52 protein-coding genes, 1 tRNA gene and 2 other annotated features (1 of these 55 running past the window's edge) are annotated in these 57,671 nt (G+C 44.2%); of the genes, 4 read left to right on the top strand and 49 right to left on the bottom strand.

Going from position 1 to position 57,671, the window contains the following annotated elements; all coding sequences use genetic code 11:
* From radC to J7E37_RS00205, 13 genes are all read right to left on the bottom strand, one after another.
* Positions 1-166 carry the beginning of a RadC family protein gene (gene radC, locus J7E37_RS00265; RefSeq protein WP_192471542.1) on the bottom strand. Its footprint begins 506 nt before the window's first position, so the window shows 166 of its 672 coding nt (coding positions 1-166); its start codon is at positions 164-166; its stop codon lies beyond the left edge, outside the window.
* Positions 167-249: 83 nt separating this feature from the next.
* A complete protein-coding gene (locus J7E37_RS00260) occupies positions 250-822 on the bottom strand; it encodes a Maf family protein (protein ID WP_214777991.1) in 573 nt (190 codons plus the stop codon).
* 172 nt (positions 823-994) lie between these two features.
* Positions 995-2,119 carry an SPOR domain-containing protein gene (locus J7E37_RS00255; RefSeq protein WP_215021756.1) on the bottom strand — a complete coding sequence of 375 codons (1,125 nt, stop codon included), beginning with the start codon at positions 2,117-2,119 and terminating at the stop codon, positions 995-997.
* Positions 2,120-2,235: 116 nt separating this feature from the next.
* Positions 2,236-3,066 carry a hypothetical protein gene (locus J7E37_RS00250; RefSeq protein ID WP_215021752.1) on the bottom strand — a complete coding sequence of 277 codons (831 nt, stop codon included), beginning with the start codon at positions 3,064-3,066 and terminating at the stop codon, positions 2,236-2,238.
* Positions 3,063-3,671: a PilN domain-containing protein gene (locus J7E37_RS00245; RefSeq protein WP_215021750.1), complete on the bottom strand. Its 609-nt coding sequence runs from the start codon at positions 3,669-3,671 to the stop codon at positions 3,063-3,065. Before J7E37_RS00245 ends, J7E37_RS00250 begins: the two co-directional genes overlap by 4 nt.
* A 2-nt stretch (positions 3,672-3,673) precedes the next feature.
* Entirely contained in the window at positions 3,674-4,666 is a 993-nt protein-coding gene (gene pilM / locus J7E37_RS00240; RefSeq protein ID WP_214777983.1) for a type IV pilus biogenesis protein PilM, read from the bottom strand.
* 69 nt (positions 4,667-4,735) lie between these two features.
* Positions 4,736-5,488 carry a prepilin peptidase gene (locus tag J7E37_RS00235; RefSeq protein ID WP_215021748.1) on the bottom strand — a complete coding sequence of 251 codons (753 nt, stop codon included), beginning with the start codon at positions 5,486-5,488 and terminating at the stop codon, positions 4,736-4,738.
* An 18-nt stretch (positions 5,489-5,506) separates the two neighbouring features.
* Positions 5,507-5,998, bottom strand: coding sequence for a type II secretion system protein (locus J7E37_RS00230; protein ID WP_215021746.1), 492 nt, complete (start codon positions 5,996-5,998; stop codon positions 5,507-5,509).
* A 126-nt stretch (positions 5,999-6,124) separates the two neighbouring features.
* The gene (locus J7E37_RS00225) at positions 6,125-7,330 is read right to left on the bottom strand and encodes a type II secretion system F family protein (RefSeq protein WP_214777979.1); all 1,206 of its coding nucleotides are present in this window, start codon (positions 7,328-7,330) and stop codon (positions 6,125-6,127) included.
* Between the two features lies 1 nt (position 7,331).
* Positions 7,332-8,372 carry a type IV pilus twitching motility protein PilT gene (locus tag J7E37_RS00220; RefSeq protein WP_215021744.1) on the bottom strand — a complete coding sequence of 347 codons (1,041 nt, stop codon included), beginning with the start codon at positions 8,370-8,372 and terminating at the stop codon, positions 7,332-7,334.
* 13 nt (positions 8,373-8,385) lie between these two features.
* Positions 8,386-10,041 carry a GspE/PulE family protein gene (locus J7E37_RS00215; RefSeq protein WP_214778690.1) on the bottom strand — a complete coding sequence of 552 codons (1,656 nt, stop codon included), beginning with the start codon at positions 10,039-10,041 and terminating at the stop codon, positions 8,386-8,388.
* Between the two features lie 32 nt (positions 10,042-10,073).
* A complete protein-coding gene (locus J7E37_RS00210) occupies positions 10,074-11,390 on the bottom strand; it encodes a VanW family protein (protein WP_215021741.1) in 1,317 nt (438 codons plus the stop codon).
* Positions 11,391-11,420: 30 nt separating this feature from the next.
* On the bottom strand, positions 11,421-11,951 hold the full coding sequence (locus tag J7E37_RS00205) for a hypothetical protein (protein WP_215021738.1): 531 nt from the start codon (positions 11,949-11,951) through the stop codon (positions 11,421-11,423).
* A gap of 144 nt (positions 11,952-12,095) precedes the next feature.
* Between J7E37_RS00205 and J7E37_RS00200 the strand changes: the two genes are divergently transcribed.
* Genes J7E37_RS00200 through J7E37_RS00190 form a run of 3 tightly spaced genes read left to right on the top strand, consistent with a single transcriptional unit; the run spans position 12,096 to position 13,878 of the window.
* Positions 12,096-12,512, top strand: coding sequence for a type IV pilus modification PilV family protein (locus tag J7E37_RS00200; RefSeq protein WP_215021736.1), 417 nt, complete (start codon positions 12,096-12,098; stop codon positions 12,510-12,512).
* 4 nt (positions 12,513-12,516) lie between these two features.
* Positions 12,517-12,948, top strand: a complete 432-nt coding sequence (locus J7E37_RS00195; protein WP_215021734.1) for a PilW family protein — start codon at positions 12,517-12,519, stop codon at positions 12,946-12,948.
* Positions 12,949-12,960: 12 nt separating this feature from the next.
* Complete coding sequence (locus J7E37_RS00190) at positions 12,961-13,878, top strand: hypothetical protein (RefSeq protein WP_215021732.1); 918 nt, start codon at positions 12,961-12,963, stop codon at positions 13,876-13,878.
* A 34-nt stretch (positions 13,879-13,912) separates the two neighbouring features.
* Here J7E37_RS00190 and J7E37_RS00185 read toward each other — a convergent pair whose 3' ends face one another.
* The 11 genes from J7E37_RS00185 to hemA form a co-directional block, all read right to left on the bottom strand.
* Complete coding sequence (locus tag J7E37_RS00185) at positions 13,913-15,628, bottom strand: sensor domain-containing diguanylate cyclase (protein WP_214777965.1); 1,716 nt, start codon at positions 15,626-15,628, stop codon at positions 13,913-13,915.
* A gap of 85 nt (positions 15,629-15,713) precedes the next feature.
* Positions 15,714-17,027: a bifunctional folylpolyglutamate synthase/dihydrofolate synthase gene (locus J7E37_RS00180; protein ID WP_215021730.1), complete on the bottom strand. Its 1,314-nt coding sequence runs from the start codon at positions 17,025-17,027 to the stop codon at positions 15,714-15,716.
* A gap of 67 nt (positions 17,028-17,094) precedes the next feature.
* Positions 17,095-19,734 carry a valine--tRNA ligase gene (locus J7E37_RS00175; protein WP_215021728.1) on the bottom strand — a complete coding sequence of 880 codons (2,640 nt, stop codon included), beginning with the start codon at positions 19,732-19,734 and terminating at the stop codon, positions 17,095-17,097.
* Between the two features lie 52 nt (positions 19,735-19,786).
* Positions 19,787-20,029: a binding site (T-box leader), on the bottom strand.
* Positions 20,030-20,421: 392 nt separating this feature from the next.
* On the bottom strand, positions 20,422-21,459 hold the full coding sequence (gene ysxE / locus J7E37_RS00170; RefSeq protein ID WP_214777951.1) for a spore coat protein YsxE: 1,038 nt from the start codon (positions 21,457-21,459) through the stop codon (positions 20,422-20,424).
* A 572-nt stretch (positions 21,460-22,031) separates the two neighbouring features.
* Positions 22,032-23,213, bottom strand: a complete 1,182-nt coding sequence (spoVID, locus tag J7E37_RS00165) for a stage VI sporulation protein D (RefSeq protein WP_215021727.1) — start codon at positions 23,211-23,213, stop codon at positions 22,032-22,034.
* A gap of 670 nt (positions 23,214-23,883) precedes the next feature.
* Positions 23,884-25,176, bottom strand: coding sequence for a glutamate-1-semialdehyde 2,1-aminomutase (gene hemL / locus J7E37_RS00160; protein WP_215021725.1), 1,293 nt, complete (start codon positions 25,174-25,176; stop codon positions 23,884-23,886).
* A gap of 84 nt (positions 25,177-25,260) precedes the next feature.
* Positions 25,261-26,241, bottom strand: coding sequence for a porphobilinogen synthase (gene hemB, locus J7E37_RS00155; RefSeq protein ID WP_214777947.1), 981 nt, complete (start codon positions 26,239-26,241; stop codon positions 25,261-25,263).
* Positions 26,242-26,244: 3 nt separating this feature from the next.
* Positions 26,245-27,021 carry a uroporphyrinogen-III synthase gene (locus tag J7E37_RS00150; protein ID WP_214777945.1) on the bottom strand — a complete coding sequence of 259 codons (777 nt, stop codon included), beginning with the start codon at positions 27,019-27,021 and terminating at the stop codon, positions 26,245-26,247.
* Entirely contained in the window at positions 27,018-27,953 is a 936-nt protein-coding gene (gene hemC, locus J7E37_RS00145) for a hydroxymethylbilane synthase (protein ID WP_214777943.1), read from the bottom strand. Before hemC ends, J7E37_RS00150 begins: the two co-directional genes overlap by 4 nt.
* A gap of 12 nt (positions 27,954-27,965) precedes the next feature.
* Positions 27,966-28,799, bottom strand: a complete 834-nt coding sequence (locus J7E37_RS00140) for a cytochrome C assembly family protein (protein ID WP_214738713.1) — start codon at positions 28,797-28,799, stop codon at positions 27,966-27,968.
* An 11-nt stretch (positions 28,800-28,810) separates the two neighbouring features.
* Complete coding sequence (hemA, locus tag J7E37_RS00135; RefSeq protein ID WP_214777941.1) at positions 28,811-30,157, bottom strand: glutamyl-tRNA reductase; 1,347 nt, start codon at positions 30,155-30,157, stop codon at positions 28,811-28,813.
* 257 nt (positions 30,158-30,414) lie between these two features.
* On the opposite strand from hemA, the gene J7E37_RS00130 reads away from it, so the two are divergent.
* On the top strand, positions 30,415-30,900 hold the full coding sequence (locus J7E37_RS00130) for a LiaI-LiaF-like domain-containing protein (protein WP_214777939.1): 486 nt from the start codon (positions 30,415-30,417) through the stop codon (positions 30,898-30,900).
* A gap of 106 nt (positions 30,901-31,006) precedes the next feature.
* Here the strand turns inward: J7E37_RS00130 and yihA are convergent, their stop codons facing one another.
* From yihA to J7E37_RS00005, 25 genes are all read right to left on the bottom strand, one after another.
* Positions 31,007-31,591, bottom strand: a complete 585-nt coding sequence (yihA, locus tag J7E37_RS00125) for a ribosome biogenesis GTP-binding protein YihA/YsxC (protein ID WP_214777937.1) — start codon at positions 31,589-31,591, stop codon at positions 31,007-31,009.
* Positions 31,588-33,915: an endopeptidase La gene (gene lon / locus J7E37_RS00120; RefSeq protein ID WP_215021721.1), complete on the bottom strand. Its 2,328-nt coding sequence runs from the start codon at positions 33,913-33,915 to the stop codon at positions 31,588-31,590. The genes yihA and lon overlap by 4 nt, the downstream gene beginning before the upstream one ends.
* A 633-nt stretch (positions 33,916-34,548) precedes the next feature.
* Positions 34,549-36,216 (bottom strand): ATP-dependent protease LonB, encoded by a 1,668-nt coding sequence (lonB, locus tag J7E37_RS00115; RefSeq protein WP_214777933.1) that lies wholly within the window; start codon positions 36,214-36,216, stop codon positions 34,549-34,551.
* Positions 36,217-36,323: 107 nt separating this feature from the next.
* A complete protein-coding gene (locus J7E37_RS00110) occupies positions 36,324-36,542 on the bottom strand; it encodes a hypothetical protein (protein ID WP_215021719.1) in 219 nt (72 codons plus the stop codon).
* Between the two features lie 116 nt (positions 36,543-36,658).
* Positions 36,659-37,921 carry an ATP-dependent protease ATP-binding subunit ClpX gene (clpX, locus tag J7E37_RS00105; RefSeq protein WP_214777929.1) on the bottom strand — a complete coding sequence of 421 codons (1,263 nt, stop codon included), beginning with the start codon at positions 37,919-37,921 and terminating at the stop codon, positions 36,659-36,661.
* A 334-nt stretch (positions 37,922-38,255) separates the two neighbouring features.
* Complete coding sequence (gene tig / locus J7E37_RS00100; RefSeq protein ID WP_215021716.1) at positions 38,256-39,545, bottom strand: trigger factor; 1,290 nt, start codon at positions 39,543-39,545, stop codon at positions 38,256-38,258.
* A gap of 157 nt (positions 39,546-39,702) precedes the next feature.
* Complete coding sequence (locus J7E37_RS00095) at positions 39,703-40,722, bottom strand: tetratricopeptide repeat protein (RefSeq protein WP_214777925.1); 1,020 nt, start codon at positions 40,720-40,722, stop codon at positions 39,703-39,705.
* A 149-nt stretch (positions 40,723-40,871) separates the two neighbouring features.
* Positions 40,872-41,468 (bottom strand): 3-isopropylmalate dehydratase small subunit, encoded by a 597-nt coding sequence (gene leuD, locus J7E37_RS00090; RefSeq protein WP_214777923.1) that lies wholly within the window; start codon positions 41,466-41,468, stop codon positions 40,872-40,874.
* A 306-nt stretch (positions 41,469-41,774) separates the two neighbouring features.
* The gene (gene leuC / locus J7E37_RS00085) at positions 41,775-43,184 is read right to left on the bottom strand and encodes a 3-isopropylmalate dehydratase large subunit (protein ID WP_215021713.1); all 1,410 of its coding nucleotides are present in this window, start codon (positions 43,182-43,184) and stop codon (positions 41,775-41,777) included.
* A gap of 73 nt (positions 43,185-43,257) precedes the next feature.
* Positions 43,258-44,370: a 3-isopropylmalate dehydrogenase gene (gene leuB, locus J7E37_RS00080; protein ID WP_215021712.1), complete on the bottom strand. Its 1,113-nt coding sequence runs from the start codon at positions 44,368-44,370 to the stop codon at positions 43,258-43,260.
* A 33-nt stretch (positions 44,371-44,403) separates the two neighbouring features.
* Complete coding sequence (locus J7E37_RS00075) at positions 44,404-45,942, bottom strand: 2-isopropylmalate synthase (RefSeq protein ID WP_215021709.1); 1,539 nt, start codon at positions 45,940-45,942, stop codon at positions 44,404-44,406.
* Entirely contained in the window at positions 45,929-46,951 is a 1,023-nt protein-coding gene (ilvC, locus tag J7E37_RS00070) for a ketol-acid reductoisomerase (protein ID WP_214777915.1), read from the bottom strand. Before ilvC ends, J7E37_RS00075 begins: the two co-directional genes overlap by 14 nt.
* A gap of 175 nt (positions 46,952-47,126) precedes the next feature.
* Positions 47,127-47,642, bottom strand: coding sequence for an acetolactate synthase small subunit (gene ilvN / locus J7E37_RS00065; protein ID WP_192471479.1), 516 nt, complete (start codon positions 47,640-47,642; stop codon positions 47,127-47,129).
* Positions 47,639-49,348 carry an acetolactate synthase large subunit gene (ilvB, locus tag J7E37_RS00060; RefSeq protein WP_214777913.1) on the bottom strand — a complete coding sequence of 570 codons (1,710 nt, stop codon included), beginning with the start codon at positions 49,346-49,348 and terminating at the stop codon, positions 47,639-47,641. Before ilvB ends, ilvN begins: the two co-directional genes overlap by 4 nt.
* Positions 49,349-49,432: 84 nt before the next feature.
* Positions 49,433-49,686: a binding site (T-box leader), on the bottom strand.
* Between the two features lie 23 nt (positions 49,687-49,709).
* Complete coding sequence (gene ilvE, locus J7E37_RS00055) at positions 49,710-50,612, bottom strand: branched-chain-amino-acid transaminase (RefSeq protein ID WP_214777911.1); 903 nt, start codon at positions 50,610-50,612, stop codon at positions 49,710-49,712.
* Positions 50,613-50,985: 373 nt separating this feature from the next.
* Positions 50,986-51,062, bottom strand: a tRNA-Arg gene (locus tag J7E37_RS00050).
* 121 nt (positions 51,063-51,183) lie between these two features.
* Positions 51,184-51,708, bottom strand: a complete 525-nt coding sequence (locus tag J7E37_RS00045) for a metallophosphoesterase (RefSeq protein WP_214777893.1) — start codon at positions 51,706-51,708, stop codon at positions 51,184-51,186.
* Positions 51,701-52,306: an XTP/dITP diphosphatase gene (locus J7E37_RS00040; RefSeq protein ID WP_215021706.1), complete on the bottom strand. Its 606-nt coding sequence runs from the start codon at positions 52,304-52,306 to the stop codon at positions 51,701-51,703. The genes J7E37_RS00045 and J7E37_RS00040 overlap by 8 nt, the downstream gene beginning before the upstream one ends.
* A 13-nt stretch (positions 52,307-52,319) precedes the next feature.
* The gene (gene rph, locus J7E37_RS00035) at positions 52,320-53,075 is read right to left on the bottom strand and encodes a ribonuclease PH (RefSeq protein WP_214777891.1); all 756 of its coding nucleotides are present in this window, start codon (positions 53,073-53,075) and stop codon (positions 52,320-52,322) included.
* Between the two features lie 124 nt (positions 53,076-53,199).
* Positions 53,200-54,270 carry a GerMN domain-containing protein gene (locus J7E37_RS00030; RefSeq protein WP_214777890.1) on the bottom strand — a complete coding sequence of 357 codons (1,071 nt, stop codon included), beginning with the start codon at positions 54,268-54,270 and terminating at the stop codon, positions 53,200-53,202.
* A 131-nt stretch (positions 54,271-54,401) separates the two neighbouring features.
* A complete protein-coding gene (gene racE, locus J7E37_RS00025; RefSeq protein ID WP_215021703.1) occupies positions 54,402-55,199 on the bottom strand; it encodes a glutamate racemase in 798 nt (265 codons plus the stop codon).
* A 10-nt stretch (positions 55,200-55,209) separates the two neighbouring features.
* Positions 55,210-55,668 carry a MarR family winged helix-turn-helix transcriptional regulator gene (locus J7E37_RS00020; RefSeq protein ID WP_214777888.1) on the bottom strand — a complete coding sequence of 153 codons (459 nt, stop codon included), beginning with the start codon at positions 55,666-55,668 and terminating at the stop codon, positions 55,210-55,212.
* Positions 55,669-55,853: 185 nt separating this feature from the next.
* Positions 55,854-56,078, bottom strand: a complete 225-nt coding sequence (gene gerE, locus J7E37_RS00015; protein ID WP_019154738.1) for a spore germination transcription factor GerE — start codon at positions 56,076-56,078, stop codon at positions 55,854-55,856.
* A gap of 141 nt (positions 56,079-56,219) precedes the next feature.
* Positions 56,220-56,687 carry an acyl-CoA thioesterase gene (locus tag J7E37_RS00010; protein WP_214777887.1) on the bottom strand — a complete coding sequence of 156 codons (468 nt, stop codon included), beginning with the start codon at positions 56,685-56,687 and terminating at the stop codon, positions 56,220-56,222.
* Between the two features lie 123 nt (positions 56,688-56,810).
* Complete coding sequence (locus J7E37_RS00005) at positions 56,811-57,392, bottom strand: class D sortase (protein ID WP_215021701.1); 582 nt, start codon at positions 57,390-57,392, stop codon at positions 56,811-56,813.
* Positions 57,393-57,671 lie beyond the last annotated feature (279 nt).

Genomic DNA, 57,671 nt, shown 5'->3' with positions numbered 1-57,671 from the left:
GGCCCTCAAACTGGGAAAGCATTCTGTTCGCAAGCTGAAGGACTGATTCCTCCCGCGATCCCGTGCCTAACAGCAGGGCAAGCAATTCATGATTGGAAAGGCTCTGGGGGCCATTTTGGACAAATCGCTCCCGCGGCCGCTCATTTTGCGGATAATCTCTGATCATTAATGAATGTGTAGACAATAGATTTTCCTCCCAGTCATTGATTATGACGAGGGAAGTGTAGAAGAAGTTTCTGTGGTTTTCTTTTAATAAGGAAGGTTGTATCCGATTTTTCTTAACTCCCTGATCATCCTGGATACAGGCAGTCCAACAACTGTGTAATAATCCCCACTGATTTCTTTGACAAGCATACTGCCGAATCCCTGGATTCCATAGCCGCCCGCCTTATCGAATGGTTCACCGCTCTTTATATAGGTGTCGATTTCTTCATCTGACAATTCCCAGAACGTCACATCTGTTTTTTCATAGAAACGCGTTTCCTTCTCAGGGGAGATTATTGATACTCCTGTGTAGACTGAATGGGTGTCCCCAGACAGCTTCTTGAGCATCTTCAAGGCTTCTTGTCCGCTTTCTGGCTTCCCAAGGATCGTTCCATCATGCACTACGACAGTATCCGAACCAATCACGAAGCAATCAGGATAATCCTTAGCCACAGTTCCCGACTTTCTGGAAGCAAGCTCCATAACTACGTCAGCAGGGCTGAGTGTCTCACTGAAACTTTCGTCTGCATCACTGCTCGAGATTTCAAAATTCAAGCGGAGGTTTTCAAGAAGTTCTTTTCGCCGTGGAGAAGAAGAGGCTAAAATGAGGCGTTGCATAAAATCACCTTTCTTTTCTTTTTGCATCAAAGGGAGATACAAACTAATACTATCAAAGTTCACCTTTCGTAACAATCTTTAGTCGTCGGTTTGGCAAAAAAAATCAGAGCCTGGCGCATTTTGCCGAAGGCTCTGTTAATTTGTACGATTTCCCGGAAAATATTCTGGTATATTACTTTCCTATAGTCTGGTATGCAGAAAGGAATGCGAGAAGGCTTTTTTCCATTTCCGCAAGCTGATTGGCATCCTTCGTTTTCTGGTAGCTTATAAACGCAGCTCCCGCCCTCTCTAGGCTTACCTTCGCCTTCAGGACGGTTTGATCTTTAACACTGTTATCTTCAATTTTGCTTAGCATCGCCTGGTATTTTTCCACTTTCTGAACTTCTTCCGCTGCAGCTGCCGATCCGTTCATCAGGATCGTATAGATTTTCGGTGCCTGCTGGAGTAATTCGGATTCAGCTGCTGTTAATCCTGCTGCCGTGCTCCCTGCAATTTCAAATGGTTTAGCGTACACCTCATCAACCCCCTTAGCCTTGAGTGACTCCGCCTGTTGTTTGGCGGCCTCAATGCTTCCCGCTGTTGATAAATAGACGGCGAATTGGCCATTCACTGGAAATAACTCAGCTGTTACTCCCTGGCCGGCAAGGAGGTCCACCCTTTCCTTCGCAGCAGTCTCTGTTGTGAAAATACCATTCTGGACGATAAAGGTCTGGATCGATTCTAACTCAATCGACTCCTTCCCTCCTGCCGGTTTCTCTGCTGTTTGCCCTGCTTTTGGCTGCGTCGCTGCTGGTGCAGCCGTATCTGGTTCTGATGGGAGGAATTTAAGGAATGTCACTCCAAACGCTGTCCCAAGCAACACGGCAAAAACGACATTCATGATGATTGTCGTATAAAGGCGATTGCTGCGTTTTGATTTAGTATTCCAAACCGAAATACCGATGCCCTTCTTTTTTTGCTTTTTTTCCTGTTTCGGCGCGATTTTGTATTCCTTTATGATTTCCTCGTCTACGGGATCAGGCAAAATCCAATCAAAGCTTTCCTCAGTTTGTTCCTGGGCAGCTGCACTTTCATTCAGCGCTGCTTCTTTTTCCAGCGGATAGACCTTGTTTCGGTCTCCGCGAATGTCATTGATTTGGTAGTTGCTGCTCTTTTTTTGATCATATGGATTACTCTCATTGGGTCCTTCTTGTTTATGTTTCCTTCTGACTCCATTATCCTGCATCCTTTTGTCTGCCTGAATCGGACGGTCCTTGCCATTAATCTTGATTGTAATAGTCTTTCCTTGCTTGTCCAATGCTTGTACCTCCCCCTGCCCGTTCGTGTTTGCTTCATCCTATCATAATGGCAAAAAAAAATAACAAGACTTTTGTCGTCTTGTTATAGAATGCTTTCGTCAATTTTTTTACTAGATTAGTTTTCGCCTGTTTCCTCGGTTTCATCCTCGTCGGACTGCTCTTGTTCGATAAGATTATCCTCTGAATAATCGCCGAAAGTCGGGAATGGGTTGCGTTTGTTGGCAGGTTCGGGTGCCTGGATTTTTGGGTTGTAGTCCATCAAGTCTGCAAGTTCCGGAAAATAAAACGAGTTGATCGATAACGACATTTCAATCGGCACTTCTTCATCTGATACTACGAAACTTTCTTGCGGCCCACTAAAAGAAATAGATTCTACGACCACAATGCGCATTAAGGATTCTAACGTTTCTATGAATTTCTCGAGGCTAAAGTAATTCTCTGCTTTAACATTGATTTCGACAGATGTTTTTAACAGGCCATCGGGAACCATTGTTTGCGAATTCGATACTGGCACCTCTGCTATAGTGCTTTCAACCTGATCCTCAGAGTCATTATTTAGTTGCTCAACCTGTTCTTCAGATGTTGTTTCCTGCTCCAATGGAACTCCCGCCTGTTGCTCAGCATTGAATTCGATCGAAGAGACAAAGCTGTTGGAAATCACTTCTGCTTTCTCTATGTCAAGAACTAACTGCTCTACCATTGGGTCAACCGGGAGCCTTTTTTGCAACTCAGCTGTACTGCTAAAGTCTGTTTCATTTACTGTAGCAAGTCTTGCTTCCAATGTTGCATTCAGCTCTTGCTCCATTTTCAACTGGCTTTCCTTTAACGCCAAGCTAGTATTCAAGGGATTCAAATATAAATAAAAAGCAATTAGATAAACAAAAATAGAGACGACTGCTGCTGCAAAAAGGATCATATAATGTTTTTTTTCCAGCCGAAGGTTCATGAGCCATCTCCTCCTTCGCCCGCTTCCGGTTTGAAAAATTCCGGCCGATATACAATTTTATAATCCGCACTATAGCGCGGAAGTGTTGTACCATCAGAAGAATTGTTTTCTTCAGCACCATCTGAAAGCTCAAGTGCTACCACATTCAGCAATTCAGCTTGTCTGACCCATTCCGATTGTTTCAAGGAGCTCAGGTAAAAGGCAGCGTCCCTTGAAGCATCATATTGAATCGTGACAAGAATAGAATCCATGTTGCTATATTCAAAGTTCTGGATAAATCCGCGTTCAGGCAGCAAGGAAATGATGTTCCGCAGAATAGGTACTGTTTGCACCGGGTATTTCTCTGCCCATTGGACCGCTTCCTGAAGTTTGACTAATGAATTTCCGGCATTTTCTTCAGCCAATTTTTCCTGCTGGAGATTATTCAATTTTTGCAGACTAGAGATTTTCTGATCGACTTGTTTCATTTCATATTCATAGCTGCTTCCCTGAAGATAAATAATAGAAATAGTTATCGCTATGAACAAAAGGGGAACCGCGGCAATAATAAGCTGTGATGACTTTCTATGCTCTTTTTTTGGTAAAAGATTAATCTCAACCAGCATTATTACACCTCTTTCAAGCCAAGCCCAAGAGCAAGATTAAACGCAACTGGCAATTCTTCTGATTTCGAGCCAGTTGCTTTCAGATTGATTGTTGATACAGACATTCCAAACCGATCGGTCATATCGGCAATAGCCCGGTCCAGCATCGGATGGTCACCATTTACTAAAAGTTTTGTTACCTCTTTTTTTCCCTGTGTCAGGGAAAACCGATAAAAATCCATTAGTTTCGCAATATCCCGATAGATTTCCTCAAGCTGGAATATAATATCGGATACTTCACCATCATAAACGAGTTCTGGATTCGAATGACCCTCTCTCCGAAGTGATAGCTTCCAGCTATCCTTTAAATCACCTGGGATATGACGCATAAAAACTGGGATTTGCTCTTCAAATATACACAAACTGACAACGTCTAGGTCGAATTGAACAGTAAGCAATACCTCATTTCTCACCGCCATGTCTTGTTGATGATAGAGTCGGTAGATAGCCAGCGGTGAAATATCAGCTGCCACCGGCTTAAGTTTGACATTTTTAAATAAGTCCTCAAACTCAAGTATGTATTTTTCCGGGGCAGCGAATAAGAGAATCTCTTGTTTATTATTATCTGTACCTAGTTTAATTGTATCAAATACGGGATCTTCAAAAGGCAAATGGATGGTTGAACCGAGTTCCAAATATAAGTAGCCATCAATTTCATCATCTTTGACATCCCCAGGAATACTTACCTTCCTGATAATGACAAGGGAATCTGGTACGATGAAGCGAATCTCCCTTTTGGCTATTTTCCATTCAGCTATGCATTCATCCACTATATTGGATAAGGTGGCAAAATCAAGGATTTTCCCATCTGAAATAATTCCTGGCGGTAAGTACCTCTGTCCATAATGATTCACTATGACCGGGTTCTTCTGTTTTAGCTCCACAAAACGAATTGAATGGTCATTGAGCACGATATTGACAATCTTGTTTCTGCTGGAAAATAAGGAAAATGCCATGATTGAAACTCCTTAATGTATGACTGTACTTTTAATGGTGAAGATCTTGGACTTAAATTAATTGCTTATTTACAAGGCAATCACGAAAAGTTGAAGATACCATCCTAAGATTTCTGCACCATAGAAATAGGCTGTTAGAGTACCAAGGGCAATGAACGGGCCGAATGGAATTGCTTGCTTTCTTTTTACATATCCAAGCAGCATGGCAGCAATGCCAAAGAAAGCGCCATAAAAGGTAGCAAAGAAGAAGGATAGAAGCATGGTCTTAAAACCAACCACGAACCCAATCAACGCAAAAAGCTTGATATCGCCGCCACCCATTCCCCCTTTGCTGATGAGGGCAATAAACAAGAGGATCATGAATCCCGCAACTGCCCCAGCGAATGAGTCCCACCAGGGTGATAGAGGAATAATTATACGCTCGATAATAAAAATACCCGCAAATACAAGCAGCACCTTATCAGGGATCATCATGTACGCAAGGTCGGACACCGTAATGATGATGAATAATGAAATCAAAGTCAGTGCGATGACCAATTCACCGCTCCAGCCAAGCAAAAGATAGGCACCCGCAAACATCAGACCTGTCAAAAGCTCAAAAAAAGGATAAACGGGCGAAATGCCGACCTTGCACTGGCGGCACTTCCCCCTTTGAAGTAAATATGAAACGACCGGAATCAATTCAATCGCACGCAGCTGATGCCCGCACTTTGGACATGAGGACCGCGGTGACACGATTGATTTTCCTTCTGGGACACGGAGACCTACTACATTGTAGAAGGAGCCTAGGATTAGGCCGTATATAATAAGAATTATACTCATAAGTTTTCCTTATAAAAGTTAATTATTTCTAACTACTCCTCTTTCCAAATCTTCTACTTTAACTGGACCTTTTGTGCTATCTTGAACTCCTCTTGTACTATTAACCAGCTTAACTCCTGTTACTTTTCCATTAACTATTTTAACATAAGAAACAACAGCGGTTTCTGTTACAGTGTCTAGTGGAACTTTTGATGTACCTTTAAGGTAGTTACTCGTTTTTCCATCCGGATCCTTAACCTGATCTAAAAAATTCTCTGTTTCCAAAAAAGTTAGAGTCAGGTACTTCGTATCTTTTTGAAGATTCACATCGGTTGCAACTGCCATTTTTGCTGAGTTAATCATTTGCTGTGCATTTGCCACGTGTGCATCCTTCTTTGAATTATCAATCAATCCACCAATACTCGGCACGGCAATCGCACTAATAATCCCCAAAATGACAACTACAGCCAAAAGTTCAACCAGAGTCAAACCTCTTTGATCTTTCATTTTTTTCTTGATTGCTTTCAACATATTCATCTTCTCCTTTTAGTTAATTTTACCTATGACTATTGGAATATATATCTAATCATATTATAAATGATAGATTATGAATTTCCTATAAAGAATGTGTAGATAATTGTCTCTTTATGGTTAACATCAATTTACGTGATTGAATATGTCGAACATTGGAATCATGATGGAAGTAACGATTGTTCCGACGAGTCCGGCAAGAATGACAATCATGATTGGTTCGATCAATGATTTTAACTGGTCCGTACTTGTCTCTACTTCTTTTTCGTAGAAGTCGGCTACTTTTCCCAGCATGGCGTCCAGTGACCCTGTTTCTTCGCCGATTGCGATCATCTGTGTGACTAATGGTGGGAATGCCCAGTGTTTTTTCATGGGACCGGTCATCGATTGTCCGATTTCGAGAGCGTCACGTGACTCCCGGACGACTCTTCCGACCACTTCATTCTCCACCACATTTTCGACAATCGATAACGCCTGCAGAATCGGGACTGAACTCGAAAATAGTGAACTAAGGGTCCTTGTCATTCTGGCCAGGACTGCTTTTTGCATCATTTTTCCGAAAATCGGCATCCGTAAAATGGCAACATCAAGATAATATTTTGTCTGCTTATTTTTCTTCATTGCCGACAGTCCCGCAACAACTCCTATAAGCAATAACATGATCAGCCACCAAAAGGATTGCATAAATTCGCTTGCCGCAAGAACAAATTTGGTGATGGCCGGCAATTCACCGCCAAAATCCTCGAACATGCCAACGAATGTAGGGACTATTGAAACCAGCAAGAAGATGACTACCAGTATCGCCAGTATCGCAATGACGGCTGGATAGCTGACTGCGGCGATTACCTTCTGCCGGGTGTTATGTTGCTTTTCATAGTGTTCAGCGAGCCGTTCCAGCGTCTCATCCATATTACCGCCAGCTTCTCCTGCCTTCACCATATTAATATACATGGATGAAAAGATTTTACTGTGCTTGGAGGTTGCTTCTGATAGCTGGACCCCTTCCCGTAGATTTGCTTCGATGTCCATCAGTGCCTTCTTCAATGCTTTACTGTCCGTTTGTTTCGCTAAAATCTTAGTGGAATCCACAACCGAGACTCCAGCTTTTAACAAAGTAGCAAACTGGCGTAAATAGATGACCAGATGCTGCAGCTTAACAGGATTTCCGATCGTGATATCTTTTGTAAGCCAAGTTTCAGGCACTTCGATAATCTCGGTAGTCCTGATTCCGTCCTCGCGAAGCTTCTCCAATGCTTCACGTTTGGAACCAGCCGTAACCGTGCCAGAGCGTTTTTTTGTCCGGTCGCGTCCGGAATATTTAAAGCGAGCCATATTAAATCATCTTCTCCAGTAAGTATGGTTCAGCAATTTCCTTGGAGACAATCCCTCTCTGGACAAGCTCCTTGATATCCATCTCAAGGGTATGCATTCCATGAATTCTGGAGGTCTGCATGATACTGATGATTTGATGGATTTTCTCGTTCCTGATTAAATTCGCTACGGCCGCATTATTGATCAGGATCTCCGTTGCGCTCCTGCGTCCCTTTTTATCGACAGTAGGAAATAACCGCTGGGAAATGACTGAAACAAGGACCGAAGCGAGCTGAATCCGTATCTGCGCCTGCTGTCCCGGCGGAAAAACATCTATTATTCTATTGATCGTGGCTGGGGCACTTGAAGTATGGAGAGTGCCAAGTACAAGATGCCCGGTTTCAGCAGCGGTAATCGCAGTCTGTATTGTATCCAGGTCCCGCATTTCCCCTACCAGGATGACATCTGGATCCTGGCGGAGTGCTGCGCGCAGTCCGTTGGCGAAATTATTGGTATCCAGACCAATTTCACGCTGGTCGATAATGCTGTTGCCATGCTTGTGCAAATATTCAATCGGATCCTCTAATGTGACGATATGCTTCCGCATAGTCATGTTCATATACTGGATCAGTGATGCCAGCGTCGTAGATTTACCGCTTCCGGTTGGTCCTGTCACGAGCACCAGCCCCTGTGGTTTTTCGGCAATTCTTTTAAGGATATCTGGCAGTTCCAGCTCCTCCAATGTCGGAATTATTGTAGGAACAATCCTTACTGCCAGCGAAACGCAGCCCCTTTGATGATAAGCATTCACCCTGAACCTGGAGATGCCAGGTATCCCGTATGAAAAGTCTAGTTCACCTTTTGATTTGAATACATTCCAGGAATTTTCCGGGATGATGGCTTTGGCCATTTCTTCAACTTCATCTGGAGTAATCGTATCCGTTCCATATCTTCTTAAATCCCCGTTAATTCTCATTACTGGAGGAATGCCGACAGTTATGTGAATATCTGATGCCTTAAGTTCGAAACCAGACCTCAGCAAATGCTCAATTTTTTCCTTCATGCTAACTCCCCGCTTATTCTGTTATGGCTACCCTTAAAACTTCTTCTGTCGTGGTGAGTCCCTGTTTAATTTTCAGCAGTCCATCGTCGATCAGGAAGATTGTTTTATTCCTTACTGCTATTTCCCTTAGAGCTGTAACAGGCTCTTCATTCATGATCGCTCTGCGAAGTTCGTCATCCACTGACAGCACCTCATGGATTGCCAGCCGGCCTCGATAACCGGTCATATTACAGGAAGAACATCCCCTTCCCTTCCACACAGTCTCAATCGACATCCCTCTTTTAGAAAAAATGTCTATTTCACGCTTTGTCGGCTCCTGAGCTTCTGCACAATCGCGGCACACCCTCCGAACAAGCCGCTGGGCGACAACTCCACTTAAAGAAGATGCGACAAGGAAAGGCTCTACTCCCATATCCAGCATCCTCGTAACCGAACTAAGCGCATCATTCGTATGCATTGTGCTCAGTACCAGATGTCCGGTCAAAGAGGCCCTTACTGCCACTTCCACTGTCTCTTTATCCCGTATTTCACCTACCATGATGATGTTCGGATCCTGGCGGAGGATGGACCTCAGACCGGCCCCGAAGGTCATGCCAACATTCGGGTTGACCTGAATTTGATTAATGCCCTCAATCTGGTATTCTACCGGATCCTCTATCGTAATGATGTTGACCTCTTCACTATTCAGCTTGTTCAAAGCGGCATACAGGGTAGAAGATTTCCCGGAACCAGTAGGACCAGTAATCAGGACAATTCCATTCGGTTTCGAGATCATCTTCGTAAACCGGTTGAGATTATGCGTGTTGAACCCCAGCTTCTCAATGTCATTCAATGTGCTGCCCATATCAAGAATCCGCATGACCACCTTTTCGCCAAAAACGGTTGGCAAAGTGGAAACACGAAGATCAATAGGATGAAAATCAAGATTGACTTTGATTCTTCCATCCTGAGGAGTCCTGTTCTCGGTGATATCGAGATTCGACATAATCTTAATCCTTGCGATCAGCACGTTTTGCATATGCTTCGGCAGCACACGTTCCACTCTAAGAATTCCGTCAATACGATAGCGGATGACAACCTTCGTTTCCTGTGGGTCTATATGGATATCACTGGCCTTGTTGGCAGACGCATTTGACAGCAGTTGATTCACCAGCCTGATGACCGGAGAATCGGCTTCTGTCAGATTCTCTTCCTGATCAGTTTCCATTGCCGGGCTGCTGATGCCAATCAAATCATCAAGTCCATCGTTGTTATCGTAGTATTTATTAATTGCACGGATGATATCGTCCTTGGTTGCTATCGCGGTTTCAATATGGAAGCCCGTTGACAGCCTGAGATCATCGACCGTAAAAAAATCCATTGGATCCGCCATCGCAACGAAAAGCTTTTCCCCTTCTTTTTTCAGAGGAATCACTAAATTACGCTTTGCCATCTCTTTAGGGATCAACGTGAAAAGCTTTGTATCAAATGGATAGCGGTATAAACTGATATGTGGAATACCCAGCTGGAACTCGAGAACTTCAATCAGCTGCTGTTCTGTTATCAGCCCTCTTTGCAGGAGTGCATCTCCCAATTTTTGACCTGCTGCTTTATCAGCAAGGGTTGCTTGCAGCTGAGCTTCTGAAACCAGCCCTGTTTCGACTAATAAGTCGCCAAGCCGTTTTCTCATTTGCCTCACATTGATCACTCCTGTGTTTTGGCTTACTTTGGTTCTTCATTCGGATTTCCGAATAGCCCATCGTTTTCGGTATCAGCTTCTTCATCGTCCCTTTCATCTTCAACAGGTTGCGTTTCTCCTGCGGATTGGTCTGGCTGCACGTCAGTAGTACCATCACCAGGTAAAACGATTGAATCCTCCCCATCAGCAGTTCCAGATCCAGTTTCGTTGGCAGCTATTCCTAATGGATGGACTTCTATTCGGTGGACTGGAGGATAAAAATCTTCAGACAGTACCTCTGTTTTCATCAGTTCACCCTTTTCAGAATGGGTTTCACGAACGACCTTCACGAACAGACCAGGACTTCCCTCCACTTTTACAGACTTTTGGCCGGCACTTAAAAGAGGCGAAAATTGCTTGATCATCCTCGGTTGAAATTCTTGCTTGTCCAAAGTGTGAATACTGTAATTGTATAAGAATGGTGCTCCCTTAACCGACACTTCCAGATTAGGACTTTTCCAGTCGAATTCAATTGTATAAGTCGAGGCGTTGGGGTTATAAATAATAAAATCCATTTTTCTCTCAAATTGGACTTTTGCTTCAAAACCCGGTTCACTACTATCTGGAAGCTGCCTGCTTATATGCCTTTCCGATATGAGAAAGTTCGTTGGCAAGACAGCCTGATAAATGGCAGTCGCAATCTGGCTGTATGTTTGGTCCGTCAGCTCTGGCATTCCACTGTCCCTTACGAAAGAGGCCAGCGAGAACTGTGACTCGGCTCCCAGCTCAATAGATGGAAAGGAGTCAATAAAAATTAAAACTTCTTCATATTCATCCTTCAATTGGTAAGAAACCGCCGAAACTTCGATTGGTTCTTCGGGAGGGAGATACCTCGCCAACTCAATAACAATGTTCTCATTGAAACTTTGAATAGCATTTGTTAAATCGTTTTCCAGCATTTTATGATTCAATTGTTTATGGATTTGGTCAGGTAATACTCCATTTAAAGGTTCCAGCTGAATGAGAATGTCATTCTGCTGCCCATCACTAGCAGAGCTAATTGACTGATCTGCTAAAAGGGTTAAATCTTCTGCCATAAGCGGATAAGAATGCTCTTTATACAGCAGTGCCATTTTTGCATTAGGAGCCCATTCAGACCAGTTTGCTTCCAATAAAACCTTCGCTTCATCTTTTGTTTTGTTCGATACATCGATCGACCCGATGAAAGTATGTTCAGAGTATAACGGTTCCACATTTTTTGGGGAGCTTATAGCTGAAGCACCAAAATAAGTGAAACTGTAGGTAAATAGTGAAAAAACAATGATGATCAAAGAGACTTTTACTATTTGGCGCAAATTCACATATATTCCCCTCTGGTAAAAAGATTGTATTTAAGAAGTCTTGCTATCGTAGGCAATTATTTCTTCGTCTTTTGAACCTTCGAAATTCAGGACAGGAATTACCTCTAAGTCACTCAATTCAAATGTTTGATTGTTTCTGACTTCCAAAAATGAGATATCCTCAGCTATATGTATTTCTTCCTGTTTTGAGTTGAGAGTATTTGAGACGGGTATTTCATTCAAGTCAATGTTTTCGCCCTGGTTAACCGTTTTTTGCAGATGATTATCAACATCTAATTTTGATAGATCACCCGTTTCCGCCACCCTTGGTCTGCCTTCTTCAATTCCAGTTTCAGTTACCCTTGTAATCATTCCATAACCAGCTGAGGCAGCCAACAATATGATGACCAGCATAGATTGCCATGGAGTGGCAATGAAACTAAAAGCGATTCCAAGAGAGCCAATAACAGGCGCGGCGACAGAAATTAACTTTTTCTGTCTGATTTCTAAGCCAAATGGAATGAAGTGAATGAGAATAACACTCAAAACTGAGGACAGGATTAAAAGAATCAGGATTACCATTGTCTCACTCCACGCTATGTTGTATTTGTTGCTTTTTTACAAAATTCCGCAATATATCAGTCTATCATCTTATTTTATGACAAATTCCACTCTCTTATATTGTATAATAAAACCAATAGATTTAATAGACGGAGGAGCAATGACTTGGGCAAAAAGTTGTACGACCAAAGCGGAATCACCTTGCTGGAAGTTTTGTTGTCAATTGTACTGCTTGTGATTGTTCTTACATCTTTTGCTGGCTTCTTTACACAATCAGCAATGTTCGTAAAAAAAAATGAGGACAAGATCAGTACAACCCAGACAGTCCAGCAAATAGTGAATTTAATAGAAGTGAAGCTGACCAAGGATACACTGAGCACCAGCACTGAATGTCCAAGTCTTCCATGCACCCTCAGTGAGGATAGCTTGGCGGGACTATTGGATCGTTCATTCAATAGTACACATAAGATTTCCGTCAGTTTCAATAATGGTGAAGAAGGGTTAATTCGCGTGGAAGTGTCTGTTCAAGATCGAAACAACCCAGATAGTACTTCAAGGACTTTTACTTATATAAGAAGGTGATATCTTGAAAGACGAACGCGGATTTACATTATATGAACTGCTTGCTGCGATTTCGATCCTTTTTATCGCTTCTGCTCTTATTTATGGAGTGTTCTTCGGATTCAATAAAAACTATAATCAGATCTCGGAAAAAAATAATATGGACCAGTCAGCAAACCTGATTATTTCCACTATCAAGCAATATCATTTGAAGTACGATGAGTATATGATCGACTACAATGCAGCGGAACAAACTGCGAAAATCCGGGTAAATGCCAGTGAGCAAATTTTGGGCGATGACAGATATTCCCTAGAAATCATGGCAGGTTCTCCAGACCCTGAGCCTTTTACAGGTGAAAAAGTAATCTATTCAAACAGTCCTTTATCGATCCAGTTAATTCTCAAAGACAACACCGGACAAACCTATGAAATAGAAACAATGATTAAAAGATATTAGGGAGGGAATGTGATGCAAAACGAAAAAGGCTATGCGCTTGTCCTGGTTTTGCTGATTATCACCATCACCTTCACCTTCGCCCTATCCTTGAGTGGAATGGCGCTTTCTGCCCGAAAGCAGTTCAACAAGACAGATGAAATCAATAGAGCCACAGATCTTGCAGAAATGGGAGTGGCCCATTATGAAGCGCTATTGACAAGAATCGTAGAAAATGCAAATGCCGAAGCGGGACAAGCTGTGCAAAATGCTCTTGATCTATTGAGTGAGAACCCAAATTATCCTGTCCCGGATTATGACCAGGAGTTCAATGCGGCATTGGCGAGGGAAGTTAATAAGAATGCCTACTTGCCACTGGATGTTAATGAAGACAACTCCTATCAAATCTCGAATCCGGTTATTAACAGGCAAGCTAGTTATATTTTAATCACTTTCGATAGCAAGGGAAAAACAGTTAAAGAGGAAATGGTTTTAAAAGGCAAACTTACTATAAAAAAGAGTACTGGATCACGAGCCGGAGAATCGGTCCCAGAAAAGACCACCTACGTTAATATTGAGTTGGAAGACTTTGAATTAAAAGGTGGAAAACAGGAGGAGACATATAGCGGTAATACCTTTTTCAATAAAACCGTAACCTTAAGAGGTAATACAGGGCTATTCATTAAAGGAGATACCTTTTTTAATTCTCACGTTATACTAAAAGGCGGAGATACCATTATCGTTCATGGTGATGCAATCTTCAACGAGCCTTTATCTCCAGACACAAACGGAAATTCCAGTGTCTGTGTACTAGGAACCCCTTATAGAATAGAAAACCAAAAACTAGTTGAATACACTCCCTTCGATGGAGGAGATATCGATAGTTGCCCGCAGGCAGTTCTAAATAATGAGTGGTCAATTGACCCTGACAATGGTATGGAAGTTACATATTAGACAACAAGGCTGACCCACACGGGGTCAGCCTTGTTTATTTCACATACTCCGCAACCCGATTCCGTCCGGACCTTTTTGCACCAACATACAATGCACGGTCGGAATGCCTAATCAATGCCAGTGAGTCATCGGCGTCCTGCGGGGCGGTTGCCACACCGATTGACGCAGTGATATGGACTAAGAGCTGCTTTCCTTCTGCATCCATTGATTGCAGCAGTGTGAAGGGATTTTCGGCGATCAACAGCCTGATTTGTTCTGCCAGTTTAAGGGCATCGCCTTTCATCATGTCAGGCAGCAGGATCACAAACTCTTCCCCGCCGTACCTGGCAACTGTGCCAATATGGCCGATTCTTTCCCTCAGCCGCTCAGCAAGCTCGATTAATATTTCATTTCCGCTTTGGTGTCCATATGTGTCGTTGACGGATTTGAAGTGGTCGATATCGAGCAGGATCAGGGAGAGAAGGTGTCTTTCGCCTTTTTGTAATTTTCCGAATTCTGAAGACAGCATGTTTTCAAAGTAGCGATAATTATACAGTCCGGTCAATGCGCAGCGTTCACTGTATTCCTTTGTCTTTTCATGGTGCCTCGCATTCTCCACAGCAATCGCAAAGTGAGAACATAGGATATCGATGATCATCAGCTGAGATTTTTCGAATGCCCTCTTTTTGTTTGCGACCAGGACAAGAACACCGATAACCTGGTTGTTCCTGACAATCGGCACACCGAGAATACTTTCGGCACTTGCTGGAATATAGCCTGAATTTATATGCTTCCATTGTTTTTTTGAATGATAAAGTACAGGCTTTCTCTCAGCCCATACAAGGCCGCTAATTCCTTTACCTTTTCCAAGCGGCTCGGCTATAGGATCCATTACTTCCCCAAATTCCACCTTGTGAATCAGTTTCAGTTCCCTGTCATCCACCACATCCAAAATGTAGGCATAGTCAACGGGAAGCATCTCAATCACTTTTTGAACAAAGAGATCAACAACTTCATTGGACTTCAGTCTTTCAGCCAGCTGGTGGCCAATCTCAGCGGCACTCTGTAAAAAATGGTTCACCTTTCCGCTCGAATAATAGAGACTGAGAATGATAGACAGACTCGCGAAAGGAATCCCGACAAACAATAAGGAATAGAGCCCCATCTCACTATGGTACAGTTCATATAGTATGAAGCCTATAGGAAATGTAATCAATGTCGTAACGGTTTCCCAGATGAAATCTTTTCCGAAATAAGGTCCCTTCAGTTTTAGGACGACTGCTTGCAGGAATATCAGGAATAAAGTATTCACACTATAATTGCTAATGCCATATACCGTTCCCAAGATATAAGTAGATGCATCGTCGGCCAAATGAGCGCCATGTATTCCGCCCAGTGCATAAAATATCAATCCGCTCACTAATGAAACGATAAAGAACATCAATGAATTCAGAGGAAACCTGTATATATCAGATTTTTGTACCCGGAGCCTCATTAAAAGGATCAGCACCGAAATTTGCATCAAAACCATTTCCACAAAAATACCGTATGTCAGGAATACAGCGAGCGAAACCCACTGGATCAGGAATATCGGCGTATTATTGACGACCATCGGCATGGAAGCCACAATAGACATTAACACCAGAAAGGTGAGTAAATCCAATACAGAAATATTATCAGGAGGCGGATAGACTTGATAGGTCAGCCAGAGCCCAACCGGAACGATCAGGAGCCAGCTGAACCATATTGATTTTTTGATCATTGGAGTCATCTTTATCTATCCACCTCCTTTCTAGGTAAAAAGTCACACTTTCGTTAATAGTTTAGCAAATTTTTTGTCGAATGTCATAATTTTCTTATTTATTTTTCAACACGTTCACAATAAAAGGCTTTGCTTCTGATAGAAAGTAAAGAGAGCCCGTGACAATTAGAATTTCATCTTCATTTAATTCATTTATTTTCACAGAGAGAAAGTCTTGATAATCGACTGCGAGATTGTTATTTACCTTATTGCTTCCAACTTCCATTAGTTCTTCCGCAGAAGCTGCCCTTGGAAAGTCGAATGTTGTGAAAGTCAGCTGGTCGGCAGCTTCTTCAAGAGTCGCGATCATCTTGTCTAACTTCTTATCCTTAAGTGCCGCAAAAAGAATACTAATCCTTTTATCGGCAAATCGGGAATTTATTTCACTTGCCAGCGCATTAATTCCTTCTTCATTATGAGCACCATCAATCAGGACTAAAGGAGTTTCACTGACTATCTCAAGCCGTCCAGGCCAATAGGCTTCAATCAGCCCTTCTCTGATATGCTCTTCCTCAATCATAAACGAATAGTAGTTTGCAAGGACCTGGCTGGCCATTACAGCACAGGCGGCATTGTCTACCTGATAAGAACCGATCATTGAAGTTTTCAGATTCTTGAGCTGGCCGAACATGCTGGAAAACGAAAATTTTTCTCCACGCTCCAGGGACTCTCTTGAACCAGTTGTGAATTCATCTCCAAGATGGTACATAGGGGACTTGCTTTCAAGGGCTTTTCTTCTGATTACATCCAGTGCTTCGGGCTGCTCAACTCCCGTAATGGTACTTACACCATTCTTGATGATTCCCGCTTTTTCAAAAGCTATTTGTTCATATGTATCCCCCAGGATCGCGGTGTGATCGAGACCGATACTAGTGATGATGGATAGCAGCGGGTGAATGACATTGGTCGAATCGAAGCGGCCGCCAAGCCCAACCTCATAAATGACAACGTCTACAGGTGACATCTTTGCAAAGTAATAGAGTGACATCGCAGTAATCACTTCGAATTCAGTCGGTCCGCCCAACTCCGTATGATCCAGTTCGTCAGCAAGCGGCTTGATTGCATTCGTCAGTTCAAGCAATTCTTGATCACTGATTGGCTGGCCATTGATGCTAATCCGCTCATTGAATTGTTCAAAATATGGCGAAGTAAACGTACCGACCCTGTATCCTGCTGTCTGCAGGATGGAACGCAGGAACGTGACTGTTGAACCTTTCCCGTTCGTGCCGCCGACATGGATGGTTTTGATCCTTCTTTCTGGATGGTCCATTCTTTCAAGCATCCATTCCATCCTTGAAAGTCCTGGCTTCATACCCAGCCGCAGCCTTGCATGGATCCAATCAATTGCCTGTTCATATGTATTAAACATCAAACACACCTCAATTCAAGATGAAGACGAACCAATACTGGTTCGCCTTCAAATTTTTTATCTAAAATTAGTTTCTTAATTCACTGATACGCGCTTCGACTGCTGCACGTTTTTCCAGATAGTCTTTTTCTTTTGCGCGCTCTTCTTCGATGACTTTCTCCGGAGCTTTTTTAACGAAGCCTTCGTTAGCAAGCTTCTTCTGTACACGTTCTACTTCTTTATCGAGCTTCTCTTTTTCCTTTTGAAGGCGGGCAATTTCTTCATCGATGTTGATCAGGCCTTCAAGCGGCATGATGATTTCAAGTCCAGTAGCGACAGCTGTCATCGCTTTTTCAGGAGCGTTGACTTGAAGCCCGATTTCCAGGTTCTCTGGATTACAGAAACGGACGATATAGCCGCGGTTATTCTCAAGCATGCTTAATGTCTTTTCATCCTTTGCCTTCAGGAACATATCAACCTTCTTGCTGAGCGGAGTATTTACCTCCGAGCGGATGTTCCTCACTGCGCGGATGACTTCAACCAGCAGCTTCATATCGTCTGCTGCATCTTTATCAGTCAGAGCAGGATCAACCTTCGGCCAGCTTGCAACCGTGATGGACTCCCCTTCATGCGGAAGGTTCTGCCAGATTTCTTCTGTAATGAATGGCATGAATGGGTGAAGCAGACGCATTGTGTTATCAAGAACGTATGCAAGAATCGATCTTGTCGTCTTCTTGGCTGCTTCATCTTCGCCGTAGAGCGGAAGCTTTGCCATTTCGATATACCAGTCACAGAAATCATCCCAGATGAAGTTGTATAGAGCCCTGCCGACTTCGCCGAACTCATAGCGGTCTGACAGCCTTGTCACTGTTTCAATCGTTTCATTCAGCCTAGTCAAAATCCACTTGTCGGCAACGGATTTCTCCCCGCTCAAATCGATTTCTTCATATTTCAGGCCATTCATGTTCATCAAGGCAAAACGTGATGCATTCCAAATTTTATTGGCAAAATTCCAGGTCGCTTCAACCTTTTCAGTGCTGTAGCGCAGGTCCTGGCCCGGTGAGCTTCCTGTTGTCAGGAAGTAGCGGAGTGAGTCGGCGCCGTACTCGTCGATGACATCCATCGGGTCAACACCATTTCCAAGTGACTTACTCATCTTGCGGCCATCTTCTGCACGAACGAGTCCGTGGATCAGTACATCTTTGAATGGTCTCTGTCCAGTGAACTCAAGTCCCTGGAAAATCATCCGTGATACCCAGAAGAAGATGATGTCATAACCCGTTACGAGGGCATCAGTTGGATAGTGTCGTTTATAATCCGCTGCATCTTCATCCGGCCAGCCCATTGTTGAGAACGGCCATAACGCCGAGCTGAACCAAGTGTCTAGAACATCATTGTCCTGTTCCCAGTTCTCAGGGTCTGCTGGAGGCTCATGGTCAACGTATACCTCGCCTGTTTCTTTATGGTACCAGGCAGGAATTCGGTGGCCCCACCAAAGCTGACGGGAAATACACCAGTCGCGGATGTTTTCCATCCAGCGCATATAAGTGTTTTCAAAGCGATCAGGAACGAAGTTAACCTTCTCATCTTCGCCTTGAAGTGCGATTGCTTCATCAGCAAGCGGCTGCATTTTAACGAACCATTGAGTTGAAAGATAAGGCTCTACTACTGCTCCGCTTCGCTCAGAGTGTCCTACCGAGTGCATGTGCTCTTCAATCTTGAACAGTACGCCTTCATCCTGAAGATCCTTGACGATTTGCTTGCGGCACTCGAAGCGGTCCATACCCTGATATTTGCCGGCTTTTGCGTTCATTGAGCCGTCTTCGTTCATGACTAGGACTCTTTCAAGGTTATGGCGGTTGCCAATTTCAAAGTCGTTAGGGTCATGTGCAGGAGTGATTTTAACTGCGCCTGAACCAAACTCCATATCAACATAATCGTCGCCGACAATCGGGATTTCACGGCCAACGATTGGCAGAATAACCGTTTTGCCGATTAAATGCTTGTAGCGGTCATCTTCCGGATGAACCGCAACCGCAGTATCGCCAAGCATGGTTTCCGGTCTTGTCGTCGCGATTTCGATATGGCCGCTGCCATCTGCCAGAGGATATCTCATATGGTAGAAAGCACCCTGGACATCTTTATGGATAACCTCAATGTCAGATAAAGCCGTTTTCGCTGCAGGGTCCCAGTTGATGATGTATTCGCCGCGGTAGATAAGGCCTTTGCGGTATAAAGAAACGAATACTTCTTTTACCGCCTTGGATAGACCTTCATCCAATGTGAAGCGCTCGCGGCTGTAATCCAGTCCCAGCCCAAGCTTTGACCACTGCTTCCGGATATGCTGAGCATATTCCTCTTTCCACTTCCACGATTCTTCCAAAAACTTTTCACGGCCAAGCTCGTATCGGTTGATGCCCTGGCTGCGAAGTTTCTCGTCGACCTTCGCCTGTGTCGCGATGCCTGCATGGTCCATCCCCGGGAGCCAAAGTACATCATAGCCCTGCATGCGCTTCATTCGCGTCAGGATATCCTGAAGCGCTGTATCCCATGCATGGCCAAGGTGAAGCTTTCCAGTTACGTTTGGCGGGGGGATCACGATTGTATAAGGCTTTTTCGTTTCGTCATCCTTTGCTTCGAAAAACTTACCCTTGATCCACCATTCATAACGTCCTTGCTCAATTGAAGACGGATCGTATTTAGTCGGCATAGACAAATTCTCTTCCATCAGTTTTTCCTCCATTCAAATGCATTTCAAAAATAAAAAACTCCATTCGCCATAAAAGGACGAATGGAGTTTGTTCGCGGTACCACCTTTTTTCCCAGCAACGGTAAAAACAGTTTTGTTGCTGGCTCAAATATGGATAACGGTTCTTCACCGTCGCCTGTTACTGGGAGTCATTCCGTTCCCAGGCGATGCTCAAGGGCGACCTTCCATGGTTCCGCTTAGAAGTCCTCGCAGCTAATGGACTCCCTCTCTTTAAGCTGGCTGCTCATGTACTCTTCCCTGTCAAAGCTTTGCTTTATTATGTGTTTTGTATATTAGATATACTACCCAAAAAAGTGGATTGACGTCAATCATCATTTCCTTTTTTTTATTATTTTATACTTTTTGCTCCTTGATGTGCGAACAATAAGCACTTTTTCGGCCTCTCACTCATAGAATAAAAAAAGGGATACCTGATTGTTTGGAGGGATGGCGATGAAGAGACGAAGGTATAATCCTTATACACTCCCAAAGTGGGCAAGGACGGCGCGGGCAGTATGCGCTCAGCTCATTATTCCTTTTTGCGTTTTCCAGGGAATCCGAACCCTGTTTTTTCCGACGACATTTGATGTCTTCCTGTTAACGATATTCATCCTTATTGCCCTTGCGATAAAATTCGAAATAATTTAAGGAGCCTGAGAGCATCTTTTAGCTCTGGGCTCCTTCTTGTTTTGCCTGCTCCTTTTGTTTTTCCATTTCGTCAATCTTGGTCACTACGTAACCCGTATTGCTCAAGAGCCAGTATTGTCGCTGCAGCTTTTGGACAAACTTCCTTTCATCCACTTCTGTCCTGCGCTGATGGTACATCTCCGCAACCCGGATAATGCCTGACGGAAAAGCAAGATAACTCATAAATAGCTGCATTTCGTCCTCTCGGAAAGGAAAGTATTTCAGATATACATAAATCCAGTCGATAATTTCATCTCCATACTTGGGCTGGGTTTTCAGAGACCTTGCCAGGAATGGGAGCATATCCTGGATTGGGGACCCTTGCCTCGCCTTCTCGAAATTGATGAAATACCCGTACCCTCTTTCATCAAACAGGAAGTGTTCAGGAGAGACCTTACCGTGAAGCGTGACTGTCCTCGTTTTCTTTTGCTCCTTCGTTTTTTCACTCCATGTCTCCAGCTTTTGCTTGGCGAACTGGATTGCCTGGCGAATCTGGATATAATACAGGCAGAATGTCAGTTCAAACGGGGACATATATACCCTGTTCTCACAGCTTTCAAGAAAACCATTAATGAATTCTTCTTCCTTTTCCCATTCTTTCAATGTCCTTTCATAATGCTCCTGCTTCACTTCCGCACTTATTTCAAGTTCCTTGACGGACAATGTATGCATCCTCGCCAATTCCCTGAACAGCTGTTGGTGTCTTTGAGACTGTTCCTCTCTAGTCTCATTCGGCATCCACGGCATTAAATAATACAGGGACTTATTATGCAACACTGCATATCTTCCGTCATTTGCCGGATAGACTGGGACAATCCTGTTATAGCCTTTTTGATAAAGGTGCTGGATATGTTTGATAAAATCTGTCCCCTCATACGGGTGGATTTTTTTCAAAGCGAAAGTCCCCGATTTCGTATAAACTTTTTTCACTTTGCCAAAATCCTCTGCAAAATAAGGATCGATAGGATATTGCTTTAATACTGCAGACTCTTCTTTTAAAAAATTGCGATCATCCATCGAATCTCGCCTACTTTCTGGACATATATTTAGAAAAGCCTAAGCGCCTTGGTCAGCCCCAACTAGCGCAGAAGCTGGACAATTCTCGAATTGAGCATTAGACCTATTTATTCTTGAATAAATAAATCTGGGCAGGTGTTAGACACCTGCCCATACTAAAAGCTATAGCAATCCCAGCCAGCAGCCAAGCCAGCCCTGACAACCAGCCTCCTTTTGGACAAGGCGTTGCTACAAATAAAAGCGCAAGCCCCTTGGTTAGCCCTGCCAAGCGTTGGAGGGCCTGACATTGAAGTCGTTCTTTGACTTCATTGGCAGGACCGAAACGCTCGAAGGGCTAGGCGCTGGAGCTGGACAAATAAAAGCGCAAGCCCCTTGGTTAGCCCTGCCAAGCGCTGCCCGCCTAATACGCCATATCGTGTGGCTGGCGGGTCTGCACGTCCTGTGCATAGAGGGCCGACCCCTGAAGTCGTTCTTTGACTTCATGGGACGGGCCGAAGCGACTCGAAGGGCTAGGCGCAAGAGCTGGACATTAATCGTAGTGCAAAATTTTTATACTTATAAAGTGAAAAATATTAGCTATTGTGAACGGCTACGCCCGGGACATATAGTACCTGGCCTTCATGTACCTCATGGTCGATGCTCAGATGATTCACCCGCAGAAGCTGCTGGACTGGCACATCATATCGTTCGGAAATCGATTGAAGGGAATCGCCTTGCTGGACAATGCACACTCTTATTTTTGCAACCTCAGTTCCTTCTTCCTTACGAGCTAAGAATTCAGCAATCGAAATGCCTTGTTTCATATTCGGCTTCTTCTTTTTCAATATTGGGGAGGATGAGCTTTCAGGAGACTCTTCCATTTCAGCAGGCTGATTTTCTGCTTCTGGCAGGTCCTCTGCCTCCAGTTCGACTTCCGCTTCCTCTTGCTCTATTTCGACCTCCGCAACCGGCTCCGGCTCACCTCTGAAGTCACTTAAAGCATACTCAGGAACTTGTTGTTGCTCTCTTTGCTCTTGCAATTCAGGTTCAGATGCTTCTTCTGCATCTAGCGATTTCTTTGCTTCTGCCCTGAATGGCGCATACAGTTCTTCTTCGTAGGAGTCCTGCTCTTCCTGTTCATTTAATGTTTCATTTTGCTGGACGAAGGAATAGGCAGGAGCTTCCGGGAACTCTTGTTCCTCTCTCTCTTCCTGGTTATCGGTCTCTGAATCTGCTTCAGCTTCCGCTGCAAAGTCATCCTCAACCTCTGCAGTAGCCTCCTCGTGGTAGCTGACTTCCAGTTCCTCCGCCTCTTCACGGTCAGCATCCTGATCGGCTTCATGCTGCTGTTCGCCGTACAGGCCAGTGATGGCAAGGTCAGCATTCAGCTTCAGGCGGTCTTTTTCTGGAAAAACATAATCGAAACCTTCCACCTGAATGTCAATGTCATAGATGCTTTCGATCCGGTTTTTAGGAATTGTGATATCTACCGGGAAACGATGAAGGAATTCATAGACCCCTTCTTCCCTTTCCATGACAGAATGCACGTACTTAAGAGCTGCGATTTGACTATCATCCTCTTGCTGCTGTTCATGGCATGTATATTCCCCAGTCAACTCCAGCGATCCGCGAATGGATACGTATTGTTCATTTTCCTGGATGGTTATATTCGGATCGAGTGAAATCGAGACTAGCTCCGCGACTTCCTGTCCTCTTTGAAACCACACAGACTCTTCTAATGAAAATCGCAGGCACGATTGATTCCCCTTAGACAAAGCGACTCCTCCTTTCATTCCTTAAACGTAAAATCACTATGTCATTAACACTTTATGAGTCTGTATTTACTTTTATGATAATTTAGAACATAAAAAGGAGTTGGAAAGGGATTGTTTGAAGCGGATTCCTACTTAAGGAAAATGCTTGAGCAAAATTAAAGCCAGGGAGATATTCACGTGGAAAATGACGGGGTTTTGTCCGAACCTGGAGTTACTTCAGACAAAGTTACAAGAATACGACCATCTTTTGTCCGAACCTGGGACTACTTCGGACAAAATCAAAAGAATACGACCGTGTTTTGTCCGAACATGGGGCTACTTCGGACAAAGTTACAAGATACGACCATCTTTTGTCCGAACCTGGAGCTACTTCGGACAAAGTTACAAGAATACGACCATCTTTTGTCCGAACCTGGGACTACTTCGGACAAAATCAAAAGAATACGACCGTGTTTTGTCCGAACATGGAGCTACTTCGGACAAAGCTTAGTGAAACCAACCGCCTTTTGTCCGAACCTGGGGCTACTTCAGACAAAGTTACAAGAATACGACCATCTTTTGTCCGAACCTGGACTACTAAAACCCAGTTGAGATCTCTCAATTTTGTCTGATCAAAATACAGCATAGACCAATAAAAAACACTCCCCAAAAATGGAGAGTGTCATCCTAATTATTTTTCCTGAAGCTTCGCAAATGCCTTCTCAGCTGCTTCGATTGTTTTCTGCAGGTCTTCGTCTGTGTGTGCTGTTGAAAGGAATAATCCTTCGAACTGTGATGGCGGCAGGAAGACTCCTTCATTCGCCATTTCACGATAGTATGCTGCAAAGAATTCCAGATTCGATTGTCTGGCCAATTCATAGTTGATGACATTTTCATTTGTGAAGAAGATGCCGATCATTGATCCTGCACGGTTGATTGTGTGCGGGATCCCGTATTTCTCAGCCGAAGCTTTCAAACCGTTTTCAAGAATAACGGCTTTGCGTTCAAATTCTTTGTACGATTCCGGTGTCAGCTGCTTCAATGTCTCGAGGCCAGCTGTCATCGCCAGCGGGTTGCCTGATAGCGTTCCCGCCTGGTAAATAGGACCGCTTGGAGCGATTTGCTCCATGATCTCCCTCTTACCGCCGTATGCGCCTACCGGAAGTCCGCCGCCGATTACTTTTCCGAGGCATGTCAGGTCTGGCGTTACATTGTAAAAGCCCTGCGCACAGTTATAGCCTACACGGAAGCCTGTCATGACCTCATCAAAAATCAATACCGTGCCATGCTGGGTCGTGATTTCGCGCAAACCTTCCAGGAAGCCTTCAACTGGAGGAACAACACCCATGTTCCCGGCCACTGGTTCAACGATTACACCAGCAATATCATCACCAAACTGCTCGAATGCGTAACGGACGCTTTCAAGGTCATTGTAAGGTACTGTAATCGTGTTTTTGGCAACTCCCTCTGGAACACCCGGGCTGTCTGGCAAGCCTAGTGTAGCGACGCCTGAGCCTGCTTTAATCAGCAATGAGTCGCCATGTCCATGGTAGCAGCCTTCAAACTTCAGGATTTTATTCCGGCCTGTATACCCACGCGCCAGGCGCAATGCACTCATCGTTGCCTCAGTTCCCGAAGATACCATCCTCACCATTTCGATTGATGGCACACGGTCAATGACTAATTGTGCAAGCTCATTCTCGACAACTGTCGGTGCGCCGAAGCTTGTCCCAAGCTCCGCCACTTTCTTGATTCCCTCTACGACCTTCTCGTTCGTGTGTCCAAGGATCAGTGGTCCCCATGACAATACATAGTCTATATACTCGTTGCCATCGATGTCATAGATTTTAGAACCTTTTCCTTTTTCCATGAAGATAGGATCCATATCGACAGACTTGAATGCGCGGACGGGACTGTTAACTCCTCCCGGCAAAAGTTCTGTCGCTTCCTTGAAAGCTTCTATCGATTTATCATATGAGCGCATATTATCCCTCATTTCTATTAATTGACTCCAGAGATTCAGTTCCAGCCATTATGACTGCCAGAGACATCGTCAAAGCATTTATCTTTATTGTTCCTTCAGCCAGCGTGCTGCATCCTTCGCGTGATAGGTGATGATCAGGTCTGACCCTGCGCGTTTCATACCTGTCAGCATTTCCATGACGATGCTCTTTTCGTCGACCCAGCCGTTCTGAGCTGCTGCTTTGACCATTGAATATTCACCGCTGACATTATAAATGACAACTGGCAGGTTGAAGTTGTTTTTCACGTCACGGACGATATCAAGGTAAGGCATGCCTGGCTTGACGATCAGGAAGTCAGCTCCTTCCATGACATCTGATTCAGCTTCACGCATCGCTTCGATCCGGTTTGCCGGATCCATCTGGTAGGATTTACGGTCACCGAACTGTGGCGTGCTTTCTGCCGCTTCACGGAATGGACCGTAAAATGCAGAAGAATATTTAACAGCGTAAGACATGATCGGCACATCCTGGAATCCTGCTTCATCCAAAGCAAAACGAATCGCTGTAACAAAACCGTCCATCATATTCGATGGTGCGATGATGTCCGCTCCAGCTTTAGCCTGACTGACAGCTGTCTTTCCGAGCAGTTCAAGGGATGGATCATTGAGAACCTTGCCATCCTCGATGACGCCGCAATGGCCATGGCTAGTGTATTCACACAGACATGTATCGGCGATGACAACCATATCAGGAAAATCCTTTTTAATGACTCGAATCGCTTCCTGCAAAATTCCGTGATCATGATACGCCTGACAGCCTACTTCATCTTTTTCATTCGGAACACCGAAAAGCAGCACGGATTTAATGCCCAAAGAATCCACTTCATTGATTTCTTCTTTTAGGTTATCAAGGGATAGTTGATAGACTCCGGGCATTGAAGAAACTTCTTTTTTCACATTTTCTCCTTCAACGACAAAAAGCGGGTAGATCAGGTCTTCAGTGCGAAGATAGTTTTCACGTACTAGAGCGCGCATATTCGCTGATTGGCGAAGACGGCGGTGTCGGCTGAATTCAAGGTGTTTCATGGATTACCCTCCAATATTTATAAACTTGGCAACGCTTTTCAGCATCTCTTCAACGGTGTATTTTTCCGGCATGGCATGCACTTTCAATCCCCGCTGCTCTGCCTTCCTTTTGGATACAGGGCCGATGCAGGCAACGATGCGGTGCTCCAGCTTGTCTCTTAATTGATTTTCCTCAACGATTTTCATAAAGTGGTCAATCGTAGAAGGGCTTGTAAATGTAAGTATATCAAGACTTTCTTCAGATAGCATCTTAACGAGCTTGCTTCTGCTTTCATCAGGCATGAATGTTTCATAGATGATGATTTCATCAACAATTGCGCCCTTTTCTTTCAATGCAGCAGAGATATAATCCCTGGCCAGGTTCCCTTTTGGAATCAGGACTCTCTCACCCTGATTGACATGTGGTAAAAACTCATCGATAAATCCTTCGGCAACATATTCTTCTGGAACAAAGTCGACCGTTTCACCCATGTCCAAGAGGACTTTTTTCGTTTTTTCGCCGATCACGGCTATTTTTGGCGGAAGAGCCTGTCCCTTTTTCAAAAAGGTATAAAAGGTTTCCACCGTAACATTACTCGTAAAAATAATCCAATCGTAGGTATGTAAATTAGCAAGTGTTTTAAGTAGTTTTTCAGATGCTGCAACCGGCTGAAAGGCAATAAGAGGGATCTCCACCGGAATCCCTCCATTTCTAGCAACCAATTCGGAGAAAGACTTCGCGTGAGCCTTTCCCCTTGGAATCATGACCGTTTTATTTTGCAGCGAATGCGCTGGAATCATTCACTATCAAGCTCCTGTTTTACCTGGTCGATCAGGTCTTTCGCTCCCTGGCTGATCAGCTTGTCAGCTGCAAGCTCGCCTAGCTCCTCAGGGTTTGTTCCTGTTACCTGTTCCTTGAAAATGGTCTTTCCATCTGGAGAACCAACAAGTGCTGTCAGGACGATTTCTTCCTTGTCATTAAGATATGCATATCCTGCAATCGGTACCTGGCATCCGCCCTCCATCTTGTGAAGGAATGCTCTTTCGGCCCTGACAGTCGCACTTGTTTCAGCAGAAGTGAATTTTTGGAGCAATTGAAGAAGCTCTTCATCATCGCCGCGGCACTCGATTGAAAGCGCGCCCTGGCCGACAGCTGGTACACAAATATCCTCATTGATGAACTCAGTTACTGTATCACTGGCCCATCCCATGCGCTTCAAACCGGCAGCAGCAAGGATAATGCCATCATAGTCTTCTGTTTCAAGCTTAGCGATCCTTGTATCGATATTTCCGCGAATCCACTTCATTTCAAGATCAGGCCGCTGAGCCAGCAGCTGGGCACTCCTGCGCAGGCTGCTTGTTCCGATGACAGAACCTGGTTTCAGATCGTTAAAAGCAACATGGCCGTTTGAAATCAGGACATCACGGTGGTCTTCCCTCTCTGGAATTGATCCGATGACAAGTCCATCAGGAAGTACGGCAGGCATATCCTTCATGCTGTGGACAGCCATATCTATTTCTTTATCAAGCATAGCCTGTTCGATTTCTTTTACGAAAAGGCCTTTTCCGCCAACCTTTGATAAAGTTACATCAAGAATTTTGTCTCCTTTTGTGACAATTTCTTTCACTTCGAACTCAAAAGGCGCACCTAGTTTTTTCAGCTGCTCTATTACCCAGTTTGTTTGTGTCAATGCTAGCTTACTCCGTCTGGAGCCAACGATAATTTTTCTCATGACAGCCTCCTATTATTGGTACCAAAAATGGAAAGATGATAATTTTCCGAAAAGGAAAAAGTTGATTAATACAATCAGGAACGATGCGACATTCCAAAGGGCAAGCGATTTCCCATACATTTCTTTGCCAACCCTTAAATACAGGTAGATGCTATAGACAGCGAGTACGATGAACGAGCCTATCAGCTTGGCATCATACCAGGCAAGGTCAGGTACCTTGATCCATGCCCATTGGAGCCCGAGAATCAGGCTCAGGATCAGCATCGGCACTCCGATGACATTCAATATGTATGACCAATAATCCAATTTCGTTAAATCTGTTATCCTCCATAACAGCTTCCCCCACTTTTTTCGCTTTAAAAGGTCATATTGAATGAGATATAGCAGCGAAAAGACCACTGAGATCGAAAATGCCCCATATGACAAGATCGCCATCGTGATATGGATGAGCAAAAGTTCCGATACAAGCTGTTCGGACATAACATTTGAATCATATTGGACTGGTGCGAATGTATGGATCGCCATGATGATGAATCCAAGGATATTTGTAAAAAAGACAATAAAATCTACTTTTAAAAGCTTATTGATTGCCAGCGACAGCGTGACCAGCACCCATGCATAAAAGTAAAGCCCCTCAAAAAGGGTCAGAACTGGGAACCGGCCTTGGTCAATCATGTAATACAACAAGAAAATCGTCTGGAAACCCCAAACAAATGCAAGTAACCAGAAGGCAATTTGGTTTGCCCTCCGGTTACTGTTAAGAAAATCGATAAAGTATAAGAGCACGCTGGCCGCATAAATCACAATGGTTATTTCATGGAGACGTGTAATATAAAGATCACCCATGGGCACCACCTCTACGGCTGAAAAGAAGCCTGAGGCGAAGGAACTTTTACCTGCTTGGTTTCAGCTGTTTTCATTCCTTCTTGTTCAGCGACGAGCTGTTCAATATTGAAAATCTTCACGAATAAATCGAGTGCTTCCTCAGCAGCCGGACCAGCCGCAAGCTCTTTCGCCTGCAGGATTGGGTCCTTAAGGAGCTGATTAATGATGCTTTTTGTATGCTTGTTAAGGACTTTAATATCACGATCAGATAGATGAGGCAGTTTGCGTTCGATGCTGTCCATTGTTTCTTGCTGGATTGAAAGGGCTTTGACCCTCAACGCAGAAATGACCGGCACGACACCAAGTGTATTGAGCCACTGTTTGAATTGGACGATCTCACTTTCAATCATGATCAGAATTTTCTCTGCTGCCTTCTGACGTTCCTGCAGATTCGCTTCCACGATGCCCTCTAGATCATCGATATCATAAAGGAAGACATTTTCAAGCGTCGCGATTTCCGGATCAAGATCACGCGGCACCGCAATATCCACCATGAATAATGGTTTTCCTTTTCGCTTTTGCTCGACCTTTGCCATCATATCCTTCGTGACAACAAAGTTCTTCGCACCTGTTGAACTGATCAGGATATCCGCATCCACAAGCGCAGTTTGAAGTTCATCCAGTGTTTTCGCCTTGCCTGAGAAACGGTTCGCCAAATCCTCAGCTTTCTGGTAAGTACGGTTGATGACTGTCACCTTCTTGGCACCATTTGCATGAAGGTTCTGGATCGCAAGCTCACCCATTTTCCCAGCACCAAGAATCAGGACATGCTTCTGGTCAAGAGTGCCGAAAATCTTCTTGGCAAGCTCAACAGCCGCGTAGCTTACAGAAACAGCATTCGCACCGATATCTGTTTCAGAATGGCCGCGCTTGGCAATAGTGACTGCCTGTTTGAACAGCTGGTTGAAGACTGTTCCAGTCGTGTTCCTTTCAAGTCCTAGCATGAAACTTGAACGCACCTGCCCAAGGATCTGGGTTTCACCCAGTACCATGGAATTCAAACCGCATGAAACCTTGAATAAATGCTCAATAGCCCCGTCTTGTTCATAGATGAACAGGAAGGGCGTAAATTCTGTCTGAGGAATCCCGAACCATTCAGATAAAAACTCCTTGATATAATATCTGCCTGTATGAAGCTGATCCACGACAGCATATATTTCTGTACGGTTGCAAGTTGATACGATGACATTTTCCAGGATGCTCTTCTTTTCCTGAAGTGCACCCATTGCTTCACCAAGGTTTGCTTCGTTGAATGTCAATCTTTCACGGATTTCGACAGGGGCAGTTTTATAGTTAAGACCGACAACGATAATATGCATTATGAATTGACACCCCCACATAGAAATTGCATAATTGGCTAAGGCAATTATACATGACGTTTTTTCCCTTTTAACGTTGTAAATGTGAACAACTATTGAAAAAATATATATAATAGCTTTAAATTAAATTGAACGATCTCTTCAGTCTGTTTGTTATACTTTTATACTATATCAAAAGCAAATAAACATACTCCCTAATGTACCTTATCAAAGTTTGTCCTTTAATTCAAGTGAGCCTTTCTGGAAGTGGTGAAAGAATGAAAAATCAGAGAATTATACCAGGAATGATATTAATCGGTTTTGGAATCTATTTTTATCTTCAGCAGGAAAATGTTTCATTGTTCAATGAATTTTATACTTGGCCGACACTTTTGATCATCGTCGGAGCCGCCTTTTTAGTTCAGGGTTATTGGGGCAGGGATTTTGAAGCGATCTTTCCGGGCGTGATACTCGTTGGCTTCGGTGTTCACTTTCATGTGGTCAACCAATTCACACTCTGGCCAGATCACCTTGGAGCTTTCATTTTAATTATCGCCCTTGGCTTTTTGCTGCGATATCAGAAAACAGGCAACGGCTTGTTCCACGGTGTCCTCTTTCTCATTCTAGCAGGACTGCTGCTGTTTTATGACAGAGTCAGCGGATGGCTTGGTTTATTGGAAAATGGCGTTTCGACAGCATGGAGATTTTGGCCGGCAGCTTTGGTACTCATTGGTGTTTACCTGTTGTTTATTAAAAGGAAGTAAGAAAAGCACCGAAGCTAGACCTAATCTAGTTAAAAGATTATTTTCAATATGATAAAAAGACCCGCACCGTGATCGATCTCGGTGCGGGTTTCTTATTGGTCGTGGACTATTTCATGAAACTCCCTAATACTGACCAGGCTTTGTCTTTCCCTTCCCCTGTTTCTGAAGAGAAAAGAATGATTGTATCATCCGGGTCTAAATCAAGAGTTTCTTTTGTAATCTTCAAGTGCTTTTGCCACTTTGATTTTGGGATTTTATCGGCTTTTGTCGCGATGATAATGACTGGGATATCATAGTGCTTGAGGAAATCATACATCATCACGTCATCCTTTGAAGGCGGATGCCTAAGGTCCACGATCAGCAGCATTGCTCTTAACTGTTCTCGGGAAGTAATGTATGTCTCAATCATTTTTCCCCATGCTTCACGTTCGGACTTGGATACTTTAGCGTACCCGTATCCTGGTACATCAACAAAATGAATCATTTCATTGATTAAATAAAAATTCAGCGTTTGAGTTTTCCCTGGCTTTGACGAAGTCCTCGCCAGCGCTTTTCTATTAAGCATTTTATTGATAAAAGAAGACTTGCCAACATTTGACCGGCCTGCAAGGGCGAACTCCGGAAGATTTCCTTCCGGATATTGATTCGGCCTTACAGCACTGATCACGATTTCTGCACTATTTACTTTCATTGAGAATCACCGCTGGCAAGAGCGTGCTTCAATACTTCATCTACATGGGAAACTAACACAAATTCAAGCTCCTTACGTACACTTTCAGGAATATCGTCAATATCTTTTTCATTATCTTTTGGACAAATAACCTTGGTAAGGCCTGCCCTGTGGGCACTCAACGACTTTTCCTTGAGCCCGCCAATTGGCAATACACGACCTCTGAGCGTTATTTCTCCAGTCATTCCTACTTCCCTGCGAATCGGCTTTCCTGATAAAGCTGAAACGAGAGCAGTAGCAATCGTAATCCCGGCTGAAGGTCCATCTTTCGGGACAGCGCCTTCTGGAACGTGGATGTGAATATCATTTTTTTCATGGAAATCCGGATCAATGTCCAGATCCTTCGCTTTAGAACGCACATAGCTGAATGCAGCCTGCGCAGATTCCTTCATGACATCCCCGAGCTTACCAGTGAGGACTAGTTTGCCTTTTCCTGGTGACAGGGAGACTTCAATCTGAAGTGTGTCGCCGCCGACTGTTGTATATGCAAGGCCCGTGGCTACTCCCACCTGGTCTTCGAGCTCTGCCTGCCCATACCTGAACTTGGTCTTGCCAAGGAATTCTTCAACATTTTTCGCATTTACGATTACGCGCTTTTTGTCACCTGAAACAACGATTTTCGCTGTTTTCCTGCACACTGCTGCAAGCTGTCTTTCAAGTGAACGGACACCAGATTCGCGTGTGTAATATCGAATTACCTTCGTCAATGCTTCATCCTTCATTTGAAGCTGGGACTTGGATAAACCATGGTCCTTGATTTGTCTAGGGAGAAGATGGTCTTTGGCGATATGAAGTTTTTCCTGCTCTGTGTAACCTGCGATATTGATAATCTCCATCCTGTCCAGCAATGGTCCGGGGACAGTAGAAAGATTATTGGCAGTAGCGATGAACATTACTTTTGAAAGGTCATATGCCTCTTCAATGTAATGATCGCTGAAATTATGGTTTTGTTCCGGATCCAGTACCTCGAGCATTGCAGAAGAAGGATCACCACGGAAATCATTGGACATTTTATCGATTTCATCAAGAAGGAACACAGGATTAATCGTTCCTGCCTTTTTCATTCCCTGAATGACTCGTCCTGGCATAGCGCCGACATAAGTCCTTCTGTGGCCGCGAATTTCTGACTCATCCCGGACACCGCCTAAAGACACCCTTACAAAGTTGCGGTTCAGGGATTTAGCGATCGACCTGGCCAAGCTCGTTTTACCGACTCCCGGAGGTCCAGCCAAACAAAGAATTGGTCCTTTTAATGAGTTTGTAAGCTTCTGGACAGCTAGATACTCAAGTACCCTTTCCTTTACCTTTTCCAGTCCGTAATGGTCCTTATCAAGGATTTTTTCTGCCTTGCTTATATCCAGGTCATCCTCTGTCGACTTTGACCACGGCAAAGCAACAAGCCATTCAATATAATTCCGGATTACTGCGCTTTCAGCAGAAGTCGTCGGGACTTTCTCGTAACGGTCGAGTTCCTTCAAAGCAGTTTCCTTCACATTTTCAGGCATCCCGGCAAGCTCGATTTTTTCGGTAAGCTCAGCAATTTCACCTGTCTTTCCTTCCTTTTCACCAAGTTCCTTCTGGATGGCCTTCATCTGCTCACGCAAATAATATTCCTTTTGGGTACGTTCCATCGAACGCTTTACACGCTGACCAATCTTTTTCTCGAGACCCAGCACTTCTTTTTCATTATGGATGATTTCGATGACACGATTCATCCGTTCCTTGATGTCAATCGTCTCGAGGATTTCCTGCTTCTCTTTGAGCTTAAGAGGCAGATGGGAGGCAATGATGTCCGCCATCCTTCCAGGCTCCTCAATATCAGAAACAGATGCATACGTTTCCGCAGAAATCTTCTTGGACATCTTTATGTATTGTTCGAAATACTCAAGCATTGTCCTCATCAATGCTTCATCTTCGACATCTTTTGATTCATCATCCTCGAAGGTTCTTACTTTGCAGGAAAAATGGTCATTCTCATCAAAAAGTTCAGTGATTTCAGCTCTGGACAACCCTTCAACCAACACGCGGATCGTTCCGTTCGGGAGCTTCAGCATTTGTTTCACTCGAGTCAATGTACCCATTTGGTACAAATCCTCCTCGCCTGGTTCATCTATGGATATATCCTTTTGGGTTGTAAGATAGATTAAATGGTCATCCACCATTGCCTTTTCCAATGCCTGTACCGATTTTTCTCGTCCTACGTCCAAATGCAGAACCATCGTCGGGTACACAAGCAAACCGCGCAGCGGCAGGAGTGGGACAGTGTGCTCATTCTTATTCGCCATGACATTGCACCTCCAACATGCATTGTATCAAACCATAAGTATAATAATACTTTGTTGTTCAATTCTATCGTATTTATTTTCAAGTGTCTAATAACAAGAGCATTTAGCATCGTTTTGACTCTTTGATTAGTATCCTGATATTTATGCGAAAATATGTCCACATCTGAAGTTACTTTCAAAAGAAAACGGCATCTTATTTTTTGCAAGTTCCAACTTCAATATGGCAACCTCTATTACACCCTCTTTCCTTTTTCAGGGAAAAATAAACCCGCTTTTCTTCGTAAGTTGCTATGTGATTTATTGTTGGAAGTTATTTGAGTTTTTTTGCCTAAATGATTGATAGCTTCCAGAGCAATCCACGAAGGCTCATTGAGGCAGGTAAACACTGCTTCGTAAAAAGGCCTAAAAAAAGAACGCCTGCAAGCGTTCTTTTTAACGATAGGCTCTTTTCTCATACTTTGTTGCTATTGACTCAAAATAGGATTCAATGACCTCTGTTTCTTCACAAAAATTAAGGCTTATTATGAGAAAAGAGCTTGCACTCTAAATACCGAACTACAAAATGGCTTTTTATCACGTTAAAATCGGCTTTAGGATTTTAACAAAAATCTTTACAAAAACAGCCTAACGATGTTAGCTCGTCTCTTTTTGAGTCAATTCATCGGCTGCCTTGATAATCTGCTCTCTCGGATGATCTTTCACAAGAGCAATTTCAAAAACTTCATCCAGGTGGGTAACTGGAATGATTTCGATTCCTGTGATTTCATTCAGGATGGTCTGCACATTTTCCTTTGGAATGATGACCGTCTTGGCACCTGCTTTTTTCGCTGCTTTCACTTTTGGATAAACACCGCCAATCGGCTTCACATTACCGTGAATGCTGATTTCTCCTGTCATCGCGACAGTATTGTCCATCGGGATTTTATAGATGGCTGAATAAATTCCCGTCGCCATCGCAATCCCGGCAGATGGGCCGTCGATTGGTGTACCGCCAGGGAAGTTGACATGGATGTCGAATTCATCAGCTGGAACACCCATCGACCGGAGAACTGTGATGACATTTTCAATTGACCCCCGCGCCATACTCTTTCTGCGTATAGATTTCCCCTGTCCGCCGATGCTCTCTTCATCGACGATGCCCGTGATATTGATTGAGCCTTTTTCCTTTGCTTTAATGACCGTCACTTCGATTTCAAGAAGCGCGCCTGTATTTGGGCCATACACAGCCAGCCCATTGACAAGACCGACTGCCGACTTTTCATTAATCCTTCTTTCCATCCTTGGTGTCAGCTGACTTGAATGCACCACCCATTCGATTTCCTCTTCTTTAATGTAGGTACGTTCATCTGTTATGGCCAATCCTGCGGCAATCTGTACCATATTAACGGCTTCGCGCCCATTTCGTGCATAGTTTGACAGGATTTCAATCGCTTTATCACTCATAGTCAGTTGTACTTTTTCAGCAGCATTCCTGGCTACTTCAGAAATTTCCTCTTGGGTTAACTCACGGAAAAATACTTCCATGCATCTCGACCTGATTGCCGGAGGGATTTCGCTTGGAGTTCTTGTCGTCGCTCCTACAAGGCGGAAGTCTGCCGGGAGCCCATTTTTGAAGATGTCGTGGATATGGCTCGGGATTTGCGTGTTTTCTTCATTATAATACGCACTCTCTAAGAACACTTTCCTGTCTTCCAGTACTTTCAACAGCTTGTTCATTTGGATCGAATGCAACTCTCCAATTTCATCAATGAATAATACTCCGCCGTGAGCATTGGTAACAGCCCCCTGTTTCGGCTGAGGAATTCCTGCCTGTCCCATCGCTCCGGCCCCTTGATAAATCGGATCATGAACAGAACCAATCAGTGGGTCAGCGATTCCTCTCTCATCAAACCTGGCTGTCGTAGCATCCAGCTCAACGAATACTGATGATTTTTTGAAGGGGGATTTTTGGTTTTGCTTTGCTTCCTCCAACACGAGCCTGGCCGCAGCGGTTTTCCCGACTCCCGGCGGACCATAGATGATGACATGCTGCGGATTAGGTCCACATAAGGCAGCTTTTAGTGCCTTGATTCCATCTTCCTGTCCGACAATGTCCTTGAAGCTTGATGGTCTGACTTTTTCAGCTAGCGGTTCACTCAGGGAGACCGATCTCATCTTCCTTAACTGTTCCATTTCCTTTCGGGATTCCCTATCAATTGACACTTTTTGAGTCCGCTGATTCTTAAGTAAATTCCAGAAATACAGCCCGATGATGATTCCGAAAAACAGCTGTATGAACAAGGCGATTCCGGTCCAACTCAATTATATTCCCTCCCGTAAAGTTGATACTATTGGCTTTAACATAGTATCTCCCTGACAGTGTTGGAATAAACAATATTTTCAAGTGAATTTTCCCGCCAGCTGAGACCTTAATCTGATTGGAAATTATTGAATTTCTGCAAAGATAATCGAAGGTTTTTCTGGTTTTGACAGCTTTTCTTCTTTTTCCGCTGACCCTGTCCGATGTTGGTACTAGTTCTGACACCTTTTTCTCTTTCTCCACCAAACCTGTCTGAAGTTACTCTTACTTCTGACAGCTTTTCTCTTTTATCACCAAACTTGTCTGAAGTTGCCCCTACTTCTGACAACTTTGCCCCTTTCACCACCAAACCTGTCAGAACTTTGGTTTGCCATATCAATCTCAATTTCAGAGACGGCCCACAAAGAAAAAATCCCGGTGAATATTCACCGGGATTTATGTGTATTAAGCTGAATTTCTTTCGTCTTTAAGGACTGTACCGTCCTCTAACACGAGCTTTGGCGGCATGTTGTTTTCGACTGTTTCCTTTGTGATGATACATTTAACAATATCTTCACGGGAAGGAAGGTCGAACATTACATCCAGCATGATGCCTTCGATGATTGAACGAAGTCCGCGGGCACCTGTCTTGCGCTCAATTGCTTTTTTGGCAATTTCAATCAGTGCGTCGTCTTCAAATTCAAGCTCGACATCATCCAGCTCAAGCATTTTTTGATACTGTTTTACAAGAGCGTTCTTCGGTTTTGTCAGGATTTCGACTAGCGCTTCTTCATCAAGCGGAGTCAGGCTGGCAATTACCGGAAGACGACCGATGAATTCAGGGATCAACCCGAATTTCAGCAAGTCTTCAGGAAGCACTTTTGAAAGCAGTTCCTTCTTGTCTAGATCTTCCTCTTTCTTTTCAGAGCCAAAGCCAATTACTTTCTGGCCAAGGCGTCGCTTGATGATTTGTTCGATACCGTCGAATGCTCCGCCGCAAATGAACAGGATATTCGTCGTATCGATCTGGATGAACTCCTGATGAGGGTGCTTTCGTCCACCTTGTGGCGGTACGCTTGCAACTGTTCCTTCAAGAATTTTCAGAAGCGCCTGCTGTACACCTTCACCGGAAACATCTCTAGTAATAGATGGGTTTTCGGATTTTCTGGCGATTTTATCGATTTCATCGATATAAATGATTCCTTTTTCAGCCTTTTCCACATCGTAATCAGCTGATTGGATCAATTTTAGCAGGATGTTTTCAACGTCTTCACCCACATAACCTGCTTCAGTCAGCGATGTTGCATCCGCGATTGCGAATGGTACATTGAGAATACGGGCCAAAGTTTGTGCCAGCAACGTTTTACCGCTGCCTGTAGGTCCGATCATCGCAATATTACTCTTCGAAAGTTCAACATCATCAATCTTGCTGTTTGAGTTGATACGCTTATAGTGATTGTAAACGGCTACAGATAAATTCTTCTTCGCCTGGTCCTGCCCAATTACATACTCATTAAGAATATCGCGGATTTCCTGTGGTTTTGGAACATCCTTAAACTCAACTTCTTCTTCAGTGCCAAGTTCTTCTTCAACGATTTCTGTGCATAATTCAATACACTCGTCACAGATATAGACGCCTGGCCCTGCTACCAATTTGCGGACTTGATCCTGCGTCTTGCCGCAGAAAGAACATTTGAGCTGTCCTTTTTCATCATTAAATTTGAACAATGCCTTCACCCCTTGAGAACTTCTAAACATATATAAAGCTGCGATTCATAAGCAAACGATCAGGTAAGTAACAGTTTTTCTGCTGCTGTTGAGCAGGTATGTATTGCATTGTATCACATTTTGCCAGGGTACAGGAAATAATAACCCTCGGCTATTCAGTTTCGCGCTTATGAATCGAAAAAAATATGTACTAACACATCTTAACCATAAATCAAGCCATTAAATCGACTTAAAGCAAATTGCTTAAAAAAATTATGTATGTATATTGGTGCTAATTGTAGAAAACAAGGCACGATTTACTCGCGCCTTGTTTCTATATTATATCCTGATTCTATTATGCAACAGTTTTGCTGTTTTCTACAAGGAAATCAACCGCTTTTTTCAATTGAAGGTCGCCTTTGATTCCGTCAAGGCTTCCGCCTAGTGCTGCCTGGATTTGGTCAGCAGTCATATTGTACATTTCAGACATCTTTTGAAGCTCTGCACTAACTTCTTCATCTGTAACTTCGATGTTTTCAGCTTTTGCGATTGCTTCAAGAGTAAGGTTCACACGCACGCGTGTAGCAGCCTCTTCTTTCATTTGATCGCGAAGAGCAGCTTCGTCCTGTCCAGAGAACTGGTAGTACAGGTCAAGGTTCATGCCTTGCATTTGCAAGCGTTGTTCGAACTCATTTACCATGCGGTCGATTTCAGTATCGATCATTGATTCAGGAACATCGATTTCAGCGTTAGCTGCTGCTTTTTCTACAACAGTGTCACGTTCGAAATGTTCTTTTTGGTGAGCTTTGTCATGAGCAAGACGATCTTTGATCTTTGTCTTAAGCTCATCTAAAGTTTCAACTTCTTCATCAGCATCTTTAGCGAACTCATCATCTAGAGCTGGAAGTTCTTTTCCTTTGATTTCGTGAATTTTCACTTTGAAAGTTGCAGGCTTACCAGCAAGTTCAGCTGCATGGTACTCTTCTGGGAAAGTAACCTCTACATCTTTTTCTTCGCCAGTAGCTGTTCCAACTAGCTGCTCTTCGAAGCCAGGGATGAATGAACCTGATCCAAGTTCAAGTGCATAGTTTTCAGCTTTTCCGCCTTCGAAAGCTTCGCCATCAACGAATCCTTCGAAATCGATGACAACACTGTCGCCATTTTCAGCTGTGCCTTCTTCTTTAACAACAAGCTCAGCCTGCTTTTCCTGCATTGCTTTCAATTCATTTTCAACTTCTTCATCTGTTACGTTTGTGTCGAATGCTTCTACTTCAAGTCCTTTGTACTCGCCAAGCTTAACTTCAGGCTTAACTGTTACAGTTGCCTTGATGATCAAGCTCTTGCCCTTTTCGATTTGTTCTACATCGATTTCCGGGCGGTCAACTGGCTCGATACCAGTTTCATCGATTGCATTTGCATATGCTTCTGGAAGAAGGATATCAATTGCATCCTGATATAAAGACTCTACGCCGAAACGCTTTTCGAACATTTGGCGAGGCATTTTTCCTTTACGGAATCCTGGTACGTTAATTTGCTTAACGACTTTCTTGAATGCAGCGTCAAGACCTTGGTTGACCTTTTCTGCATCTACTTCAATTGTTAGAACCGTTTGGTTCCCTTCTCTTTTTTCTACCTTTGCAGACATACAGTTCCCTCCAACAATAATCTATTGTCATTTTCATTCGACGATGAATACTCTTGTTAACCAAGCAATATTCCAGATTAAATGTAAAATAGAATGATTTTTACATAATACAACCACTACATTATAACACAGGATTATTTCGTTTCAACAGCCAGGACTATATTATCGGGTAAGAAATTTCTTCTAGCTTCCGGATAAAGTCCAAAACCTGTTCTGCCGCTTCGGCCTCGCTATGGTATATTTCAGCAAATGACTCAAGCGGATCTTCAAATCCATAGTACTCATTGGCGATGAAATGGCAGGCAGAAGCCCAGGCTGAAGCATCCCCGACTGGCAATTCGAAAGGATAAACCAAAAAGAAGTACCTTTCGACCAGTCTTTGTACATTTTCAAATAAAACAGGATCATCACTTTCAATCTCCCGGCTTAATAGCTTGATGACACCGCTGTTCTCGATATAATCCTTCAGTTCGGGTATATCTGCTGGATTGAACGATTCTTCCCAATCGAATTTACGCACCTGTGTTTCTTCTGCATACTCTTGTTCTTTCAATATATTAAGCAGCATGGTTTTTAAAAACGGATGACCTTCTCCTGATACGACATATTCCTTGATTTTTTCAATATAGGGACGTATGTTTACCTTCGCGAGTTCAGCAGCAACCATTACCTGATCGTTCGGACTCTTATAGTCAAACAGATTAAGCTCTTCCTCTTCAGGCTCTTCAAAACTCTCAATGGGCTCCATTTCTGTTTCGCCATTCAGCATACGCTTGCCAAATTCAAGCATGGTGATGAAATGCTCATGCTTGTCCGCTGGGATTTCCCGTTCCTCCAGAAGAGCTTCTATGGTCGCAACAACTTCTTTGTATTCATTCAACTGGACAAGGATCATTAGATACATGTCAATCACTTGTAAGTAATCACCCAGTCCGCACCGCAGCATCTCCGCCACGATTTCCTTGGCCTGATGGGTATTGCCTGCTTCATAATTAGCAAGCGCGAGGCCAACGTAGACATCACTGTTCTCAGGGTCATGCTCTAAAGCCTGCTCAAGAAACTGAATCGCATCCCTGTACTTTTGCTGTTTTAAATAATCCAGACCCTTTTCCAACAGACGCTTTTCCAGACCGGGAAACAGGATCACATTATCCTTGTTTGATTCCCGTTTTTTCATATACATACCGCCTTACTTTTAATAGTTCACCCTATTAATCCCAAAAAATTTTTCTTTGAGTTCAGCTTTTTTAGAAAGTTTAGCACGAATCCCTGAAAAAACAAAAAGATTCACAAGCTATGCCTGTGAATCAATCGTTTTTTTATTAGTTAGATTGCTTTTTCTATATGCTTATTCTCATATTCTCTGATACTGTCTTCAAGCTGGAGCGTTAATTCAATTTCATCCCAGCCATTAAGGAGCATGTTATACCAATATGGAGAGATATCAAACTCTGCCTTGAAGCCCCCGTTGTCATAAACCACCTTCTGTTCCAGAGATACATTCAGTTCATATTGCTGCCCGCTTGCTTTAGTAAGCAAATAGGTAACGTCTTCCTCTTGCAGTACGATCGGGAGAATTCCGTTTTTCAGGCAATTTTGTTTAAAAATATCCGCAAATGATGGAGCGACCAAAACCTTGAATCCGTAATCCAGCAATGCCCAAGGTGCATGTTCCCTGGATGAACCGCAGCCGAAATTCTCATTCGCTATTAAAATGGATGTACCTTCGTTATCTGGATGATTGAGCTCAAAGTCTTCATTGAGCTCACCGTTTGTTTTATAGCGCCAATCGTAAAACAGATACTGGCCAAACCCCGTCTTTTCGATTTTCTTAAGGAATTGCTTTGGAATGATCTGGTCAGTATCAACATTTGTCCGGTCCATCGCAGCGACTTTCCCCTTCATTTCTGTAAATCTGGTCATTTCAAGCTCCTTCCATCGAAAAATATCTTTTTGTAAAACTAAATTCATCAAATTCGTAGTTAAATATATGTTTTTTCAAAGCAACTCAGAAAATTGGTAGTGAAATGACCCGAAATTTACGTTTTCGGGTCATTATTGCGTCTGTATTTTTAGCTGGAAAAATTATTCTCTTAATCAACGAAGATATTCGCCTGATGAAAACTGATAATTGCCCCATTCGAGCGATTAATTAATCCAAAAATCACATTAATTGCCCATTCAATACGATTAATTGCCCCTTCGTCCTTATTATGGTAAAAAAGGAAGTTAAACGGTAATGCCAGCCACCGACCTGACATCGACAAAATGCCCATGAAGTGCGGCAGCTGCTGCCATGGCGGGACTGACTAAATGGGTGCGCGCTCCGGCTCCCTGTCTGCCCTCAAAATTCCGGTTTGAAGTGGAAGCACAGTGCTCGCCAGCTGGTACAATGTCTGCGTTCATACTCAGGCACATGCTGCAGCCGGATTCCCGCCATTCAAATCCTGCTTCAATAAAAATTTTGGCGATACCTTCTGCTTCTGCCGCCTTCTTGACCTGCTGGGAGCCAGGTACGACAATCGCATCGACTCCTGTGGCCACTTTTTTACCTTTGACGACGTCGGCCGCTGCCCTGAGATCCTCCAGTCTTGAATTTGTGCAGGAACCGATAAAGACTTTAGTTACATTAATATCTGTAATCAGCTGGCCTTCTGCCAGGCCCATGTAATCAAACGCTCTTTGAACGGACTTCCTTTCTGCCTCAGTCTCACATTCTGCCATATAAGGGACTCTCTCTGTTACTGGAGCAGTCATCGAAGGGTTCGTACCCCAGCTGACCATCGGTGAAATGGAGTCGCCATCTACCGTGATGGTATGGTCATACTCCGCATCATCATCAGAGCTGAGCTGCTGCCATTCAAGGATCTTATCGAGGTAGGCATCTCCCTGTGCAACATATTTTCTTCCATTCAGATAAGCGAAGGTTTTGTCATCAGGGGCAACGAGGGAAGCCTTGGCTCCTCCTTCAATAGACATATTGCAGATGGTCATCCTTTCCTCCATCGACATCTTCCTGATCGCCTCGCCGCAAAATTCGATCACATATCCAGTACCGAAATTGACTCCATATTTACTGATAATGGACAGGATGAGATCCTTTGCACTCACCCCCGGTGCAAGAGAACCGGAAACCTCAACTTTCAGTGTCTTTGGCTTTGTCTGCCAGAGTGTTTGAGTTGCCAGCACATGTTCAACCTCACTGGTGCCAATTCCGAATGCGAGCGCTCCGAACGCACCATGCGTAGACGTATGGCTGTCCCCGCAAACAATCGTCATTCCCGGCTGTGTCAATCCCAATTCAGGTCCGATGACATGGACGATGCCCTGTTCAGGACTGTCTAGGTCCGCCAGTGCAATGCCGAATTCAAGACAATTATTCCTTAAGGTATCCATCTGGGTTTTCGCAACAGCATCAGTGATCTCACGCCGGTTAACTGTTGGTACATTGTGGTCCATCGTCGCAAACGTCAAATCCGGCCGTCGGACAGACCGTTTTTTCTGCCTTAGTCCCGAAAAAGCCTGCGGGGAGGTTACCTCGTGAACAAGATGGAGGTCAATATACATAAGGTCTGGTTTGCCTTCCTCCGTACTAACTATATGCTTCTCCCAAATTTTTTCGATGATCGTTTTCCCCAAAAATACCCTCCCCTTTTTCAAATCATTTTTCATCTATTTATTTGCAAACTGCCTGATAGTTTAAATTCCTGCTTTATGCGTAAGCACCCATGATATTTAGGATTGCTTCATTGTCCAGCAGTGCGGCTTTGATTTCTTCAACCATCCCTTCAGTTGTTAAAAATGGTGTGCCAAATACGGCAATGTCGCGGGTTCTGCTGCCAGCGTCAAGCACCTGCTCTACCGCATTCTCGATTGCCTCGGCTTCTTCTTCAAGACCGAAGGACAGGCGCAGCAACATTGCGGCTGACAGGATCATCGCGATCGGATTGGCCGCGTTCATGCCAGCGATATCCGGGGCAGAACCGTGGATTGGCTCATATAGATATGGCCCTGCAGCCGAAACACTTGCTGACGGCAGCATGCCAAGCGATCCGGTCAGTACGGACGCTTCATCGCTTAAAATATCTCCAAACATATTCTCTGTGACCAGTACATCAAACTGGCGCGGATTCTTGATCAGCTGCATCGCCGCATTATCGACCAGCATATGGTCAAGCTGGACATCTGGAAAATCCCTGGCCACCTCTTCCGCTGTTTCCCGCCACATTCGGCTAGATTCCAGAACATTCGCTTTATCCACAGAAGTGACCTTGCCTTTTCTCATGGCAGCCAGTTCAAATGCATAGCGGATGACTCTCTCCATCTCGTTTTTCTGGTAAAACAATGTATCGACTACAGAAGCCTCGCCTTTCTGGACAGTTCTTTCACTTGGTTTTCCAAAATAGAGCCCGCCCGTCAACTCCCTGACCACTACCATGTCAACCCCTTCAACGACATCTTTGCGCAGTGGCGAGATCCCGGAAATGCTGGAGTAGTATTGAACCGGACGGACATTCGCATAAAGCCCGAGCTCTTTCCGGATTTTCAGCAGTCCTTTTTCAGGGCGAATATGACCAGGCATTCGATCCCATTTAGGGCCGCCCACTGCGCCTAACAGGACAGCATCACTGCCCTTGCAGAGGTCGAGTGTGTGCTCCGGCAGCGGCGTTCCAAATTCATCGATTGCTGTTCCGCCGATTTCTCCATAAGTAAAATGGAACTTATGGTTAAAAAGCTCAGAAACTGCCTGGAGGATTGTAACCGCCCCCCTGCTTACTTCTTTGCCTACGCCATCTCCTGGCAGGATTGCGATCCTTTTTTCCATTACATTCGCCTCCGATTTCTTAAGTATATTTTTTTATCCGTTGACTGCGACTTTCTTCGTTTCTTCCATATATAAAACTCTATTGACTGCATTTAAGTAGGCTTTTGCCGAAGCTTCGAGAACGTCCTGTGCGAGGCCTCTTCCACTTGTCTCGACACCGCCGAATTCCAGCTTTACATATACCTGAGCCAGGGCATCCCTGCCGGCTCCAACTGACTGAATCCTGTAATCTAGCAAGCTGGCTTTTTCTTTCATGCATTTTTCAAGCGTATTATATAAAGCTTCAATACTGCCAGAACCTGTAGAGGCTTCCTGGATCTTTTCATTTTGGCAGCCATAAAGGGTGACCGTCGCAGTTGGCACCTGGTTGGTACCATACTGGACCTGAATGGAATCAAGACGGTAGTATTGCTGCTCTTTTGACAGGTTCTCTTCGAGGATGATGGCCACGAGGTCATCATCTGTCATTTCTTTTTTCCTGTCTGCAAGTTCCTTGAAAACGGAAAATAATTTATTGATATCCTGCTCAGGAACCGTCAGCCCGATCTCATTTAATCTGTTGCGGAACGCGTGGCGACCGGAATGCTTTCCCAGAACCATCGAGTTATTCTGTAAACCTACAAGTTCCGGCGATATGATTTCGTAAGTTGTTTTCTCCTTCAAAACCCCATCCTGGTGGATTCCCGATTCGTGGGCAAATGCATTCCTTCCCACCACGGCTTTATTGGCTGGTACCGCCATACCGGTCAACTTGCTGACAAGACTGCTCGTTCTGCTGATCTCTTTAAGGTTCAATCCAGTTTCCGCCTGGTAAAAATCTTTGCGGATATGAAGGGCAACCGCGAATTCTTCGAGTGCTGCATTTCCTGCCCGCTCCCCTATCCCATTGATCGTTCCTTCAACCTGTGTGGCTCCTGCAGATACAGCAGCAAGTGAGTTGGCGATCGACATTCCAAGGTCATCATGACAATGTGCTGATAGTTCGACCTTACCAATAGAAGGAACATGCTCTCGCAAGTAAGTGAATATTTGGCCATACTCCTGCGGCGAAATATAACCGACAGTGTCAGGAATATTAATGACCTTTGCACCGGCTTTAATAACCTCTTCTACAATTTCAGCAAGGAAATCAAGCTCGGTCCGGCAAGCATCCTCGGGGGACCATTGAATGACCGGAAACTTGGCTGCTGCATACTTAACGGTCCTTACCGCTGTCTCGATGACCTCAGCTTTTGTCTGCTTCAGCTTATGGATCCTGTGGATTGGCGAAGTGGCGATGAACAGGTGGAGCCTTGGCTCTGCACCATGTCTCAACGCTTCCCAGGCAGCGTCAATATCTGTTGTAACCGATCTTGCAAGCCCAGTAACCGAACATCCTTTAATTTGGCGTGCAATTTCAGCTACGGAAGCAAAGTCCCCTTTGGATGCGGCTGGAAATCCCGCTTCAATAATGTCAACATTCAACCTCTCTAATTGCCTGGCAATCTCCAGCTTTTCGGAAAAATTCAGATTGACACCTGCTGACTGTTCCCCATCCCTCAATGTCGTATCAAATATTTTAATTCTTCGCACTGGCAGCCACTTCTCTCTGCTTTTGTTTGTTGACAAACGGCATCATCTTTCTCAATTCTCTTCCTACCTCTTCGATCTGGTGGCGGTTTTCTTTTTCATTGATGGCATCGAACACCGGTCTGTTATTTTCATTTTCCTCAATCCAGCCTTTTGCGAAAGTTCCTTCCTGGATGTCTTTCAGAACTCTTTTCATTTCTTCTTTAACCTGTTCATTTACCACTCTCGGACCGCTGACAAAGTCGCCCCATTGAGCTGTGTCAGAAATCGAATAGCGCATTCCTTCGAGTCCGCCTTCATACATCAGGTCCACGATTAGCTTCAGCTCATGCATCGTTTCGAAATATGCCAATTCCGGCTGATATCCTGCTTCGACAAGTGTTTCAAAGCCTGCTTTCACTAGTGAGGTCAAACCGCCGCATAATACAGCCTGTTCACCGAATAAATCTGTTTCGGTTTCTTCCTTGAAGGTTGTTTCGAGTGCCCCTGCCCTCAATGCACCGATCGCTTTTGCGTAGGCAAGCGCAAGTTCTCTTGCAGTTCCCGATACATCCTGATGGATTGCAAACAGTGCCGGGACACCTGCTCCTTCTTGATAAGTCCTTCTGACCAAATGCCCAGGACCCTTAGGTGCGACAAGTAAGACATCACAGCTTTCCGGCGGGACAATCTGGTTAAAATGAACGTTAAAGCCGTGAGCGAACATAAGCGCCTGCCCAGAAAGCTGAGGTTCAATTTCATTTTTGTACACAGCAGTCTGCCGCTCATCCGGAAGAAGAATCATGACTACATCTGCTGCTGCCACAGCTTCAGCAACTGTTTTAACTTCAAAACCATCCTGTTCCGCCTTCTCCCATGACTTTCCTTGCCTTAATCCAATGACAACCTCAACACCACTGTCACGAAGATTCTGCGCATGGGCATGACCCTGTGATCCGTAACCAACTACTGCCACTGTTTTCCCGTTAAAATAAGCCTCATTTGCATCACCGTTATAGTACATTTTCGCCATAATTAATCTCCCTCTCCGAATATAAATTTTGTGTAATTCAGCTGTTTCCCTTTGGATTGCTGCTTTTCATATCAGTTATTGCATCCGCAATATTAAAGGTATCAAGGCTCTATTCGAGTTAACTTCTCCATTCGTTTATGATTGGGAAAAACAAAAGTTTATGAAAAGAGCCTTATCAAACAAATGAAAATGTTTTTTGCTGCCCGGTCCGCTGGTTCCCCCTTGGGAATGCTGTTGTTCCGGTACGGGCCAATTCTCTGATTCCATATGGTTTAATCAAATCGATAAACGCCTCGATTTTTTCCGTTTCACCTGTCAGCTGGATGATGATGCTATCCTTGCTGACGTCAATCACCGAGGCCCGGAATGGTTCAATGATCGAGTAGATTTCTGCCCGGTTGTGCGGAAGGACGGGCACCTTCATGAGAATGAGCTCTCGGGCGACAATCGCCTGGTCACTTATATCTGCCACCTTAAGGACATCAATCTGTTTATTGAGCTGTTTCGTGATTTGTTCGACCATCCCGTCATTCTCCACATGGACAACACAGGTAATCCGCGAAACTCCCTCTTGCTCGGTAAGGCCTACTGAAATGCTTTCAATATTGTAGTTCCTCTTCGAGAATAAATTCGTGATCCTGTTCAGTACTCCTGGCCGGTTCAAAACCGTCATCGTTATGATCCTTTTCATTTCTTCACTCCCACCATTTCGTGGATTCCTTTCCCGGGCGCAATCATCGGGTAGACATTTTCGGCTCCATCGACCCTGAAATCGAGCAATACCGGCTCTTTGTCGTGCAGGACCTGATCCAGAATTAAATGTGCTTCTTCCTCTGAGTGGATTTCAAACCCTTTGATGCCATAGGCCTCTGCCAGTTTTACAAAAGAAGGCTGTACCGGATTTTTACTGTGGGAATACCTTTCTTTATAGAAAATTTCCTGCCATTGTCTGACCATCCCAAGCGCCTTGTTATTGAAAATCGCTATTTTGATCGGCAGCTGAAATTCAGCGATGACCGCCAACTCCTGCGTTGACATCTGGAAGCCGCCATCTCCGAGAACGGCCACAACACAGGCAGATGGGTCTGCCAGCTGTGCTCCAATGCTTGCAGGAAGGCCAAATCCCATTGTCCCGAGTCCTCCGGAGGTCACCCATCGATCTGCTTGCTGGAGCTGATAATATTGTGCTGCCCACATTTGATGCTGGCCGACATCGGTGACGACAATCGCTTCACCTGCCGTTTTTTCATATAGGAGTTCCATAACCTTTTGCGGTTTTAGCACTTCACTGTTTTCGTAATGATAAGGATGATCCTCCTTCCAGACTGCAAGCGTTTCTGTCCATTCTTCCTGGAGAGGCGGACTGCCTTCCAGCTTTAACAACTGTCTTAACGCCTCTCCTGCATCACCGACAACCGGGATATGCGTCGGCACATTTTTGCCGATTTCAGCCGGGTCGATATCGATATGGGCAACAGTTGCTTTCGGAGCGAAATGCTTCAAATTTCCGGTCAGCCGGTCATCGAATCTTGCTCCAATATTGATGAGCAGGTCACAATTATACAGCGCCATATTTGCTGTATAGCAGCCATGCATCCCGGCCATTCCAAGGAATAGTTCATGTCCCGCCGGAAAGCCCCCCAAGCCCAATAATGTGTGGACAACATGAAGCTTCTGCTGTTCTGCGTATTCTTTTAAAAGATTAGAAGCCTTCGCATGAAGGACACCAGCACCGGCAAGAATCACCGGACGTTTCGCCTTGCTGACAGCTTCTGACAGTTTTCTTACTTGAAGGAAATTCGGCTCCACTGTCGGCTGATAGCCTGGAAGATGGATTTCCTCCTCAGCTGGTACCGTCGATACACCTGCTGCCATGTCCTTAGGGAAATCTATGACGACTGGTCCGGGCCTTCCGCTTGTCGCTATATAAAATGCTTCCTTGATGATTCTGGGGATGTCTTTGATATCCCGAATCTGATAATTGTATTTGGTAATAGGAGTCGTGATACCAAGGATGTCGGCTTCCTGGAAGGCGTCTGTACCGATCACCCCTGTGGCAACCTGGCCCGTGAAGACGACCAGCGGCAATGAGTCCATCATCGCATCAGCAATGCCGGTGATAATATTGGTCGCTCCGGGGCCAGAAGTCGCGATCACTACTCCAGGTTTCCCGCTGATTCTCGCGTATCCTTCTGCCGCGTGGATCCCTCCCTGTTCATGCCTTGGCAGAACATGAAGAATGTTAGAATCATAGAGTTTGTCGTAAATCGGAAGGACAGCCCCTCCCGGGTAGCCGAAAATGACTTCGACGTTTTCCTTTTCCAGGGCCTTAAGCAGCAAATCAGCACCGCTTACTTTACTCGTTTTAGCCTTTGTTTCCTTCAAGGCAGCTTCCATTTATCGAACCTCCCATTGTGTATTCAGTGTTTTTTTCAAAATAAAAAAGCCCACTCCATCTCCATATGCCTAAGGTTGCCCAGGCAAAGGGATGGAATAGGCTTTATCTCCTTGTTCCACGGTACCACCCTTATTCACGCATGATGCGTGCACTCGTGACAGCTTCAGCTGCCGGTTTTGATAACAAGTGCAGGACACTCGACCAGTTTTACTAGGTTTCCTTTCAAACTGGCGCTCCAGGGTGAGTTCACTTATCGCGGCATCGCCGGTTCCCAGCAACTCCGGCTCTCTGTGCATGCTCATCGCAATAAATTACTTGTCCCTGTCTTCGCTTTATCTATATTTAATTATACTTTTCATATCAACTGACTTGATGGGCTTTTTCTGGATAGACCTGGATCCCATCCGCAACTACTCTTGCCCGGAACTCATCCAGGATGTTTTGTGTATGCTCTCCTGGCACTCCATCGCCAATGACTCTTCCATCTACTTTTACGACTGCGATTACTTCTGCTGCAGTCCCTGTAAGGAATACTTCGTCAGCTGTGTATACATCATGGCGGGTAAATGGTTCCTCCTTGACCTCATACCCCAGTTTTTTGGCGATTTCAATAACGGCATTCCTGGTGATTCCTTCTAGTGCTCCTACATACCCTGGCGGTGTTAGGAAAGTGCTGCCTCTCACGATAAAAATATTATCCGCGGATCCTTCGGCAACATAGCCCTGGTCATTCAGCATAAGTGCTTCACTTACATTTGCCAGATGCGCTTCAATTTTTACAAGGACATTATTCAAATAATTCAGTGATTTCACTTTAGGACTTAACACATCAGGACGATTTCTCCTTGTCGCGACTGTGACAATCTCCAGTCCCCGTTCATACAATTCCTTTGGAAAAATAGCCAGGGGCTCAACAATGATGACGACATTCGCTTTCGGGCACTTATAGGGGTCCAACCCAAGGTCCCCGACACCTCTGGAAACGACAATGCGGATATAAGCATCTCTCAATTGATTCCGTTCGACCGTTTCAACCACCAGGCCGGTGAACTCCTCCTTAGAGTGTGGCATGTTCAGCATAATGGACTTCGCTGACCGATAAAGCCGGTCCATATGTTCTTCCATCCTGAAAATATTGCCGCTGTATACCCGTATCCCTTCAAAAATACCATCTCCGTATAGAAATCCATGATCATATACCGAAATCTTAGCATTTTCCTTGGTGACAAATTCACCGTTTAAGTAGATCCACTGATCGGGCACAATAAACACTCCTTTAACAAATAGACGCTTTAAATTATTAAATTTACAGGTTAAAAAAATACAATTTTACATTATTCTAAAATTAATTTAAAACTATGACTCGCTTTGGTTGCAATCAACTTGTTTTTTTATTTGAGGATTATCTTACGCCCAATTTCCACACTCGTCAACACCCTTATTCTAAATTATTTGATAATTTAGATTAATTAGTTTATTTGTATACGCTTACATTGTTGATATATTCACATTTAAATAAAATTAATTTTTTTTTTACTGACCCCTTATAGACTTCAGTTTTGGAGAGCTAGTAAGAACTATAGGACATAAAAAAAAACTCACCTTCAATAAGGTGAGTTAAGGTATGTAGTTTAAATGGCGTCCCAGGAGAGATTCGAACTCCCGACCGTACGCTTAGAAGGCGTATGCTCTATCCAACTGAGCTACTGGGACTTGGTTGTTTTTTAAAGACAAGATTTATTATATTAGCCAAATGACTAAATGTCAATAAAAAATCAAAACTTTTTTCTGAGGGAAACCTGCTGATTCCCCTCAGAAAATCATTATAGTAGTTTTAACTTGTTTTGTGAAGTGAAAACTCCTGTCTTAATTCAGACATCTCACCATTTCCATAGTCATAGATCCGCAATACCGCTTTTCCATTTTCCAGTTCGAGAATGGCATAGCTCTTTTCTGACCTGCCGCGTGGAAGCCTGATGCTTCCCGGATTGATGAACAGTACATCATCTACCATTTCTGCTCCCAGCAAATGCGAATGACCGAAGCATACGACTTCAGCCTCTAGTTCTTTTGCCTTATAGTACAAGTTTGCGAGTGTAGACTTCACCGAGTATAGGTGCCCATGTGTCACAAAAATTTTCACGCCATTTATCACATGGATTTCATCATCAGGAAAATGGCCATAGAAATCGCAATTCCCCTTCACCGATTTGAAATTCTTAATAGCAGCATCATCTTCATCTAGCTCTGAGTCACCGCAGTGGATCATCAAGTCCACATCATTGCCATGCAGCTTCTCAATTCCCTCCAGTACCTCTGTTGACCCGTGGCTGTCACTGACAATCAGCACCCTACTCATGGCGTTCCTCTCGCTTTTTAAGAAGATCATCCAGCTTTCTGATCGTATTGGCCCTGTGGCTGATCTTGTTTTTTTCCTCTGATGCCAATTCAGCCATAGATTTTCCCTTTGTTTCTGCGAAGAAAATGGGATCATAGCCAAAACCGTTGGTACCGCGTCGTTCATTAAGGATTTTGCCTTCACATGTACCGAATACAGTCACTGTTTCCTTGCCTGGCTCTGCCATTGCGAGTGCACAGCAGAATCTTGCGGTGCGCTCACTTTCTGGCACATCCTGAAGTTCATCGAGAACTTTGTCGATGTTGTTTTCATCATTTTTCTCGGGACCTGCGTAACGTGCCGAATACACACCCGGCCGTCCTTCCAATGCGTCAATCTCAAGCCCAGAATCATCTGCAATTACTTTGACTCCAAGAATATTAGCGATTGCCTCAGCTTTTAGGATCGCATTCTCTTCAAAAGTTGTACCTGTTTCCTCTACATCATCAAGCTCTGGGTAATCGAGCAAAGTTTTTACCGCCAGCCCTTTTGGCAAAAAAAGTTTCTCGAATTCTTTAGCTTTTCCTTTATTTTTTGTCGCGATTATGACTGATTCCATTTTGAGAACTCCCCTATCTCTGTTTTCCGCCCGCAATTTTGGCCGTCAACTCTTCTCCCAGAGCTTCCTTCTGTTTTTCGAATAGTTCTGTGATTCCATCTTGTGCGGCCTTTAAAAGTTCTTGCAGCTGGCTGTATGAAAAAGTAGCTTCTTCCCCAGTACCCTGCAGCTCGACGAATTCCCCATTGCCGGTCATGACAACATTCATGTCGACACGGGCAGCAGAATCCTCGACATAATTCAAATCAACGACAGCCTCACCGTTTTTAAGAATTCCGACACTCGTCGCGGCAAGAAAGTCAGTCACAGGATAAGCAGAAAGCTTCTTTTGCTTGCTCAGCTTCTCAAGTGCCATAGCCATCGCAACAAAAGCTCCTGTGATTGAAGCAGTACGAGTGCCCCCGTCCGCCTGGATGACATCACAATCGACCCAAACAGTACGTTCGCCAATAGCCTCAAGATTTACGACTGCGCGCAAAGCTCTCCCGATCAAACGCTGGATTTCCATCGTTCTTCCGGATATCTTGCCTTTTGCCGCCTCACGAATATTCCTCTGTTCTGTAGCGCGCGGAAGCATAGAGTATTCTGCCGTAATCCATCCCTTTCCTTCGCCCCTCATAAACGGAGGAACGCGGTCCTCAATGCTGGCAGTACATATCACCTTCGTATCTCCAACAGAGATCAGCACAGAGCCTTCTGGATGTTTCAGGTAATCTGTTTCAATATGTATTGGTCTTAATTGCAATGGTTCACGCCCATCAAATCGCATGATAAATTTCCTCCTTAGCATGATAAAAAGCAGGCAGCCTGCCCGGTAACCAAAATATAAATAAGAGGCAGGAAATAAGCCTGCCTCTTTGAATGTCTTTAATTAGTATATCAAAATCCGGCTATTAAAAACTACCTGTGTTCACTTTTTCAGGCCTTGTAACCGGCTCAGCCAGCTTTTCTCCAGATTCTGTAAGGACATCTGCCTTTCCGTTAACCGTAAGGGCCACACTCTCAACACCTGTCTGTTCTGTCAGTGACAGCACAAGGGAATTCAGCAAGTGTTCGGACACCATTTTTTCTTCAAAGCTGCCGTAAATGGATTCATTGAAGTTCAAAGTTACCTTGCCATCCTCAACTTTAGGTGTGTCAAGCAGCTTCACACCCGACTGGAAATCCGACAGAAGATTGGATGCATACGCTGGCCCTTCAACAAGCTCGTTTACGATTGCAGTAATGTTATCCTTCACATCATTGCTGACGCGTTTTGTTACTGGTACATAATAATATGCGCCTTCCTCTCCACCAATATAATATACAGTGACCGCTTTCGTATTTGTGATATCTACAACATCGGTATTGTCAGCATTGATGCCATCCGCACGGCTCAACTCTCCCCCGATAGGAGTGCCGCCAACAGGCATCGCTTCGAGAGGGGTGCCATTCATCTGAAGCTTCACTTCATCAATGGTATCAAACTGCGTGAGCGTCCATGTCACAGCCTGAAGAATCCTTTTCTCATCCTCTTTTTGATAGGAACCGAATTCCTTTGAAAAATCAACCGTTGCCGTCCCATCCTTAATGTTCACTGTCACTTGTGTATCAGCTGGAAGGACGGCCCTGAAGCCATTTGGAAGCATTTGCTCGACTGGCCCATTTGCAACAAGGTATTCCAGTGCCTGCTTGGCGACACTTTCTGTTTTCGGAAGATCCATTGTCTGTGAGACAACATAGCCATTTTTATCGATTAAATACAATTCTGTCTGGATGGATGTTTCAACCGCTTCTTTACCATCCTCAGTTGTTTCTGTAGAAACATTTTCATCGAGAGCCTCCCCATCTTCCATGAAAGTGACATCCTGTGGAGGATCGATCTTTTTCTTTTCCTCGCCCCCGAACAGCCCGCAGCCTGATAGGAATACCGTAGTTGCCAATGTAGCAGCTGTAACGACCACAGCCTTTTTATTTTTTGACATATAAATCCCTCCAAAGACAGTTTGTACTAATATGTATACGAGCCTCTGGATATTTTAGACCGCCTTAGAGAAGATTTTTAGAATTAAAATCGAATAAGCAGAAAAAAAGACCTCCGTCTCCGGAAGCCTTTCTAACCTAATTTAATTTTCTCAACGTGTTCTATCGGCCTCTCCAGCCACTGGGATGCTATGGCAGAAAAAATTGTTCTGGAGCCTGTCATGTAATAGAAATGCTCCGGAAGTTCTTCCCTTTCAGCAAACATGTCGTTATGGCCGAGAATCGTGCTTACTTCTCGCGCTGTTTCCTCGCCTGAACTAATCACCTTGACCTCAGGCCCCATCACTTCCTTAATGAGCGTTTCGAGCAAAGGGTAGTGAGTGCAGCCAAGGATCAATGTATCAAGCCCCTGTCCCTGCAGGGGCTGAAGGGTTTCAGTCACCACTTTCTTTGCGACACGCCCATCATATTCTCCGCTTTCTACAAGCGGCACGAATTTTGGGCAGGCGAGTGCTTCAATGGCAGTCTTGCGATTGATTGATTTCAGCGCATGCTCATACGCACGGCTTTTTACCGTGCCTTCGGTTCCAATAATGCCAATTTTATAATTGTCCGTTACCTTGATCGCTGTCCGTGCACCAGGCTGGATGACACCTAACACAGGAATCGGGAGTTCACTCCTTATCTCATCAAGGACCACAGCCGTCGCTGTATTGCACGCAATGACCAGCATTTTAATATTTTTTTCCAAAAGAAAACGGGTCATTTGCCAGGTGAATCTCTTCACTTCCTCAACGGGTCGAGGGCCATATGGACAGCGTGCCGTATCACCAACATAGATGATCTGCTCATATGGCAGCTGTCTCATGACTTCCTTGGCAACGGTTAACCCGCCTACTCCTGAATCAATGATTCCTATTGGTCGATTCAAAAAACTCGCCTCATTCTCCACGCATTTCTTGATGTAATTTCGCTAACCCCTCTTTAAGGGACAATATTTCCACACCTGAAAAGTCTTTCAATACCTCTTGAAGGTACAGCTGGCGTTTCTTGATTACTTCATCGATGATTCTTTCGCCTTCGTCCAGAAGATGAATGCGGACTACACGCCTGTCATTAGGATCCTTCACCCTGACAACAAGCTCATTCTTCTCCATCCTGTCTACTAGATCCGTGGTCGTGCTGCAAGCCAGGAACATTTTATTCGACAGCTCCCCAATTGTCATATCCCCATCCTCAAACAGCCATTGCAGCGCAATGAACTGGGGAGGTGTGATCGTGTAATTGCTGAGGAGCTCGCGGCCCTTCTGCTTAATAATACCTGATATGTACCGGAGATCCTTTTCGATATCAGCAACCGTCTCCAGTCCCTGATTCTTGTCTACCCCTTCAACTTTCATCCGTAACAACTCCTAAAAATCTATTTCCTTTATCCATAAAACTTGTTTTCCAAGCTGAGATGATTTTTACTATTGCCCTTATTTTCTACTTTTTTCGAGCAAATTTCAAGACAGAATTCCGATAAGAGCCTGTTTTGCCCTATAAACATCTTAACCGGCCCCCCATTCGGGTTGGCCGGTCATGATTAAAGTTCTAGCTCTCCCATACGCAGGAGCTCTACAACAGCTTGGGAACGCCCCTTTACACCAAGCTTTTGCATGGCGTTTGAAATATGGTTCCGAACCGTTTTTTCGCTGATAAATAATTCACTAGCGATCTCTTTTGTTGTCTTGTCTTGTACTAACAGTTCGAAAACTTCTCTTTCGCGTTTTGTGAGTAATGGCTTGTGAGTATATTCATTTTCCTTCAAGTATTGTAACCCTCCTTGCCTTCGCCAGCTGTGAACTGCGGGGTGGGTATAAATTTAGTCAAAATATCATATGTGAAGGAAAGAGGTGTAGTGACAACATTTAATGGACTTCATGCCAATTTTTATTTTTACATGCAAAACTTATTTAACGACAGATTTTTTGCTTTCTGAAAACAATTGCCTCATTTCTTCTGTCCAGGATACTCCCTTGCCTGTTCTCTTGGAAATTTGCACGATTGTGCCCCTTCCAGTCAAGCAGATCGAGCCATCCGCTTTTTTGACCATATAGTGAAGGTCAACTGAGGAATTCCCAATTGAATTGGCCTTCACATATATTTTCAGGTCTTCATCAAAGAAAATCTGGCTTAAATAATCACATTGGAGATCGGCCACAACGGGAATCGTCTCGTTCTCTGGTTTGACCCAATCCTGCATGAATCCCTGGCTCTTGAAATATTCAATTCTCGCCTGTTCGAAATATGTAAACGGAACTGTGTTGTTTAAATGCCCAAACATATCAGTTTCCGAAAACCGAACCTTCACCTGATAAAAAAATCCAAACTCCTCTTCCCAGCTTACAATCTCGTTAATGTATTCCATCTTTTTCATGCTGAAACCTCCCGTAAACTGAATGAACATTCATTCTTTTCTTTATTATAAATATATTTAGTCATTTTGGGAATAAAAAAGGCTAAAACAAAAGCCAGCACAGGGATGTTTCATGCTGGTTAACTAGTTTTTATCTAAAATTCTTTTTGCATAGATAATATATCTTTCTGGGGCATCGCCAATATAACTGAATGGGTAGCATGTTGTTAAAAGGAGCTCTTCTTCGGAATTCTGGAGGTTTATGATACTGGTATCATCTGCGCTGACTATTTTTGTTCGGGTTATCACATATGTATAATCCCCATATGGCATTTTCATCGTCAGGAGATCACCCAATACCAGTTCCCCAGCTTTTCGGAAAACCGTATCACGGTGGCCTGAGAGGACAATTTGGCCATTTTCCTCCGGGTAGAACGAGCCTTTATAGTGGCCAACACCTTTTTCCAGGTCGTCCGGGTCCGTTCCTTCAACAATAGCCAATTCTGCATCGATTTTTGGAATCAGCAGCAATCCGGATGCCTCTCCGGTCACAGGCTTGAATTCTTTCTTATTTGCCATTGGTGTATTTTCCTGGACCAATTCCTTTGCCGCTGCAAGAGAAACCTGCTCCTGTTTTTTAATGTCCCATATTTGAAATAATCCAATGCCCAGGATGATCACACCACTTACGAAAATACCAATCGCTAATATCTTTGAAAGATTCATATACCGCTCCCAATTATGCCTTTTAGGTAAAGTATACCAAGGGAAGCACACTGTAAAAAAGTCCTATTTTAGGTGCAAAGGAAAAAACCTCCCTTTCCGAAGAAAAGGAGGCTGTTTTGTTTAAAATTAAGTATAAACTTTTACACTTAGATTAGTGTTCAGCTCCAGCGCCTACCCCCTCGAGTCGCATGTCCAGTGTCGCCTCCTAGAAACTCCGAAACTTCAACTCCGCCGGCAGAAGCAAAAAGCGCTTCTTTGTCGGAGTCTCCAGTTTCTGCG

This window comes from Bacillus sp. ISL-39, from assembly GCF_018613295.1.
Taxonomy (GTDB): domain Bacteria; phylum Bacillota; class Bacilli; order Bacillales; family Cytobacillaceae; genus Mesobacillus.
This window is presented reverse-complemented; position numbering and strand designations above follow the sequence as displayed.

What these genes read in the sequence shown, in the direction of transcription:
- J7E37_RS00045 (WP_214777893.1), bottom strand. Translation starts at nt 51,708, where the DNA reads ATGAGTAGGGTGCTGATTGTCAGTGACAGCCACGGGTCAACAGAGGTA.
- J7E37_RS00205 (WP_215021738.1), bottom strand. Translation starts at nt 11,951, where the DNA reads ATGGTAATCCTGATTCTTTTAATCCTGTCCTCAGTTTTGAGTGTTATT.
- J7E37_RS00260 (WP_214777991.1), bottom strand. Translation starts at nt 822, where the DNA reads ATGCAACGCCTCATTTTAGCCTCTTCTTCTCCACGGCGAAAAGAACTT.
- J7E37_RS00020 (WP_214777888.1), bottom strand. Translation starts at nt 55,668, where the DNA reads ATGAAAGTTGAAGGGGTAGACAAGAATCAGGGACTGGAGACGGTTGCT.
- J7E37_RS00005 (WP_215021701.1), bottom strand. Translation starts at nt 57,392, where the DNA reads ATGAATCTTTCAAAGATATTAGCGATTGGTATTTTCGTAAGTGGTGTG.
- ilvB (WP_214777913.1), bottom strand. Translation starts at nt 49,348, where the DNA reads ATGGAAGCTGCCTTGAAGGAAACAAAGGCTAAAACGAGTAAAGTAAGC.
- ysxE (WP_214777951.1), bottom strand. Translation starts at nt 21,459, where the DNA reads ATGGATGATCGCAATTTTTTAAAAGAAGAGTCTGCAGTATTAAAGCAA.
- hemA (WP_214777941.1), bottom strand. Translation starts at nt 30,157, where the DNA reads ATGCATATTATCGTTGTCGGTCTTAACTATAAAACTGCCCCTGTCGAA.
- yihA (WP_214777937.1), bottom strand. Translation starts at nt 31,591, where the DNA reads ATGAAAGTAAATAGTGCAGAAATCGTGATCAGTGCTGTAAGGCCGAAT.
- J7E37_RS00215 (WP_214778690.1), bottom strand. Translation starts at nt 10,041, where the DNA reads ATGAGAAAACGGCTTGGCGACTTATTAGTCGAAACAGGGCTGGTTTCA.
- J7E37_RS00175 (WP_215021728.1), bottom strand. Translation starts at nt 19,734, where the DNA reads ATGGAAGAGAATTTGTCTATGCCGACTAAATACGATCCGTCTTCAATT.
- hemL (WP_215021725.1), bottom strand. Translation starts at nt 25,176, where the DNA reads ATGCGCTCATATGATAAATCGATAGAAGCTTTCAAGGAAGCGACAGAA.
- J7E37_RS00095 (WP_214777925.1), bottom strand. Translation starts at nt 40,722, where the DNA reads ATGAAAAAACGGGAATCAAACAAGGATAATGTGATCCTGTTTCCCGGT.
- J7E37_RS00140 (WP_214738713.1), bottom strand. Translation starts at nt 28,799, where the DNA reads ATGGGTGATCTTTATATTACACGTCTCCATGAAATAACCATTGTGATT.
- J7E37_RS00220 (WP_215021744.1), bottom strand. Translation starts at nt 8,372, where the DNA reads ATGAAGGAAAAAATTGAGCATTTGCTGAGGTCTGGTTTCGAACTTAAG.
- J7E37_RS00250 (WP_215021752.1), bottom strand. Translation starts at nt 3,066, where the DNA reads ATGAACCTTCGGCTGGAAAAAAAACATTATATGATCCTTTTTGCAGCA.
- hemC (WP_214777943.1), bottom strand. Translation starts at nt 27,953, where the DNA reads ATGAGAAAAATTATCGTTGGCTCCAGACGGAGTAAGCTAGCATTGACA.
- ilvN (WP_192471479.1), bottom strand. Translation starts at nt 47,642, where the DNA reads ATGAAAAGGATCATAACGATGACGGTTTTGAACCGGCCAGGAGTACTG.
- J7E37_RS00040 (WP_215021706.1), bottom strand. Translation starts at nt 52,306, where the DNA reads ATGGAATCAGTCATAATCGCGACAAAAAATAAAGGAAAAGCTAAAGAA.
- J7E37_RS00030 (WP_214777890.1), bottom strand. Translation starts at nt 54,270, where the DNA reads ATGTCAAAAAATAAAAAGGCTGTGGTCGTTACAGCTGCTACATTGGCA.
- J7E37_RS00150 (WP_214777945.1), bottom strand. Translation starts at nt 27,021, where the DNA reads ATGATTCCAGCGCATTCGCTGCAAAATAAAACGGTCATGATTCCAAGG.
- J7E37_RS00010 (WP_214777887.1), bottom strand. Translation starts at nt 56,687, where the DNA reads ATGAAAAAGATGGAATACATTAACGAGATTGTAAGCTGGGAAGAGGAG.
- rph (WP_214777891.1), bottom strand. Translation starts at nt 53,075, where the DNA reads ATGCGATTTGATGGGCGTGAACCATTGCAATTAAGACCAATACATATT.
- lon (WP_215021721.1), bottom strand. Translation starts at nt 33,915, where the DNA reads ATGGCGAATAAGAATGAGCACACTGTCCCACTCCTGCCGCTGCGCGGT.
- J7E37_RS00225 (WP_214777979.1), bottom strand. Translation starts at nt 7,330, where the DNA reads ATGGCTCGCTTTAAATATTCCGGACGCGACCGGACAAAAAAACGCTCT.
- J7E37_RS00180 (WP_215021730.1), bottom strand. Translation starts at nt 17,027, where the DNA reads ATGTTTAATACATATGAACAGGCAATTGATTGGATCCATGCAAGGCTG.
- J7E37_RS00190 (WP_215021732.1), top strand. Translation starts at nt 12,961, where the DNA reads ATGCAAAACGAAAAAGGCTATGCGCTTGTCCTGGTTTTGCTGATTATC.
- J7E37_RS00235 (WP_215021748.1), bottom strand. Translation starts at nt 5,488, where the DNA reads ATGAGTATAATTCTTATTATATACGGCCTAATCCTAGGCTCCTTCTAC.
- J7E37_RS00185 (WP_214777965.1), bottom strand. Translation starts at nt 15,628, where the DNA reads ATGACTCCAATGATCAAAAAATCAATATGGTTCAGCTGGCTCCTGATC.
- pilM (WP_214777983.1), bottom strand. Translation starts at nt 4,666, where the DNA reads ATGGCATTTTCCTTATTTTCCAGCAGAAACAAGATTGTCAATATCGTG.
- J7E37_RS00130 (WP_214777939.1), top strand. Translation starts at nt 30,415, where the DNA reads ATGAAAAATCAGAGAATTATACCAGGAATGATATTAATCGGTTTTGGA.
- ilvC (WP_214777915.1), bottom strand. Translation starts at nt 46,951, where the DNA reads ATGGCGAAAATGTACTATAACGGTGATGCAAATGAGGCTTATTTTAAC.
- leuD (WP_214777923.1), bottom strand. Translation starts at nt 41,468, where the DNA reads ATGACCAGATTTACAGAAATGAAGGGGAAAGTCGCTGCGATGGACCGG.
- hemB (WP_214777947.1), bottom strand. Translation starts at nt 26,241, where the DNA reads ATGAAACACCTTGAATTCAGCCGACACCGCCGTCTTCGCCAATCAGCG.
- J7E37_RS00230 (WP_215021746.1), bottom strand. Translation starts at nt 5,998, where the DNA reads ATGTTGAAAGCAATCAAGAAAAAAATGAAAGATCAAAGAGGTTTGACT.
- J7E37_RS00245 (WP_215021750.1), bottom strand. Translation starts at nt 3,671, where the DNA reads ATGCTGGTTGAGATTAATCTTTTACCAAAAAAAGAGCATAGAAAGTCA.
- leuB (WP_215021712.1), bottom strand. Translation starts at nt 44,370, where the DNA reads ATGGAAAAAAGGATCGCAATCCTGCCAGGAGATGGCGTAGGCAAAGAA.
- tig (WP_215021716.1), bottom strand. Translation starts at nt 39,545, where the DNA reads ATGTCTGCAAAGGTAGAAAAAAGAGAAGGGAACCAAACGGTTCTAACA.